The sequence below is a fragment of the Romboutsia timonensis genome, from assembly GCF_900106845.1.
GTDB classification, from domain to species: Bacteria; Bacillota; Clostridia; order Peptostreptococcales; family Peptostreptococcaceae; genus Romboutsia; species Romboutsia timonensis.
Map to the genome: position 1 here is coordinate 1 of NZ_LT629847.1, position 57671 is coordinate 57671.

Annotated in this window: 63 protein-coding genes (1 of these 63 running past the window's edge); 1 reads left to right on the forward strand and 62 read right to left on the reverse strand. The window is 28.5% G+C overall.

Annotated elements, in window-relative coordinates; translation table 11 throughout:
• The 62 genes from BN7997_RS00505 to purR all read right to left on the reverse strand — a co-directional run.
• The coding region (locus BN7997_RS00505) for a Lon-like protease helical domain-containing protein (protein WP_154665229.1) at positions 1-493 on the reverse strand (493 nt) is incomplete at its 3' end.
• 218 nt (positions 494-711) lie between these two features.
• Positions 712-1473, reverse strand: a complete 762-nt coding sequence (dapB, locus tag BN7997_RS00510; protein WP_071118931.1) for a 4-hydroxy-tetrahydrodipicolinate reductase — start codon at positions 1471-1473, stop codon at positions 712-714.
• 23 nt (positions 1474-1496) lie between these two features.
• Complete coding sequence (gene dapA / locus BN7997_RS00515; RefSeq protein WP_071118932.1) at positions 1497-2384, reverse strand: 4-hydroxy-tetrahydrodipicolinate synthase; 888 nt, start codon at positions 2382-2384, stop codon at positions 1497-1499.
• 12 nt (positions 2385-2396) lie between these two features.
• Positions 2397-3392 carry an aspartate-semialdehyde dehydrogenase gene (locus BN7997_RS00520; protein ID WP_071118933.1) on the reverse strand — a complete coding sequence of 332 codons (996 nt, stop codon included), beginning with the start codon at positions 3390-3392 and terminating at the stop codon, positions 2397-2399.
• 33 nt (positions 3393-3425) lie between these two features.
• Positions 3426-4625, reverse strand: coding sequence for an aspartate kinase (locus BN7997_RS00525; RefSeq protein ID WP_083334969.1), 1200 nt, complete (start codon positions 4623-4625; stop codon positions 3426-3428).
• A gap of 177 nt (positions 4626-4802) precedes the next feature.
• Positions 4803-5228 carry a hypothetical protein gene (locus tag BN7997_RS00530; protein WP_242873362.1) on the reverse strand — a complete coding sequence of 142 codons (426 nt, stop codon included), beginning with the start codon at positions 5226-5228 and terminating at the stop codon, positions 4803-4805.
• A 145-nt stretch (positions 5229-5373) separates the two neighbouring features.
• Positions 5374-6588, reverse strand: a complete 1215-nt coding sequence (locus BN7997_RS00535; protein ID WP_071118935.1) for a hypothetical protein — start codon at positions 6586-6588, stop codon at positions 5374-5376.
• Between the two features lie 11 nt (positions 6589-6599).
• Positions 6600-7427 (reverse strand): hypothetical protein, encoded by an 828-nt coding sequence (locus tag BN7997_RS00540; protein WP_071118936.1) that lies wholly within the window; start codon positions 7425-7427, stop codon positions 6600-6602.
• Positions 7420-8112, reverse strand: a complete 693-nt coding sequence (locus BN7997_RS00545; protein ID WP_071118937.1) for an ABC transporter ATP-binding protein — start codon at positions 8110-8112, stop codon at positions 7420-7422. The genes BN7997_RS00540 and BN7997_RS00545 overlap by 8 nt, the downstream gene beginning before the upstream one ends.
• 12 nt (positions 8113-8124) lie before the next feature.
• Positions 8125-8481 (reverse strand): GntR family transcriptional regulator, encoded by a 357-nt coding sequence (locus BN7997_RS00550; protein ID WP_071118938.1) that lies wholly within the window; start codon positions 8479-8481, stop codon positions 8125-8127.
• 435 nt (positions 8482-8916) lie between these two features.
• Positions 8917-9852 carry a transketolase family protein gene (locus tag BN7997_RS00555; protein WP_071118939.1) on the reverse strand — a complete coding sequence of 312 codons (936 nt, stop codon included), beginning with the start codon at positions 9850-9852 and terminating at the stop codon, positions 8917-8919.
• On the reverse strand, positions 9845-10672 hold the full coding sequence (locus BN7997_RS00560) for a transketolase (protein WP_071118940.1): 828 nt from the start codon (positions 10670-10672) through the stop codon (positions 9845-9847). Before BN7997_RS00560 ends, BN7997_RS00555 begins: the two co-directional genes overlap by 8 nt.
• A gap of 213 nt (positions 10673-10885) precedes the next feature.
• Positions 10886-11248: a type II toxin-antitoxin system PemK/MazF family toxin gene (locus tag BN7997_RS00565; RefSeq protein ID WP_143023139.1), complete on the reverse strand. Its 363-nt coding sequence runs from the start codon at positions 11246-11248 to the stop codon at positions 10886-10888.
• Positions 11238-11522, reverse strand: coding sequence for a ribbon-helix-helix domain-containing protein (locus tag BN7997_RS00570; RefSeq protein WP_074010940.1), 285 nt, complete (start codon positions 11520-11522; stop codon positions 11238-11240). The genes BN7997_RS00565 and BN7997_RS00570 overlap by 11 nt, the downstream gene beginning before the upstream one ends.
• A 21-nt stretch (positions 11523-11543) precedes the next feature.
• Entirely contained in the window at positions 11544-12713 is a 1170-nt protein-coding gene (gene alr, locus BN7997_RS00575) for an alanine racemase (protein WP_071118942.1), read from the reverse strand.
• 15 nt (positions 12714-12728) lie between these two features.
• On the reverse strand, positions 12729-13316 hold the full coding sequence (gene gerS / locus BN7997_RS00580; RefSeq protein WP_242873363.1) for a germination lipoprotein GerS: 588 nt from the start codon (positions 13314-13316) through the stop codon (positions 12729-12731).
• Positions 13317-13340: 24 nt separating this feature from the next.
• On the reverse strand, positions 13341-13799 hold the full coding sequence (locus tag BN7997_RS00585; RefSeq protein ID WP_071118943.1) for a CBS domain-containing protein: 459 nt from the start codon (positions 13797-13799) through the stop codon (positions 13341-13343).
• 1 nt (position 13800) lies between these two features.
• The gene (gene acpS / locus BN7997_RS00590; RefSeq protein WP_071118944.1) at positions 13801-14184 is read right to left on the reverse strand and encodes a holo-ACP synthase; all 384 of its coding nucleotides are present in this window, start codon (positions 14182-14184) and stop codon (positions 13801-13803) included.
• A 287-nt stretch (positions 14185-14471) separates the two neighbouring features.
• On the reverse strand, positions 14472-14732 hold the full coding sequence (gene atpC / locus BN7997_RS00595) for an ATP synthase F1 subunit epsilon (RefSeq protein WP_071118945.1): 261 nt from the start codon (positions 14730-14732) through the stop codon (positions 14472-14474).
• A 2-nt stretch (positions 14733-14734) separates the two neighbouring features.
• Positions 14735-16129 (reverse strand): F0F1 ATP synthase subunit beta, encoded by a 1395-nt coding sequence (gene atpD / locus BN7997_RS00600; RefSeq protein WP_071118946.1) that lies wholly within the window; start codon positions 16127-16129, stop codon positions 14735-14737.
• Positions 16130-16144: 15 nt separating this feature from the next.
• The gene (atpG, locus tag BN7997_RS00605) at positions 16145-17008 is read right to left on the reverse strand and encodes an ATP synthase F1 subunit gamma (protein ID WP_071118947.1); all 864 of its coding nucleotides are present in this window, start codon (positions 17006-17008) and stop codon (positions 16145-16147) included.
• A gap of 27 nt (positions 17009-17035) precedes the next feature.
• Positions 17036-18538, reverse strand: coding sequence for a F0F1 ATP synthase subunit alpha (atpA, locus tag BN7997_RS00610; RefSeq protein WP_071118948.1), 1503 nt, complete (start codon positions 18536-18538; stop codon positions 17036-17038).
• A gap of 15 nt (positions 18539-18553) precedes the next feature.
• Complete coding sequence (locus tag BN7997_RS00615) at positions 18554-19096, reverse strand: F0F1 ATP synthase subunit delta (protein ID WP_071118949.1); 543 nt, start codon at positions 19094-19096, stop codon at positions 18554-18556.
• Complete coding sequence (atpF, locus tag BN7997_RS00620) at positions 19093-19593, reverse strand: F0F1 ATP synthase subunit B (protein ID WP_071118950.1); 501 nt, start codon at positions 19591-19593, stop codon at positions 19093-19095. The genes BN7997_RS00615 and atpF overlap by 4 nt, the downstream gene beginning before the upstream one ends.
• A gap of 94 nt (positions 19594-19687) precedes the next feature.
• Positions 19688-19936 carry an ATP synthase F0 subunit C gene (gene atpE / locus BN7997_RS00625; protein WP_071119007.1) on the reverse strand — a complete coding sequence of 83 codons (249 nt, stop codon included), beginning with the start codon at positions 19934-19936 and terminating at the stop codon, positions 19688-19690.
• A 63-nt stretch (positions 19937-19999) separates the two neighbouring features.
• Positions 20000-20704, reverse strand: a complete 705-nt coding sequence (gene atpB / locus BN7997_RS00630; RefSeq protein ID WP_071118951.1) for a F0F1 ATP synthase subunit A — start codon at positions 20702-20704, stop codon at positions 20000-20002.
• A 2-nt stretch (positions 20705-20706) separates the two neighbouring features.
• Positions 20707-21123, reverse strand: a complete 417-nt coding sequence (locus tag BN7997_RS00635) for an ATP synthase subunit I (RefSeq protein ID WP_242873364.1) — start codon at positions 21121-21123, stop codon at positions 20707-20709.
• A complete protein-coding gene (locus BN7997_RS00640; protein WP_071118953.1) occupies positions 21101-21328 on the reverse strand; it encodes an AtpZ/AtpI family protein in 228 nt (75 codons plus the stop codon). The genes BN7997_RS00635 and BN7997_RS00640 overlap by 23 nt, the downstream gene beginning before the upstream one ends.
• Positions 21329-21807: 479 nt before the next feature.
• A complete protein-coding gene (upp, locus tag BN7997_RS00645) occupies positions 21808-22437 on the reverse strand; it encodes a uracil phosphoribosyltransferase (protein WP_071118954.1) in 630 nt (209 codons plus the stop codon).
• 12 nt (positions 22438-22449) lie between these two features.
• Entirely contained in the window at positions 22450-22902 is a 453-nt protein-coding gene (rpiB, locus tag BN7997_RS00650; protein ID WP_071118955.1) for a ribose 5-phosphate isomerase B, read from the reverse strand.
• A gap of 96 nt (positions 22903-22998) precedes the next feature.
• Positions 22999-24039 carry an L-threonylcarbamoyladenylate synthase gene (locus tag BN7997_RS00655; protein ID WP_071119008.1) on the reverse strand — a complete coding sequence of 347 codons (1041 nt, stop codon included), beginning with the start codon at positions 24037-24039 and terminating at the stop codon, positions 22999-23001.
• 28 nt (positions 24040-24067) lie between these two features.
• Entirely contained in the window at positions 24068-24748 is a 681-nt protein-coding gene (locus BN7997_RS00660; RefSeq protein ID WP_071118956.1) for a ZIP family metal transporter, read from the reverse strand.
• Between the two features lie 191 nt (positions 24749-24939).
• Positions 24940-26004, reverse strand: coding sequence for a peptide chain release factor 1 (gene prfA / locus BN7997_RS00665; protein ID WP_071118957.1), 1065 nt, complete (start codon positions 26002-26004; stop codon positions 24940-24942).
• A 42-nt stretch (positions 26005-26046) separates the two neighbouring features.
• Entirely contained in the window at positions 26047-26922 is an 876-nt protein-coding gene (prmC, locus tag BN7997_RS00670) for a peptide chain release factor N(5)-glutamine methyltransferase (protein WP_242873365.1), read from the reverse strand.
• Positions 26912-27811 carry a DUF1385 domain-containing protein gene (locus BN7997_RS00675; protein WP_071118958.1) on the reverse strand — a complete coding sequence of 300 codons (900 nt, stop codon included), beginning with the start codon at positions 27809-27811 and terminating at the stop codon, positions 26912-26914. The genes prmC and BN7997_RS00675 overlap by 11 nt, the downstream gene beginning before the upstream one ends.
• A gap of 102 nt (positions 27812-27913) precedes the next feature.
• A complete protein-coding gene (locus BN7997_RS00680; RefSeq protein ID WP_071118959.1) occupies positions 27914-28498 on the reverse strand; it encodes a thymidine kinase in 585 nt (194 codons plus the stop codon).
• Between the two features lie 112 nt (positions 28499-28610).
• On the reverse strand, positions 28611-28811 hold the full coding sequence (gene rpmE / locus BN7997_RS00685) for a 50S ribosomal protein L31 (RefSeq protein ID WP_071118960.1): 201 nt from the start codon (positions 28809-28811) through the stop codon (positions 28611-28613).
• A gap of 115 nt (positions 28812-28926) precedes the next feature.
• Entirely contained in the window at positions 28927-30426 is a 1500-nt protein-coding gene (gene rho / locus BN7997_RS00690) for a transcription termination factor Rho (protein WP_071118961.1), read from the reverse strand.
• Positions 30427-30749: 323 nt separating this feature from the next.
• Positions 30750-31751: a class II fructose-bisphosphatase gene (glpX, locus tag BN7997_RS00695; RefSeq protein WP_071118962.1), complete on the reverse strand. Its 1002-nt coding sequence runs from the start codon at positions 31749-31751 to the stop codon at positions 30750-30752.
• Between the two features lie 642 nt (positions 31752-32393).
• On the reverse strand, positions 32394-33296 hold the full coding sequence (gene galU, locus BN7997_RS00700) for a UTP--glucose-1-phosphate uridylyltransferase GalU (RefSeq protein ID WP_071118963.1): 903 nt from the start codon (positions 33294-33296) through the stop codon (positions 32394-32396).
• A 137-nt stretch (positions 33297-33433) separates the two neighbouring features.
• Positions 33434-35227 carry an oligoendopeptidase F gene (gene pepF / locus BN7997_RS00705; RefSeq protein WP_408638322.1) on the reverse strand — a complete coding sequence of 598 codons (1794 nt, stop codon included), beginning with the start codon at positions 35225-35227 and terminating at the stop codon, positions 33434-33436.
• A 551-nt stretch (positions 35228-35778) separates the two neighbouring features.
• A complete protein-coding gene (gene spoIIE / locus BN7997_RS00710; protein WP_071118965.1) occupies positions 35779-38157 on the reverse strand; it encodes a stage II sporulation protein E in 2379 nt (792 codons plus the stop codon).
• A gap of 94 nt (positions 38158-38251) precedes the next feature.
• Positions 38252-39172, reverse strand: coding sequence for a Ppx/GppA phosphatase family protein (locus BN7997_RS00715; protein ID WP_071118966.1), 921 nt, complete (start codon positions 39170-39172; stop codon positions 38252-38254).
• Between the two features lie 207 nt (positions 39173-39379).
• Positions 39380-39676, reverse strand: coding sequence for an FtsB family cell division protein (locus tag BN7997_RS00720; protein WP_071118967.1), 297 nt, complete (start codon positions 39674-39676; stop codon positions 39380-39382).
• A 16-nt stretch (positions 39677-39692) separates the two neighbouring features.
• On the reverse strand, positions 39693-40187 hold the full coding sequence (gene yabQ / locus BN7997_RS00725; RefSeq protein ID WP_071118968.1) for a spore cortex biosynthesis protein YabQ: 495 nt from the start codon (positions 40185-40187) through the stop codon (positions 39693-39695).
• Positions 40188-40442: a sporulation protein YabP gene (yabP, locus tag BN7997_RS00730; RefSeq protein ID WP_071118969.1), complete on the reverse strand. Its 255-nt coding sequence runs from the start codon at positions 40440-40442 to the stop codon at positions 40188-40190.
• Between the two features lie 64 nt (positions 40443-40506).
• Positions 40507-40749 (reverse strand): RNA-binding S4 domain-containing protein, encoded by a 243-nt coding sequence (locus BN7997_RS00735; protein WP_071118970.1) that lies wholly within the window; start codon positions 40747-40749, stop codon positions 40507-40509.
• Positions 40750-40811: 62 nt separating this feature from the next.
• The gene (locus BN7997_RS00740) at positions 40812-41090 is read right to left on the reverse strand and encodes an HU family DNA-binding protein (RefSeq protein WP_071118971.1); all 279 of its coding nucleotides are present in this window, start codon (positions 41088-41090) and stop codon (positions 40812-40814) included.
• Between the two features lie 89 nt (positions 41091-41179).
• The gene (gene yabN / locus BN7997_RS00745; RefSeq protein ID WP_071118972.1) at positions 41180-42634 is read right to left on the reverse strand and encodes a bifunctional methyltransferase/pyrophosphohydrolase YabN; all 1455 of its coding nucleotides are present in this window, start codon (positions 42632-42634) and stop codon (positions 41180-41182) included.
• 109 nt (positions 42635-42743) lie between these two features.
• A complete protein-coding gene (locus tag BN7997_RS00750; RefSeq protein WP_071118973.1) occupies positions 42744-44357 on the reverse strand; it encodes a putative polysaccharide biosynthesis protein in 1614 nt (537 codons plus the stop codon).
• A 237-nt stretch (positions 44358-44594) separates the two neighbouring features.
• On the reverse strand, positions 44595-45134 hold the full coding sequence (locus tag BN7997_RS00755) for a stage V sporulation T C-terminal domain-containing protein (protein ID WP_071118974.1): 540 nt from the start codon (positions 45132-45134) through the stop codon (positions 44595-44597).
• Positions 45135-45234: 100 nt separating this feature from the next.
• Positions 45235-46266: a peptidylprolyl isomerase gene (locus BN7997_RS00760; RefSeq protein WP_074010941.1), complete on the reverse strand. Its 1032-nt coding sequence runs from the start codon at positions 46264-46266 to the stop codon at positions 45235-45237.
• Entirely contained in the window at positions 46262-49654 is a 3393-nt protein-coding gene (gene mfd / locus BN7997_RS00765; protein WP_071118976.1) for a transcription-repair coupling factor, read from the reverse strand. The genes BN7997_RS00760 and mfd overlap by 5 nt, the downstream gene beginning before the upstream one ends.
• A gap of 17 nt (positions 49655-49671) precedes the next feature.
• Positions 49672-50232: an aminoacyl-tRNA hydrolase gene (gene pth, locus BN7997_RS00770; RefSeq protein ID WP_071118977.1), complete on the reverse strand. Its 561-nt coding sequence runs from the start codon at positions 50230-50232 to the stop codon at positions 49672-49674.
• Between the two features lie 11 nt (positions 50233-50243).
• Positions 50244-50861 carry a prepilin peptidase gene (locus BN7997_RS00775; RefSeq protein WP_071118978.1) on the reverse strand — a complete coding sequence of 206 codons (618 nt, stop codon included), beginning with the start codon at positions 50859-50861 and terminating at the stop codon, positions 50244-50246.
• A 184-nt stretch (positions 50862-51045) separates the two neighbouring features.
• Positions 51046-51201 carry a hypothetical protein gene (locus BN7997_RS15510; RefSeq protein ID WP_154665230.1) on the reverse strand — a complete coding sequence of 52 codons (156 nt, stop codon included), beginning with the start codon at positions 51199-51201 and terminating at the stop codon, positions 51046-51048.
• Between the two features lie 107 nt (positions 51202-51308).
• A complete protein-coding gene (locus BN7997_RS00780) occupies positions 51309-52085 on the reverse strand; it encodes a prepilin peptidase (RefSeq protein ID WP_071118979.1) in 777 nt (258 codons plus the stop codon).
• Positions 52086-52087: 2 nt separating this feature from the next.
• Positions 52088-53149: a type IV pilus twitching motility protein PilT gene (locus tag BN7997_RS00785; protein WP_071118980.1), complete on the reverse strand. Its 1062-nt coding sequence runs from the start codon at positions 53147-53149 to the stop codon at positions 52088-52090.
• A 253-nt stretch (positions 53150-53402) separates the two neighbouring features.
• Positions 53403-54353 (reverse strand): ribose-phosphate diphosphokinase, encoded by a 951-nt coding sequence (locus BN7997_RS00790; protein ID WP_071118981.1) that lies wholly within the window; start codon positions 54351-54353, stop codon positions 53403-53405.
• A gap of 80 nt (positions 54354-54433) precedes the next feature.
• Positions 54434-55810, reverse strand: a complete 1377-nt coding sequence (gene glmU, locus BN7997_RS00795; RefSeq protein WP_071118982.1) for a bifunctional UDP-N-acetylglucosamine diphosphorylase/glucosamine-1-phosphate N-acetyltransferase GlmU — start codon at positions 55808-55810, stop codon at positions 54434-54436.
• A 286-nt stretch (positions 55811-56096) separates the two neighbouring features.
• A complete protein-coding gene (gene spoVG, locus BN7997_RS00800) occupies positions 56097-56375 on the reverse strand; it encodes a septation regulator SpoVG (RefSeq protein ID WP_071118983.1) in 279 nt (92 codons plus the stop codon).
• Between the two features lie 144 nt (positions 56376-56519).
• The gene (gene purR, locus BN7997_RS00805) at positions 56520-57401 is read right to left on the reverse strand and encodes a pur operon repressor (RefSeq protein WP_071118984.1); all 882 of its coding nucleotides are present in this window, start codon (positions 57399-57401) and stop codon (positions 56520-56522) included.
• 199 nt (positions 57402-57600) lie between these two features.
• Between purR and murC the strand changes: the two genes are divergently transcribed.
• Positions 57601-57671, forward strand: partial view of a UDP-N-acetylmuramate--L-alanine ligase gene (gene murC / locus BN7997_RS00810; RefSeq protein WP_071118985.1) — the start only. Its footprint extends 1285 nt past the window's final position; the window shows 71 of its 1356 coding nt (coding positions 1-71); its start codon is at positions 57601-57603; its stop codon lies off the right edge, out of view.

Here is a 57671-nt window from a genome sequence, read left to right on the forward strand (position 1 = left end):
ATTCATTTAGTTCCTTTATTATATTTTCAATATTGCTTTCTAATTCACTCATTAGTATCCTACTATGATATTCATACTCCTTTGAATTGAATATCTTCGGAACTTCATTTTTTAATTTATCTACGATATCTTCTATATCCTTTTTAAATGCCTTACCTCCTCCTGGTTTAAAAGATAATGCTATTGGTTCATTTGTATTTTTAAAGTTATTTACATATACCCAATCTTTCAAATTGTCATTAGACTTAAAGTTCTTTTCAATTAAATTATAGGTATAGCTTGTTCTCCCTATTCCACTAGCTCCTGCTACATATATGTTATATCCTTTTTGTTTCATTTTTAGTCCAAATTCTATAGCTTGAACAGCTCTATTCTGACCTATTATTTCTCTTATAGGTGTTATTTCCTCTGTTGTCTTGAAATCTATATTGTCTAATGCATTTTTACACTTTAAATCTTCTATACTAACTTTATATTTATCTAAATCTAACATTTATTCACCTCTAGATATTATTTTAATTTATATTTTTCCCTACTTTTTATAAATAATTATTAAATATAAATAATTTATTTAAATTTATATAGTTAAGTTAATTAGCTTTATTTTATGCATTCTAGATTAATTAAATCTCTAAATATAAAATATTTAAAATCAAAAAAATGAGTGCCTCCCAATGATTTTGATCATTAGGTAGCACCCAACTTAATTTACTAATTATTATTTATTAAGTTGTTCATATCATATAATCCATTTTCTTTATTTAAAATATATTGTGCTGCTTTTATAGAGCCTTGGGCAAAAACTTTTTTAGATAAAGCTGTGTGTTTTATCTCTACAATCTCATCTAGTCCTGCAAATATTACTGTATGCTCTCCTGGTATTGTTCCTCCACGAATTGCATGTATTCCTATTTCTTTTTCTTTTCTCTTTGCGTCATTTCCACTTCTTCCATAATTAAATTCCATTGAATCATCTAACTCTTTATTTATAGCATTAGCTATCATTTTTGCAGTTCCACTTGGTGCATCAACTTTTTTATTATGATGTTTTTCTATTATTTCTATATCAGTTATATTACCCAATGTATTAGTTGCTTGTTTTGATAAATTTATTAATACATTTACGCCTACTGACATATTTGAAGACTTAAATATTCTTGTGAATTTAGATGCTTCTTTTATTTTATTTTCTTCTTCTTCACTAAATCCAGTAGTTGCTATCACAAGCGCAATATTATTATTCACTGAATATTCAAGTAATCCATTTAAATTAGATGGCTTTGAAAAATCTATTATAACATCACATTCTTCTTTTACTGATAATGGTGATTCATATACTGGATAGGCATTTTTATATGAATTTATATTTTTATCTATTCCAGCAACTATTGTCATATCTTCCATTTCCTCTATAGCCTTAGTTAAAACTCTGCCCATTGCTCCATTACATCCACTAACAACTACATTTATCATCTTATCACCTCTGTTATTTTGAATTAATCTACTTTAATTCCATACTTTATCATATTATTGCGTAATATTTCCAAATTTTGTTCACTTATATTTGTTAATGGAAGTCTAAGTTCTCCTGCCTCCATTCCCATCAAGTTCATAGCTGCCTTAACTGGTATTGGATTAACTTCTATAAACAACGAGCTTACTAATTCGTTTACACCTAATTGTAATTTTCTCGATTCTACAACATCCCCTGTTAAATATTTTTCTACTATATCATGAGTTTCTTTAGGTAATACATTAGCTAAAACAGATATAACACCACTTCCACCAAGAGATAATATAGGAACTATTTGATCATCATTTCCACTATATATCGTAAAGTCTTCTCCACATAATCTAGCTATTTCAGCAACTTGGCTTATATCTCCACTCGCTTCTTTTATTGCCACTATATTTTCAATCTTAGAAAGCTTTTCTACTGTGCTTGGTTTTATATTAACTCCTGTTCTTCCAGGTACATTATAAAGTATTATTGGTAAATCTACACTATTAGCTATAGTAGTATAATGTTTTATCAATCCATCTTGAGTTGATTTATTATAGTATGGTGTTACTATTAATAAGCCATCTACTCCTACTTCTTGACAATATTTACTTAATTCTATTGAATATGCCGTATTATTACTTCCACTACCTGCTATAACAGGTATTCTTTTATTAACTTTATCTACTACAAATTTTATAGTTGTTTTTCTTTCTTCATCAGTCATAGTTGCAGATTCTCCAGTTGTACCACATACTATTATCGAGTCTGTTTTATTTGCTATATGCCACTCTATTAATTCTCCCAATTTTTCATAGTTTACTTTTCCATCTTTAAAAGGTGTAACAAGTGCCACTCCAGACCCTTCAAATAATTTCTTCATAATGAAATCCCCCTATTTTAATTTTTTTATTAATAATTCAGCTATTTGAACTGTATTTGTTGCAGCACCTTTTCTTATGTTATCCGCTACAACCCACATGTTTATTCCATTTTCAACACTATAATCTCTTCTTATTCTTCCAACATAAACTTCATCTTTTCCTTCTACATCTATAGGCATAGGATAAACATTATTTTTAACATCATCAACTATATTAACCCCTTCAGTTTTTTGAAGTAATTTATATATTTGATCCATTTCAAAAGGATTTTCAAATTCTAAGTTAATAGATACACAATGTCCATATTTAACTGGAACCCTAACAGTTGTAGCTGTTACTCTTATACTATCATCATTTAATATTTTCTTAGTTTCATTAATCATTTTCATTTCTTCTTTTGTATAACCGTTATCTAAAAATTCATCTATATGAGGAAGGCAATTGTATGCTATTTGATGTGGATATTTCTTATTTTCTCCACCATTAATTCCATTTTCTAAATCTTTTATACCACCTACTCCAGAACCTGATACTGCTTGGTAAGTAGAATAAACTATTCTTTTTATTTTTAAAGCTTCATGAAGCTTTGTTAATGGAACTACAGATTGAATTGTTGAACAGTTTGGATTTGCTATTATACCATTATTCCAATCTACATCTTTAGGATTAACTTCTGGAACCACCAATGGCACATCATTTTCCATTCTCCAAGCACTACTATTATCAACTACTATAACTCCATGGTCTCTCGCTATAGGAGCAAACTTCTTGCTTACATCTCCTCCTGCTGAGAATAAAGCTATATCTATATCTCTATCGAATGATTCTTCTGTTAATGCTTCTACCTTATATTCTTTGCCTCTAAAAACTAGCTCTGTTCCTGCAGATTTTTCAGATGAAAATAAATATAAGTTTTCTATTGGAAAATCTCTTTCTTCTAGAACCTTTAAAAATGTTCTACCAACCATGCCTGTTGCTCCTACTATAGCTACATTTACCTTATTCATTTTAATAACCCCCAGTATTTATATTTTCAAATGCTATAAGTCAAACTCAACGCCTAATAATTCTATAAATCTTTGTCTATATTTATTGTCCACTATAAAAGACATGCTTAATTCAGATGTGAACACTTGCTTAAAATCAATATTATTCTCTTTGAATATATTAAATATTTTATTTATAACATCGTAATTAATATTTTTACATACAACTGATATAGTGCTTATATCTGATTTTTGATAAACTTCTACATGATTTAATTTTATTTTTATTTTCTTCATAGCTTCATCTATAGAACCCAAATCACCCTTATTTAAAACAAAAAAAAGATTTATATGTCCTTCATCTGAAGCTACTTGATTTATCATCTTAATTTCTAAATTTTCTTTAGATAATATTTCAAATATTAAAGACATATCATTAGATTTTGATAAAATATTTTTTACATTTAATATAGAAGTATTCTCATCTATAGCTACTCCTGTTATATCTTTGCAATTAAGATTATCATTAGTCTCAGTTATATAAGTTCCTTTCGTATCATTAACACTTGAAGTTACATATATTGGTACACTTTTTCTATAACCTATCTCAACTGAAGTAGATTCCATTACACTGGCACCTAGCCTTGACATTTCTATCATTTCTTTATATCCTATATAATCTATTTTCTTTGCATTAGGATATAAATTAGGGTCAATAGGATATATCCCTTCTACATCAGTGTATATAGTACAATTACATCCAAGCGCTGCAGCTAATGCAACTGCAGTAGTGTCTGAGCCTCCTCTTCCTAATGTTGTTATATCTCCATCTTCATTTATCCCTTGGAAACCTGCTACAATAACTATTTTTCCTTGTTCTAAATGTTCCTTTATCTTATCTGTATTAATACTCTCTATTTCACTTTTTGAATGTATACCTTTTGTTTTTATGCCAACTTGGTATCCAGTAAAAGATATTGCATCATATCCTAAAGACTGAATTGCAATAGCTAATAAAGATATTGATATTTGCTCTCCTGTTGATAAAAGTACATCAAATTCTCTTTTGTCAGGATTTAGATCTATTTTTTTAGCTAAATCAACAAGCTTATTTGTTGTTTTTCCCATTGCAGAAACTACAACTACTACATCATTTCCTTTTTCTTTTTCTAATATTACTTTTTTGGCAACGGATTTTATTTTTTCAATACTCCCCATTGATGTCCCACCATATTTCTGAACTATAGTACTCAAAATAACACCCCTTTTTTTCATGATAATATATGCTATGTTAAAACCCTTATATTGGTTATTGTTTTTTCTGCATTTACCATTGAAAAAATGCTTTTTGTTATAAAATTTATCTACAAAAAATAATCGAGTTGATTTTTTATTATAAAATCAACTCGATTATTTTTTATTCTACTAATTTTACTCTACTGATGTGTTCAATTCTATCGAATCTGGTAACTCATTTAAATTAGTTTCAACTACTATGTATGGATATGATTTTTCCTTATCTTTATATACTACTTTTACTCTCATTATATTCTTATCATCTTGTTTTACAACATCTATTTTATCCATTTCTATACCGTGATTCTTATCATTACCTCTAGTTACAACTACATAAATCTTATTATTTAACTTAACGGCTAATGCTCTTTCTTCATTTACATATTTATCCATCATATCTAGTATCTTTTCTGGTATAGCTTCTCTTTGTAAAATAGTATAGTCTACTGGCTTTGACTGTTCCATAAACATATTAGGTATAACTATAAAGCCACCAATTATTAATACCATAACTATAACTCCATATATTACACCTTTAATATTAAAATTTACTTTCTTCACTTATATCACCCCCCTATTTTAAATATATGAAGCATGTATAAGCATTAGAAGAATATTTAATATATAAGTTACTATAAGTTTTTAATTATTAAGTATTATAGAAATTAATAAAAGTACTATGAAAAATCATAGTACTTTTATTAATTTATAATTCATTGTTTTTAAGTATATAACTCTCAGATCTATAAGCTTCCCCTTGCATATATTCGCCTATATATAGAGTACTTTTACTATTTTTATCTAATACAATTACATTATCAGTATATTCTCCATCAAGTCTTGAGTTCATATTATCTGCATTAGAGGTCTTTGATAATATGTATATCTTATTATCTATAATTCTAAATGTATTTAGACACATATTTTTATTTAACTTTTTAATACTATATTGCTCATTGTTAATTACTATTTTTCCAGTTGTTAAATCTATAGTGTATAAACTTAAATCTACTTTACTTTTATTCTCTGTATCAGATAATAAATTTAATTTTTCACCTTCCACGTTTTGTTGGTATGATTCTAAAGGAAGCTCTAAATTAATTTTATTATCTATGTAATCAAATTTATTATTCTCCATGTCATAATAAGCTAAATAATAATTATTTTCTAATGTATCTTGGTTTTCTAAATAAAAATATACTCTATTATCAATTACAAATGGGTTATTATAAACTAATCTATATTTAGATTTATCATCTACCTTTAAATTAATCTTATTTACGGATTTAGCTTCTTTATTGTTAAAATCAACCTTAGATATTTCCACAAAGTCTTCTAATTCATCTTTTCTTGTCTTTTTTCTATCTGGATTACTTTCTTGTTCCTCAAGTAGAACAATATAAACTTCATCTTTATACTTAGTTACTAATTCTTTGTGATTATTATTATTTTCAGATTTTAAACTATTTGGAATTTCTATTTTAAACTGTGTAATTTCCCCTGTATCTAAATTTTTATCTTTTATAGATGTTGATAGCGTAATATCAGTTTCTCCATATTGCTCATCAATATACTCTATATATCCCATACTATTTTTATCCGAATATATGAAATCTGTATCATATACATAACCTTGAAATAAATCTCTATTTTTATTAAATTCCTTTGAATATTTATATAAATCAGGATTTTGCTTTACATTTCTATTAAATTTATACTCATCCTTAGACAATATCAAATTATTAGTAGAGTAAATACCCCTCTTCTCTTGGCTATATACAACTACATCACCTAAACTTGATTGCTTTCCAACTATATTTTTCAATGTGTATTTGGGTTGTGAAATTACCATAGCTCCAGTTAAAATCACTATAGAAGATAAAGATAATCCTAAAGTTACTAACGATATTTTTTTATTCATAATTTTACCTCCTATAAACCAATCCTTTTATTTAATAATTTTTTTGAAACTAAAATTGATATTAAAAATATTACTATATAATATGCTATCTGTACTTTAAGTAATATATCTACATATTGTGCATATTGTGCAGTTAACGATATATATAAAATGATAGAAGCAAATATATATCCTCCGCCTAAAACAATACCTATTTTATTATAACTTCTCTCAATTAAAACACCAGTAAATAGCACAACAACTGCAAGAACTACTCCAAAAACATCTATCATTAAGAAATCTATAGGTTGAATAAATATCAAATTAGAAAATCTATTCTGATTTGCTAGTATAGTTTCAAATACATTTGTAAAACCGTCTACATTAACATTCAATATAGCTTTTATAATAACTAAATCTATAAACCAAAATAAAAATTGTACTGATATAACACCAAATATCATACTCGTTACTGTTATAAGTTTTGCTATGTATATATTAAATCTCTTTTGCGGTAACATAAGTAAAGTTGCTATGGTCTTACTTTTAGAAAAGTAATCTCTATACCATATAACAAGACTATATAATAAACACAATAAAACAGAAAATGCCACAGCCATTTTAGTAATAGAAGTTAAATCTCCTATTAAGTATTCATATATATATCTAATACCTTCTTCACTCTTTAATACATTCACAGTAATAGGATTTCCTTCCATATCAGAAGTTCTTGATGGTACAGAATATATACTAAATAAAGTTGCTCCAATATTTGAAGCTAATAATATTCCTATCAGCGTAAAATATATTTTATATATTCTTTTAAACTCCATATCATATAAAGTTAATATATTATTCACCTTTATATACCTCCCTCATTTTATCTACTATAGACATTCCATCCCTTGTACGAAGCTCTTCAGCATTAAATATACAAGAAACTTTCCCCTCATCTATTAAAATTACATCATCTGCTATCATTTCTATTTCGCTTATTTCATGTGTTGTTAATATTATACTTTGTTCTTCATTTATGTATTTTGTCATTACCCCTAAAAATTCTTCTCTTTTGAAAATGTCAATTCCTGAAAAAGGCTCATCAAGTAATGTATATTTTGCATTTTGAGCAAAACCTAATATTATCTTTACTCTTGCTATATTACCTTTTGATAGTTTAGATATTTTTCTATCATCTGTTAAATTGAATAATGCTAACATTTCATAAGCTTTTTCATCATCCCAATTCTTATAAAACTGTTTCATAAATTCAAAACTTTCTTTTATTGTATATTGAGCAAAGTGATTATCTATATCTGGTACAAAAGAAATCTTATCGTAAATCTTATAAGTTATCTTTTCATTATCTATTAATATCTCTCCCCTATCTGGTCTAATAAGACCTGCAATAGATTTTAAAATTGTTGATTTCCCAACTCCATTTATCCCTAATATACAAGTTATTTTACCTTCTTCTATGTTAAAAGATATATCATCTAAAGCCTTGACTTTTCTGTATTTTTTACTAACATTTCTTACCTCGATCACTTTTATCCCCCCTTAGTACTTATCTTTTATAATCTCTATAAGTTCTTCCTTTTTGACATTTATAGCCTTCATATTTTCTATAAAAACTTCCATAGATTCGTTTATAAGGTCATGTCTTATTTGACTTATTATATTTTCATCAGTAGTTATGCTACTTTGGTAACTTTTTATTGTATTTATAATTCCCATCTCTTCCATCTCCTTATATGATTTTTGAACTGTATTTGGATTTACCTTTAAGATTTGTGCCATTTCTCTTCTTGAAGGTATTGTATCACCTGGATTTAATTCTCCTCTTACTACTTGTTGCTTTATGTATCTTATAATTTGTAGATAGACAGGTTCTCTATCATTTGGCATAAAGTTCATTTAATCACCTCCATATTACCGTACTAGTTCAGTAGTGCAGCTATAACTGTATTATATTAGTAATACACTATAAATGCAACCACTTTTTGAAATTATAAATTCTATATTATAATTTATAAAATGTAATATCATTGTATTTTCAATATATTAAAATGTTTTTAGTTCTTATAAATATCTATAAATTAAAAATCTACTTCACTTATATCGCTAACATCTATTCGACCAGCTCTCATCTATTTAATCAAACCTTTATCAGTGGGAATTATAATTTATCTATGAAATAGATAAGTTATAATACTTTAATATATAAAAAGGTAGTATATTTCCTATTATTAATAGATAATATACTACCTTTTTTAAGAATAACTTATTAAATTTACTAATTTTATAAATTCACTGTATAATAATACTAAAATTTTAATTTATAATACTTAATTATTTTTTAGCTATAGCTTCTTTAACAGAGTTAACTATATCTTCTGCAGTTAATCCATATTTCTTTAATAATTCAGCAGGTGTTCCAGATTCTCCGAACGTATCTTTAACTCCTACTTTCTTAACAACAACAGGACACTCTTCACTTACTACTTCACTTACTGCAGAACCTAATCCACCTATTATACTATGTTCTTCAGCAGTTACTATTGCACCTGTTTCTTTAGCTGCATTTATTATTAATTCTCTATCTATAGGCTTTATAGTAGACATATTTATAACTCTAGCATTTATACCTTCTGATTTTAATGCTTCATGAGCTAATATAGCTTCATTAACCATTATTCCACAAGCTATTATAGATACATCATTTCCTTGTCTAACTACGTTACCTTTACCTATTTGGAATTTATAATTTTCATCAAATATTGTAGGTACCGCACTTCTTCCTAAACGGACATACATAGGTCCATTGAATTTAGCCGCTTCTAATATCATTTGTTCAGCTTCAACTCCATCTGCTGGAACTAAAACTGTCATGTTTGGTATAGCTCTCATTATAGCCATATCTTCAATACTTTCATGAGATGCTCCATCTTCACCAACTGTAAGACCTGCATGAGTTGCACATATCTTTACATTTAATTTTGGATATGCTACAGAGTTTCTTATTACTTCAAAAGCTCTACCTGTAGCAAACATTGCAAAACTACTTGCAAATGGTATCTTACCAGCTGTTGCAAATCCACAAGCTGCACCAATTAAGTTTTGCTCTGCTATACCCATATTGAAAAATCTATTTGGAAATGCCTTACAAAAATCATTTGTTTTTGTAGACTTTGATAAGTCTGCATCTAATACTACTACATTATCATTAATTTGTCCTAGCTTAACTAAAGCTTTTCCATATGCGTCTCTAGTTGCCATCTTAGTCATTATCTACACCCCCTAAATCTAATAAAGCTCTTTCTAAATCGCTATCACTTGGAGCTGCTCCATGCCATCCTGCTTGATTTTCCATAAATGAAACGCCCTTACCTTTTATAGTCTTAGCAATTATCATTGTTGGTTTTCCTACAGTTTCTTTAGCCATATCTAAAGCCGCAAATATTTGATCAAAATCATGACCATCTATTTCTATTACATTCCATCCAAAAGCTTTAAACTTATCTACTATAGGGCCTATGTTCATAACATCTTCTGTTTTTCCATCTATTTGAAGTCCGTTGTAGTCTAAAAATGCAACCATGTTATCTAATTTATAGTGTGCAGCACTCATAGCAGCTTCCCAAACTATACCTTCTTGAACCTCTCCATCTCCAAGTAAAGTGTATACTCTCCATGGTGCATTATCTAGTTTAGATGCCATAGCCATACCACAAGCAACTGAAAAACCTTGTCCTAAAGATCCTGTTGACATTTCAACTCCTGGAGTTCCTTTCATATCAGGATGTCCTTGTAGCATTCTATTTATCTTTCTTAACCCCTTTAATTCTTCTCTATCAAAATATCCTTTATGTGCTAAAGTAGCATATAATACTGGAGCTGCATGTCCCTTTGATAATACAAATCTGTCCCTATCTTCCATCTTACAGTTATTAGGATCTATGTTCATCTCATCAAAATAAAGAGCTGTTAATATTTCAACTGCTGATAATGACCCTCCTGGATGTCCTGATTTAGACATATGTATCATAGAGACTATATCTTTTCTGATATTACGTGCGATATCTTTTAATCCTTTATGATCTCTCATGTAATTACCTCCCTGTACTCTTAAAGTTAAGTTGTCCATATGTATTACTTTTAGTTCAATCTTACTTTATTATATCACTTTTAACCTATTTTTTACTCTATTTTTTCAAAAGAATGCATATATATTTATAATTTTCACATTATGGTTAGCGTATACTATTATATTTTACAATTTTCAAAAAAAAATATTGATATTACTTAATACCAATATTTTTTACAGAGTAAATAGTCCTAAACTTATTTGAAGACTATTATCAACTTTTAGCATCATATTTTTATCTAGACAACCAATTTTTTCTCTTAAACGTTTTTTATCTATTGTACGTATCTGCTCTAAGAGAATAACAGAGTCTTTATTAAGTCCATACTCATGCGCACTTATTTCTATATGCGTAGGTAGCTTAGCTTTATTAATTTGAGATGTTATAGCGGCTACTATTACAGTTGGACTGTATTTGTTACCTATATCATTTTGTATTATAAGAACTGGTCTAACTCCTCCTTGTTCTGATCCTACAACTGGGCTTAAGTCAGCATAATATAAGTATCCTCGCTTTATATCCAAATTAGTATTCACCTTGGGCAATCTTCTCTTCCATGTTATCTTTTGAAGATACCTCATTTGTCATACCCAGCTCAGCTAATGATAGATTAATTTGACCCATCTCTTTATAGCCCTTAATCATACACTCTTTAAGGTCTATCTTCTTCTTTTGAGTTATATAGAACTGAAAAGCTGCTTTAGCAAAATCTGCTCTGTTACTGTTCTCCATCTGAACTATATGATCTACTTCAGACATAAGAGAATCAGGTAAAGTAAAGGTTATTTTTTCCTTTCTTTTATTGTGCACAACATCGCCTCCCGGGATATACTATCTTTTTAATTTTACCAAATAACTATCAGCTTGTAAAATTACATTTCTTTCCTTATAGATACGGTCAACTCTTCTAGACACCATGCATACTATTTCATAGTTTATTGTTCCTAAATCCTTAGCTATATTGTCTGCATTTATATTACTTTCCCCAAATATTATAACCTCATCTCCAATTTTTATATCTATATCTTTATCAATTCTTACCATGCATTGATCCATACAAATTCTTCCTACGACATCAAATATTTCATTATTTATAGATACTTTAGGGTTATTTTGCATTCTAGTAAATCCATCTGCATACCCGATAGGTATAGTAATTATTCTTTCAAGTTTGCTAGTTTTATACTTTAATCCATAACTTATTCCTGTATCTTCTTTAAGCTCTTTAATATGGGCTACTTTTGTTTTTAATGTCATGGCAGGCTTTAATTGAAGTTTATCTTTTATAACTTCATCAGATGGATAATATCCATATAAAACAATACCACATCTTACCATATTGAAATTTAAATCTGGTAAATCAATTGTTGCAGCACTATTTGATACATGTTTTATAGGTATATTTATACCTCTTTTTTCTATACTATCAACCATAAATTTAAATCTATCTGCCTGTTTGTAGGTAAAATCTTTGTCTATTTCATCAGATTTAGCAAAGTGAGTATATATACCTTCTATATATAGATTATTTAAATTAGATATATTAACTATTTGATCTATAGATTCTTCACTTGCTTCAAAACCTATTCTACTCATTCCTGTATCAATTTTTATGTGTATATTAGCAGTTATACCTGTTTTTTCAGATATATCATTAAGTTTTTTAGCCATTTCTAAAGAATAAATAGTTAATGTTATATTATTTTCAAGAGCATATTCTAAAGATTCTTCTGGAACAAATCCTAAGCACAATATAGGCATCTTTATATTATTTTCTCTAAGCTCTATAGCTTCTTCAAGTCTTGCGACTGCAAAGTAATCTACATTCTTATTTTCTAAAAATTTAGCAATTTCTACTGAGCCATGTCCATATGCATTAGCCTTCAACACTGTACAAATTTTAGTATCTTCTTTTAATAACTTTCTTATATTATTTAAATTAAAATTTATGTTATCTAGATTTATCTCCGCCCATGTAGGAGCTGTTACTCGATTTTTCATTATCTTTTGTCCCCCTTACTTTTTACACTCAAACTCCTTGTATTTGACTGTAAAACTTGGTTTTCCTTCGTCATTTAATATTTCCATTTTTTCTGGATTTTTAGTGTCTTTATTTACATATAATATTTGTTTATTGAAGTATTTATTATTTCCTGGTATAGTAGTTTCTAATATCAAACTATTATTGGATAACTTTATGTTAACCTCTTCATTTTGAAGATAATTTTTTATAAAATCACCTATAAAAACATATTGTCTATTATCTTCCATATTCGGCAATTCTATTTTATCTTTTATATCTGGGTTACTTATTATTACCTTATCACCTTTATACTCCATTGTTTTTCCTTTTAAATTCTTCGGCTCTACTACTTCTAATTTATAATAATCCGGTTTAACGTAACTATGAATAAATACATAATTATGAGAACTTTTATTTCCTGAGGCTTCTATTTCAGCAATACACTTGTATGATGACATAGTAACTATCTTCTTCTGAAACTCTTTATATACTTCTTCTTTTGTGGACTCTCTTCTTTGACAACCTATAAAAATTGCAAATATAGTAATAAATATTACTGATATTATAGCCCACCTTTTCACAAAAAACCTCCTAAGTTATCATTTCTAATTATACATAGCCTTTATTATGTCATATCTACATATTATACCTTTTAAGAAGTTATTTTCGTCTACTACAGGTACTCTATTTATAGATTTGTTTATCATAACATTAGCTACATAATCAAATGTGTCATTTTCATTTACTGTTATTATATCTTTAGACATTAAATCTTCAACCTTATATGCTGCTATTGCTCTCATCTCATCTTCAAACTTCTTCATATCATCTAAAAATATTATCCCTTGTATAAAATTTAACATCCTTGGAGAATCCACATGGGATTCTTTTTTCATTATGTCTGTTTCAGAGATTATACCTACTACCTTATTTTCTTCATCTACTACTGGCAGCCCTCCTATTTTCTCCTTTATAAGTAGATTTGCCACGTTAGCAATAATATCATTCTTATTTGCCACAATTACATCTGTAGTCATTATATCTTTAGCTCTTTTATCATTCATATTATCCCTCCTTAGTTATAGCTATAGAGTTAGCTACTGCATAGTCCTTACAATGAGATATAGATACTTTTATTTCTGAAACATTATAATCTATGCAAATCTGTTTGAAATTATTATAAGTTTTCACTATTGGCTTTCCTAATTCATCTCTTAGCACTTCTATATCTCTTAAATTAAACTTTCGTATTCCTGTTCCTATAGACTTACTTATAGCTTCTTTCGCTGCAAAGTTTCCTGCTATAGTTTCAGCCTTAAAACTCTTACTTTCAAAGTACTCTATTTCTTTAGATGTGAACATTTTTTCTAAAAATCTAGGATTTTTATCTAGTAATTCTTTTATCCTATATATTTCTATTATATCAACTCCAATATCTAATATATTCATTAATTCCTCCATATAATACTTATATATTTATTCTATTCCTATTATTTAATTATATTCAATTGATAAATTTTATATTGTATGCTTGCCTTAAGTATATATTTTTACTTTAATCATGTATTTCATATAATAGAGTATTTATTTTATTTCCATTATATAAACTATATATGTATAATTTTATTATATTAATTCTATATCAAAATTCAAAGTACCACCATTTATTAAATTCATACTCAATGTGGACTATATAAAAAAGGACTAGATAAAATCTAGCCCTTTTTTATATAATTTTATATCCACTCTGCAGATTCTGTAACTATTACAGTTTTTTCTTTATCAACATTCATGAAGCCTCCAGATACTTTTGCATCTTTAAATTTTCCATCTAATTTAATACGTAAAGTACCTGTCGCAAGTCCTGCTACTAAAGGTCTATGATTTTTTAATATACCTCTATCTCCTTCAGTAGTTCTAACTACAATCATCTCTGCATTTCCATTATAGAAGGTTTTATCAGGAGTGACAATTTCAAGTGCAAATACATTTGCCATTATTATCTACTCTCCTTTGCTCTAGCAACTACAGTGTCTATGTTTCCTGCATTTATAAATGCTGACTCTGGTAAATTATCATGCTTTCCTTCTAATATTTCTTTGAAACTTCTTATAGTTTCTTTTAGTGGTACATATGTACCAGGTATACCTGTAAATACTTCAGCAACATGGAATGGTTGTCCTAGGAATCTTTGTATTCTTCTAGCACGAGCAACTGTTAATTTATCTTCATCAGATAATTCATCCATACCAAGTATAGCTATTATATCTTGAAGTTCGTTGTATCTTTGTAATATAGATTGAACCCCTCTAGCTACTTCATAGTGTTCTTTACCAACTATTTGAGGATCTAGAACTCTTGAACTAGATTCTAATGGATCAACCGCTGGGAATATCCCTAGAGATGCTATTTGTCTAGATAAAACTGTCTTAGCATCTAAGTGGTTGAATGTTGTAGCTGGTGCCGGGTCAGTTAAGTCATCGGCAGGAACGTATACAGCTTGAACAGATGTTATAGATCCATTTTTTGTAGATGTTATTCTTTCTTGTAGTCTACCCATTTCTGTAGCTAGTGTTGGTTGGTATCCAACTGCTGATGGTGTACGTCCAAGAAGTGCTGAAACCTCAGATCCAGCTTGAGTAAATCTGAATATGTTATCAACGAATAATAATACGTCTTGGTTCTCTTCATCTCTGAAATGTTCTGCCATTGTAAGTCCTGTTAACGCAACTCTCATTCTTGCTCCAGGTGGCTCATTCATTTGTCCGAATACTAGAGCAGTCTTTTTGATAACTCCAGAATCAGTCATTTCTTCATAAAGGTCATTACCTTCTCTTGTTCTTTCTCCAACTCCAGCGAATACTGATAATCCACCATGTTGAGAAGCTATGTTTGTTATAAGTTCTTGTATAAGAACTGTTTTACCAACTCCAGCTCCTCCGAATAACCCTATCTTACCACCTTTTAAGTATGGTGCTAATAAGTCAACTACCTTTATACCTGTTTCTAGTATTTCGGCAGTAGGTTGTAATTCTTCAAATTCTGGTGCTGGTCTATGTATAGGCATTTGTGGTGCATCAGTTGGTGCTGGTTTACCATCAACTGGCTGACCTAATACATTAAATATTCTTCCTAATGTTGCATCTCCAACGGGAACAGTTATTGGAGCCCCCGTATCAACAACTTCCATTCCTCTTACAAGTCCATCAGTTGAACTCATTGATATACATCTAACAGTGTCGCCACCAACGTGTTGTGCAACCTCTGCTACTATCTCTTTATCTCCTTGCTTTATCACTAATGCATTTAATAGATTAGGTAAGCTTTTTTCACTATCAAACTTAACGTCTAATACTGGTCCTATAACCTGAACTATTTTACCTATGTTTGCCATGTCCTAACCTCCTTATTATTTAGCCGCTGCCGCTCCTCCAACTATCTCAGATATTTCTTGAGTAACTGCCGCTTGTCTCGCTCTATTATATACTAATTCTAGTTTTGATATCATTTCGTTAGCATTGTCTGTAGCTGATTCCATAGCAGTTCTTCTTGCAGCTTGCTCTGATGCAAAAGATTCTGCTATTGCTCCATATACACTTCCTGATACATACTTAGGTAATACATACCCAAGTACTGCATCAGCAGAAGGTAAATATTGAACTGCAGCTTTGCCTTTTTTAACTTCTTTTTCAGTATTTGTATTATCTATTGTAACTGGTAATAATTTTACTATCTTAGGCTCTTGTGATAAGGCAGATATAAACTCTGTATAAACAAGATTAACCTCATCAACCTCTCCATTTTTATAAGCTTCCATAGCTGTTTGAGCTACTCTGTTTGCATCTTCATAAGCACATTTTTCTACAGATTCTATATAATCTATAACTTCGTAGCCTCTTTTACTTAAAGACTCCTTAGCTTTTTTTCCTACAGTTATAACTTTTCCTGTACCTAATTTGTTATGAGCAATCACCGCTTTTAAAATGTTAGAGTTGTAACCTCCAGCTAATCCTCTATCACCAGCTATTACTATATAACATACGTTATTAACTTTTCTTTCTTTTAGAAATACATTTCTACTATTACTCGTATTTTTAGCTATATCTTGAACTGTGTTGTATAAAGTATTAAAGTATGGTCTTGCACTTTCAGCCCTTTCTTTAGCTTTTCTAAATTTAGATGACGATACAAGTTCCATAGCCTTAGTTATTTGTTTAGTACTCTCAACACTTTTAATACGAGTTTTGATTTCCTTCATTCCAGCTCCTGCCACTGTGTTTACCTCCTTTTTTTAAAAGGATTACGCTTCTATAACAAACTTTTTCTTAAATTCTTTTATAGCGTTAGTTAATTCTTGAGTGAAATCTCCATTTTCAAGAATTTTCTTTCCTATTTCTGGATAATTTATATTTATAAATTGGAATAATTCAGTTTCAAATCTTGCTATATTATTAACTGGTATATCAGATAATAAATCGTTTGTAACTGCATGTATTATCATAACTTGATTTTCAACTTTTAGTGGTTGATGTTCACCTTGCTTTAATACCTCAACTATTCTTTCCCCTTGTGCAAGTCTCTTCTTAGTATCTTCATCTAAGTCAGATCCAAATTGAGAGAATGCAGCAAGTTCTTTATATTGAGAGTAAAGAAGCTTTAATGGTCCTGCAACTTTTTTCATTGATTTTATTTGAGCAGAACCTCCAACCCTTGATACTGATATACCAGGGTCAACTGCTGGTCTTATACCTGCATAGAATAATTCAGGTGTTAAGTATATCTGTCCATCAGTTATAGATATAACGTTAGTTGGTATGTACGCAGAAACGTCCCCAGCTTGAGTTTCTATTATAGGTAGTGCAGTTATAGAACCACCACCTAATTCGTCTGATAACTTAGCAGCTCTTTCTAGTAATCTTGAGTGTAAGTAGAATACATCACCAGGGTAAGCTTCACGTCCTGGTGGTCTCTTAAGTAATAATGACATCTCTCTATATGCAACTGCATGCTTAGTTAAGTCATCATATACTATTAATACATGTTTTCCTTCAAACATGAATTCTTCACCCATTGCAACTCCAGCATATGGTGCTATGAATTGAAGTGGTGCAGATTCTGAAGCACTAGCAGATACTACTATTGTGTAGTCCATAGCTCCACCTTTTTCTAAAGTGTTTACTAATTGAGCTACTGTAGAACGCTTTTGTCCTATTGCAACATATATACATATAACATCTTTACCTTTTTGGTTAAGTATTGTATCTATACATATAGATGTTTTACCAGTTTGTCTATCCCCTATTACAAGCTCTCTTTGACCTTTACCTATTGGTATCATGGCATCTATAGCTTTTATTCCTGTTTCTAGTGGTTGATGAACAGATTTTCTAGCCATTATTCCTGTTGCTTCAGATTCAACTGGTCTTGTTTTATTTGTGTTTATAGGTCCTTTTCCATCTATTGGCTGACCTAATGCATTTACAACTCTTCCTATTAATGCATCTCCAACTGGAACAGAAACTACGTTTCCAGTTCTCTTAACTACATCCCCTTCTTTTATACCTCGGTCATCACCAAGCATAACTGCCCCAACCATATCTTCTTCAAGGTTAAGAGCCATTCCATAAACTTCTCCTGGGAATTCTAAAAGTTCTCCTGCCATAGCATTTTCTAATCCGTAAACACTTGCTATACCATCTCCAACTTTTAAAACACTTCCTGTATCTGTTAATTCAACTTTATTTTCATAATTTTTTATTTGTTCTTTTATTATTGAACTTATTTCTTCTGGTCTTAAATTCATGGGTTCACCGCCATTCTAAGATATTACTTGAGATAATTGGTTTTTCATTTTAGATAAACGAGTTCTAACAGTTCCATCTATCTCTTCATTTCCAAGTTTAACTAAAACTCCTCCTAATATAGTTTCATCAACTATATTATTTAAAGTAACGTTTTTATTATATTTTATAGAAAGATTCTTTTCTAAATCTTTGATTTCTTTTTCACTTAACTTAACCGCAGTTATTGCAGTTCCTTCTAATATATTATTCTTATCATTTAATAAGCTTTTATATGATTCTTTCATGTTCTCTATAGCTGATATTCTATCTTTATCTATAACTAATTTTAAGAAATTATTCATACTATTACTTAATTGATTTTTGAATATATTTTGCATTACATTTTTCTTATCTTCTCTACCAATTAAAGGTGATTTTAAGAAATTGTATAAATCTTTATTTTCATTAAATATGTCTACTAATTCACTTAATTCTTGATATAGTTCACTAGTAGTTTGAGTTTCCTCTCCAACTTCAAATAAAGCCTGTGCATATCTATCTGCTATTACATTTATCATTTAGATTCGCCCACCTCTTTTATAAAGTTATCTATTAACTCTTTATGTTTCTTAGAATCTATATCTTTTTCAATAACTTTAGATGCAGCTAAAATTGCTATATTAGAGATTTCATTCTTTATCTCATTCATAACTTTTTGTCTTTCTTGTTCTACATCTTTACTAGCTTTTTCTTTTAATTGGCTTGCTTCTTGCTTAGCAGCAGCTATTATTTCAGTTTCTTTTTGCTCTGCTCTTAAAGTTGCTTGCTTAATTATTTCTTGGCCTTGCTCTTTTGCTGAGTTTAATTTTTCTTCATATTCTGATTTTAAAGATAAACCTTCTTTTTTAGCTCTTTCTCCTTGCGCTAAATTCTCTCTTATATCTTTTTCTCTAGCTTCTATTATCCCTAATACTGGTTTAAATAATAGCTTCTTTAAAAGGAAAAACACTAAGAAAGTATTTACAAGTTGAAATACAAATTCATATGTTATACCTATTAGCGGCTTAAATTCCATATGTATCCTCCTTTCCACTAATAACCATTTATAATTAGGAGATGGTCTTACCATCTCCTAATTGCGAAAAATTTTAAAATTCTTTTATAAAATTTTATTTTATCCATGGGTTAGCGAATAAAAGGATTATAGCTATAACTAGTCCATATATACCTGTTGATTCTGCTACTGCTGCTCCAAGTAACATTGTTTGAGTTATATCCCCTTTTGCTTCTGGTTGGTTACCAACTGCTTCTGCTGCTTTACCTGCTGCAAAACCTTGACCTATACCTGCTCCTATACCTGTTATAACTGCAAGACCTGCTCCTATAGCTGAACCTGCTGCTATTATTGCTGTATTCATATCCATTTTTCTTTTCCTCCTCGAATTTTTAAATTTTTATTTATTTTATTTTAGATTAATTACTTATTCTTCTGCTGCATTTCCAACAAACACCATTGTTAACATTATAAATATGAATGCTTGTAGTACTCCTGCAAATAAATCAAAGTATAAATGTAATGGCACTGGTATAACTAATTGACCTATTGGTATTGAAATACCTGGTATCAATGTTGATAACCATCCTAAAAATTGATATAGTAATGCCATTATAACCGCTCCACCTAATATATTCCCGAATGGACGGAAACTTAATGATATAGGCTTCGCTACCTCTCCTATTATGTTTAATGGTAATAAAAAAGGTATTGGTTCCAATAATCCCTTAAAATACTTAAGTCCATGGAACTTAACTCCAGCGTAGTAAATCATACAGAATGTTATCATTGCCCACGCTAATGTAGTATCTAAATCTGTAGTTGGAGATCTAAATCCTAATAATCCTATTAAGTTAGAACACGCAAAGAATAAAAACAAACTTCCTATGTATGGTACAATATTAGGCATTCTTTTTACTGTTTTCTCACCCATAGTATTCTTAACCATTTTATCAAGACCACCTATTGCAAACTCTAAGAATATTTGAACTTTACTTGTGGGTACCTTTTTCAGATTTCTAGTTAGTAAAAATGATATTATAGCTAAAGCTGCAATTATTATCCAACTCACTACAACAGTTTCACTTAACTTGAAGTTTCCAAAAATCCAAACCCATTTTGCTTGACTCATTCTTATGCCTCCTTTCTTTTCACTTTTTCTATTAATAGTTTTTGTGTTAAAATAACAAATTTAGTAGATAGTAATCCTATCGCAGTTCCAACTATATTCAAATGAGGCGCTTTAGCAGATACAAATAAAACCACTGCCATTATTGCCATTCTAATCAAATATTGACTAGATGAATATATTTGGGCTTTTGTAGATGGCATAGATACTGTTTTATTTATTGTTATCGCTAACAATTTAAGGTTGAGTATCGCTATTAGTGTTCCAAACACCAAACCTAATACCATCTGTTTGTTAAGGTTAAAAGTTATCGCTAGTGCTAATAATATTAACAAATCATACACTATAATTCCCTTTGTTAATTTTTTAATTTCTTCTTGTAGCTTATTGTCCATAACTTCACTTCCTTTTTGTGTATGCAATTAAAGTCTTATATACTCCCATAAATGCTCCCCCCACACCTAATAACATAAATATTAATGTTAATATTGGAGATGTATTTAATTTAGAATCTAAGAACCTTCCTATAAATGTGCATCCTAATATGCATATTAATACCATAAGCCCAAGTTGAGTTATTAGTGAAAGCATATTAGCAATTTCCATATATGTTTTTTTCTTGTTCATTGACTAATATATCCTCTCTAAAAGAGTATAATTTTATATAACAAAAACCAATTTTATCAAAATTTATATTTAAAATTGAAACTTTGTTTTACTTTATCTTAATTCTATCATATTTTTTCATATTTTGGAACGAATTTCTATTTTCAGGATTCAATTTGAAATTTAATGAAATATTTTTATATAAACCCTATACTTTTTTTATTATAGTAATTCGTATTATTTTATTATTTTAATTAAGTAAAATATAATTATTTAATTGAATATTTATAATATTTCAACTATATCTTAATTATTTTTTTGATTACATTTTTAATTTATATTTTTATATTTATTTTTTATAACCTCTTTTTCAACTTAACATTATATATAATACACTTAACTTAAATTATTAATTCATTAAATAAAATAATTACATAAAAAAAGAATCTATATAATTATAGATTCTTTTTTTATCACTAAATTCCTTTTTTCTCTAAAAATTATTTTGTTCCGTATAGTCTATCTCCTGCATCTCCTAATCCAGGTACTATATATCCATGATCATTTAACTTTTCATCTATAGCAGCTACATATATATCTACATCTGGATGATATTTTTGAACCTCTGCTATACCTTCTGGAGCTGCAACTAAATTAACTAATTTTATAGAGTTTGCTCCTCTTGATTTTAATACATCTATTGCTGCAACTGCTGAACCACCTGTAGCAAGCATTGGATCAACTATTATCATTTCTCTTTCTTCAATATCTTGAGGAAGTTTGCAGTAATATTCTACTGGCTTTAATGTTTCTGGATCTCTATATAATCCAACATGTCCAACCTTAGCAGCTGGAGTTAAACTTACTAATCCATCTACCATTCCTAAACCAGCTCTTAATATAGGTACTATCCCTAACTTTTTACCTGATATAACTTTAGATTTTGTTTTTGTTACTGGTGTTTCTATTTCTATTTCTTCTAATTGTACATTTCTAGTTATTTCATATCCCATTAACATACTTATTTCTGTTAAAAGTTCTCTGAAATCTTTTGACCCTGTGTTTTTATCTCTCATTAATGTTAATTTATGTTGTATTAATGGATGATCTGTTACTATTACTTTACTCATTACTTATGCCTCCTACTTATTGTATCTTTCTTCTATTTCTTTTATCATATTAACTCTTTTCGAGTGTCTATCACCCTCAAATTCTGTATTTATCCATGCATCTACAATCTCTAAAGCTAATCCTCTTCCTAATACTCTTTCTCCTAAAGATAGCATATTAGCATCATTATGAGCTTTAGACATTTTTGCAGAAAATACATCCGATACAACAGCACATCTTATACCTGGAACTTTATTAGCAGCTAATGATATTCCTATTCCTGTTCCACAGCATACTATTCCATAATCTACTGCCTTAGATATAACAGCATTTGCAACTTTTTCCCCAAATATAGGATAATCAACTGACTCTAGAGAATTATCTGGTCCAAAGTCTATACATTCGATTCCTTTTTCTTTCAGATGTTTTATTATTTCTGATTTTAAGTTATATCCTCCATGGTCACTAGCTAACCCTATTTTCATATGTACAATACCTCCAACTATATTTATATAATCTATGTTATAGAATATATCTTGTAATATTATACATTATTTGTTCATGTTTTTATAGATATATTTCTAGGCTTTTATAGTTTTATATCCTGCTGATTTTAAAAGTCTATTCATTATAGCTTGCCCCACTCCATCTGTTGGAAATTCTTCTGAATATACTATATCTATATTCATTTTATCCATTTGTCTTAATGCATCAAATAAATTACTTCCAACTTCTTCTAAAGTATTACCTAAAGATAAAACTTCACCTTTGTAATTATCTTTATTCTTTTCTAAACACATTACTCCAGTTTTTAAGCCACTCTCTTCGTTTTCTTCTACAAGAGAATTTATTCTTTCTATAATATCGTGTTCACTCCCTGATACAATATATACATCTGCATCTGGAGAATAATGTGTATATTTCATTCCTGGTGCCTTGGCCTTATCATTGTCCTCTTTTCTAGCTAAAGAAGGGTCTATTAAAACCTCACCTATTACTTTTTCCAAATCCTCTTTAGTTATACTTCCTGGTCTTAGTATCATAGGAGTGTCTGTTGTTACATCTAACACTGTTGACTCTAAACCAAAGTTGCTATCTCCACCTAAAACTATTCCACTAACTCTTCCATTCATTTCTTCATAAACATGATCTGCTTTAGTAGGAGAAGGTCTTCCCGAAATATTTGCAGATGGCGCAGCTATAGGAACGCCTGCTTGTTTTATTATTTCTCTAGCAATTGAATGAGACGGCATTCTTATAGCTACTGTTTCTAATCCACCACTTGTTTTATATGGAACTATATCCTTCTTATTTAATATGATAGTTATAGGACCTGGCCAAAAATGTTCCATTATAGTTTCAGCCTTCTCATTTATATCCTTCGCTAGATTATATACTTCTTCTTTATTATATATATGTACTATAAGTGGATTATCGCTAGGTCTTCCCTTAGCTTCGTATATTTTTTTTACAGCATTTTCATCTAAGGCATTTGCTCCCAATCCATATACAGTTTCTGTAGGAAATATTACAGTTTTTCCTTCTTTTATTAATTCTGCTTGTTTTTTTATCTCATTTTTATCTATATTTTTTATATCTATTTTACTTATGATAGTATTCATCTTTAGTATACCTGCTTTCATCTCATTTTTAGATGTAATATACAATTATTGTTCCAATTAAAAAACCTATTATACAATATAAGCTTCTTGACTTTGGGAATATCTCTTCTAACACGACATACATCATTGTACCAGCTGCTAATGCAAGAAATACCCCTATCAATGAATGAAATACTCCTCCAAAATAAGCACCTATGAAACTTCCTATTCCCATTGGTATTCCTGCTATTATTGTAAATAAAATAACTTTAGATATTTTCATTCTACTTCCAACTAAACTTAATGCCATTGCTAACCCTTCTGGAACATTATGTATACCTATTACTATTGCAAGTGTCATACCTAATGTTTCAGTAGACATAAAAGATGAGCCTATAGCCAACCCTTCTGGTAAATTATGTAACAATATGCTTATAAATATAAGATATCCCGCTTTCATTTCTTTAGACATATCTAATTTTGTTTTTAAAAACATAGTTAATAATACGCCCACAAATGTAAATATTACAGTAGGTAAAACACCGATTTCATTCATAGATTCTTTCATCAAGTCAAATACAACTACAGCTAGCATTATTCCCCCAGATAGACCCATAAAAAAGTCTAAATATCGGTCAACATTTCTTTTGAATAAAGCAGATATAATTCCACCAAGACCTGTACCAATAACACCAGCAAGTAATCCTATTATTGTTATTCTAAGTATCATATTCTCCCTCCTTGTATTGTATATAACATTATATACTTCACATGGAGATAACATTACCAAAGTTATTATATAAATTTTAATCTATTCATACTATATTTATCCAATATTTTAAAGCCTTAGTACTAATTAAAGTTTTAAAAAGCATCAAAATAATTTAAGTTGCTCAAAAAAATCCCTAGATTAATAGGGATTTATATTGATGCCATCTTTTCAGTTTGGTCTACAGTTATTAGAGCATCTATCATTTCATCGATATCTCCATCTAAGAATGAGTCTAACTTATATAATGTTAGGTTTATTCTGTGATCACTTACTCTTCCTTGAGGGAAGTTATAAGTTCTTATTCTTTCAGATCTATCTCCTGTACCAACCTGACTCTTTCTTTCTGCTGCTATATCTTTATTTTGCTCAGCTATAGCTTTATCATTTAATCTAGCTACTAATATTTTTAGAGCTTGTTCTTTATTCTTTAACTGAGATTTACCATCTTGACAAGAAACTACTTCTCCTGTTGGTATATGTGTTATTCTTACCGCAGAGTCAGTAGTGTTAACACTTTGTCCACCGTTTCCTGAAGAACGGAATACGTCTATTCTTAAGTCATTTGGGTTTATATTTACTTCTACAGTTTCAACTTCTGGTAAAACAGCAACTGTAGCCGTTGATGTATGGATTCTTCCTCCTGATTCAGTAGAAGGTATTCTTTGAACTCTGTGAACTCCTGATTCATACTTAAGTCTAGAATATGCACCTTTACCTTTTATTAAGAATGATACTTCTTTATATCCACCGACACCCGTATCACTTGCACTTAATAATTCCATTTTCCATCTTCTTCTCTCTGCATATCTAGAATACATTCTAAATAAATCACCTGCAAATAGAGCTGCTTCATCTCCACCTGCTCCACCTCTTATCTCAACGATAACGTTCTTATCATCGTTAGGGTCCTTAGGTAATAATAATATCTTAAGTTCTGATTCTAATGGCTCAACCATATCTTCCATTTCTGATAATTCCATTTTAGCTAATTCTCTTAACTCTTCATCTGATTCCTCTTGTAATATTTCCTTTGAATCAGCTATGCTTTGTAACACATTTGTATACTCTCTGTACTTCATTACTATTGGTTCTAAATCAGCATGTTCTTTCATGTATTTTTGCCAAGTCTTTTGATCATTTATTATTTCTGGATCACTTATTTTTTCTGTTAACTCTTTATATTTATCTTCTAGTACTTCTAACTTCTTTAGCATATTTTCACCTCTTTATTTGTCAATATCAATTCTTTGATTATATCATAGTTTAAAACCTATAACAACTCTATCAATGCCTTGTATATCCTTCTTTTTATATATTTTAGTATATCCATAAGACTTCATAATTTCTGATACATCTTCAGCTTGATCATGTCCAACCTCATATGCCAATATACCACCTTGCTTTAAGTAGTCTATTGATTCTTTAGTTATTTGTCTATAAAAATCAAGTCCATCTTCTCCACCTTCAAGAGCATTATACGGCTCATAATCCTTCACTTGTGTATGAAGAGTTTCTATATCCTTCTTAGGTATGTATGGTGGATTAGATACTATTACATCAAATTGCTTTTCCGTATCTTTTATAGCACTAAACACATCTGATTTAACAAATTCAATTTTATTATCTACTTCATTATTTATAGCATTTACTTTGCCTACTTCTAGTGGTATATCTGATATATCAAAAGACATCACTTTTGAGTTTTCTATATATTTAGCTAAACTTACAGTAATAGCCCCAGATCCAGTTCCAATATCAAGTATATTAATTTCTTCACTTTTATTTTTGCAAAGTTCTATTATTTCCTCAACTAATGTTTCAGTATCTGGTCTAGGAATTAAGACACCTTCTTTGACAAAAAAGTCTAGTCCCATAAATTCTCTATTACCTACTATATATGCAACTGGCCTTCCATTAATTCTATCATTTATATATTCTATAAATTCATCATATTGTTCTGTTGTAAGCTCTTTATTTAAGTTTAAATGTATGTAAATTCTATCAACTCCACCAAGAGCTTTTTGTAAAAATAATTCTACATCCAGTCTTGGAGTATCACTTATTTTTTCTAGCTCTTGAGAGTATTTAATGATTATATCTCTTATTGTCATATTGTCTCCTTTATTTTTCATTTATTACAGCTTTTAAAGCAGTCAATGCAACCTCTAGTTGTTCATCATCTGGCTCTTTTGTTGTAAATTTTTGTAACATCATACCTGGGTATGCGACAATTTTAGTAAATTTATTATTATATTTCCCAAGAAATTTTATTATTTCATAAGATATACCTGCAACTATTGGAATAAATAGTATCCTCATGACAACCCTAACTAATGGATTAGGCCACCCAAAGAAAGAAAATAATATTATTGATGTAAACATAACTATAAATAAAAAATTCGTTCCACATCTAGGATGAAGTGTTGTAAATTTTTTAGCATTTTCTACTGTTAATTCTAATCCACTTTCATAACAGTGTATTGATTTATGTTCAGCTCCATGGTATTGGAAAACTCTTTTAATATCACTATTTTGGGATATTATAACTATGTATGCAAATAATATACTTATTCTAATTATTCCCTCTATTAGATTAAGTATTAACTTATTATCAATTATTTTTGAAAATATACCCCCAACCGTTGTTGGTATAAGTATAAAAATACCTACTGAAAATAATAAAGATAGTACTAAAGATATACCTATTATTGCATCATTAGCTTTATCCTTAAATATCTTTTTTATAAATCTGTCAAAAGCATCTTCTTCTCCATCTTCAATAAAAAATTCAGATGAAAAATTCAAACTTTTTATTCCTTCTATCATTGTTTCTAATAATATAAATGACCCTCTTAAAAAAGGTATTTTATTTATATTTGTTTCATTTATCCAACTTTTAATATTATTCTTTTTTAACACTATTTTTCCATTGCTTTTTCTTACGGCAATAGCTCTTTTGTCTTTAGATTGCATCATTACGCCTTCTATAACCGCTTGGCCTCCCACAGATATATTGCTCATTTACCCACCTCTTTAAATCAAAATTTAATTTATATATCTATACTTTATTATAATACAAAAAATCCTTTTAAAGTGAAACTTTAAAAGGATATATTAATAAACTTATTTATCTTCACGATATACTACATGACACTTTCTGCATCTAGCTTCGTAACTTTCTACTGCTCCTACCTGTATTATAGGATCATTGTATCTCGCAGGTTTCCCATTTATTAACCTTTGAGATCTTGTAGCAGGTTGTCCACAAACCGAGCATATAGCCTGTATCTTATCAACAAATTCAGATACTGCTAAAAGTCTTGGTGTAGGTCCAAATGCTTCACCTTTAAAATCCATATCAAGTCCAGCTGCAATAACTCTTATTCCCTGATCTGCTAAATCTATAGCTACATCAACTATGTTATCATCAAAAAATTGAACTTCATCAATACCCACTACTTGAGTTTTTTCATCTATATGATCATATATTTGATTAGAATCACTTATAGGTATAGCTTTTATACTATCTCCACTATGAGAAACAACATCTTCCTTACTATATCTATCATCTATTTGAGGTTTAAATACAACTATATTTTGTTTTGCTATTTTAGCTCTTTTCAATCTTCTTATAAGTTCTTCACTCTTACCACTGTACATAGGACCTATTACAGTTTCTATATATCCGTGATTTACTGGTCTATACATGCCTAGTACCCCCTATGAATTGATTGTCATATATTTGTGATGTATTACTACATATAAATTCAGTAATTAAACAAAAGAAGAGTTGGTTTCCCAACTCCTCTTTTTAAGAAGACTAGTCCATTTTGAATCTCTTCTTGAACTTGTCTATTCTTCCACCAGCTTCTATATTCTTTTGCTTTCCAGTATAGAAAGGATGGCATTCAGAACATATTTCAACTTTTATTTCGTCCTTAACAGAACCAGCTTTGAATGTGTTTCCACAAGCACAACGTACTTCTATAGCTTCGTATTTTGGTTGTATATCTTTTTGCATTCTATTCACCTCTTTCGTTATTCTATAAATTAAATATATTAATTTTTCGTTTTGCAATATCAACTACACCATTATAGCATAAGTTTTTTATCCATTCAAGGAGTTTTTCTATTACTTAAAGACCTTTTATTGATTTTATAAATTCATCATTATTTTTAGTTCTCTTAAGTAACTCAATAACTTTATCAGTAACTTCTAAAACTGAATTATTACTCATTTCTCTTCTTAACTTCCAAAGAGCAGTTTTTTCTTCTTCAGTAAGTAATAAATCTTCTCTTCTCGTTCCTGATTTGTATATATCTACAGCAGGGAATATTCTCTTTTCAGCTAATTTTCTGTCTAGATTTAATTCCATATTACCAGTACCTTTGAATTCTTCGAATATTACATCATCCATTCTTGATCCTGTTTCTACTAATGCAGTTGCAAGTATTGTAAGAGACCCACCTTGTCTTATATTTCTTGCTGCACCAAAGAATTTCTTAGGTCCATGTAAAGCTCCTGGGTCTAAACCTCCAGATAAAGTTCTACCTGTTGGAGATATTGTAAGGTTATAAGCTCTTGCAAGCCTTGTAATACTATCTAAAAGTATTACAACATCTTTTCCATGCTCAACTAATCTTTGAGCTCTATTTAAAACCATTTCAGCAACCTTAACATGGTGACTTGATACTTGGTCAAAAGTAGAGTATATAACATCCCCATTTATAGATTCTCTCATGTCAGTAACCTCTTCAGGTCTTTCATCAATAAGAAGAACTATTAATTCAACATTTGGATGATTCTTGGCAATACTATTTGCCACATTTTTTAGTAAGCTTGTCTTACCTGCTTTAGGAGGTGCAACTATCAATCCTCTTTGTCCCTTACCTATAGGGGATATTAAGTCTATAAGTCTTGTAGCTATATCACTTTGACTTCTTTCTAAAGTTAATCTTTCTTCTGGATATATTGGAGTTAATAATTCGAATGCTTTTCTTTGTATTGCAGTTTCTGGATTCTCATCATTTATTTTTTGAACATATAAAAGAGCTCTAAACTTCTCCCCTGTTTTAGGATGTCTAGTTATCCCCTTTACTTTATCCCCAGTCTTCATATTAAATCTTCTTATTTGAGATGGCGATACATATACATCCCCTTCTGTTGATAAATAATTCGATCCTCTTAAAAATCCAAATCCATCTGGTAATATTTCTAAAACACCCATTACTTCATCATCTTTTGACGTATTGAATTCATCTACTATTTTAGATTCTTCAACAACCTTAGGTGTATAGTATCCTTTATTATTTCTTGTATTTACATACTCTGTATTCGATGATTTATTTTCATTTCTTTGATATCTATTATCCGTATTTCTCTTTTCGTAAGGCTTTACATAGCTTTTATTTTCCACGTTCTCATCTTTCTTATTTTCTTGTGCTATATTTGTTTTTACCTCTACAGGCTCTTGCTTTTTTATATTTTCATTTATAAGTTCAATTAATTCATTTTTTTTATATTTACTTACAGATTTTATACCTATTTCTTTTGCTATATCTCTAAGTTGAGTTAATGTTTTACTACCTAATTCATTTGATGTTACTTGATCTAAATTCAAAAAAATCCTCCTCATCTATCATATAAATATGTATCTTTATCTCTTTGGGAAATCAAAGGTGTGAAAAAGAAAAGTTTAATCAATAATTAATTTTAATAATATCACCATTAATATGTATGGTCAATAAATAAACTAAATATATAACCTAATTATCTATTATATATTTTATACTATTTAAAAAAATTTAAACTATCGTATAAAAATTTTAAAAATATTTGAAAAGTGTATGAACTTTTTTCTCTACAATATTTTTTATATTAATCTCATAAATAAATTTATGCTTTTTATAATTAATATAGGAGCTAGATCCTAATCAGAAATAGCTCCTTATTTTAGTTCTATTCTATATTATATTTTTTCATTAAATCAACTAATATCTCATTTTTATCTAAACTATGAATAGCATCAACAAATCTTATAGTTCCTGTCTTCGCTCTCATTACTACTGATTGAGTTTTAGCTCTATTACTTCCAATATGTTTTACTCCACTTAATAAATCTCCCTCTGTTATACCAGTTGCAGCAAAGAATAAATTATCTCCCTTAGCTAAATCATCAATAGTTAATACTTTTTCTAATTCTTCATCTGTAAACCCTAATTCATAACATCTATTTACTTCTTGTTCACTTAATGGATATATTTGGGCCTGCATATCCCCACCCATACATTTTATAGCAGCTGCCGTTATTACACCTTCTGGTCCTCCACCGATACCCATCATCATGTCTATTCCTGTATCATCAAAGCAAGTTGCTATTGCAGTTGCTACATCTCCATCTCCAAACATTTGGATTCTTGTACCTAATTTTCTAGCTGCTTCAACTATATAATTATGTCTTTCTCTATCTTGAACAGCTATTGTCATTTGCGTCGTCTTTTTTCCTAATGCTTTAGATACAGATATTATATTTTCTTCAGCTGTTTTATTTAAGTCAATAGCACCTTTAGCTTTTGGTCCTACTACTATTTTTTTCATATATGTGTCTGGGGCATTTAATAAACTCCCCTTAGATCCTATTGCTATTACAGATATAACATTTGGAAGACCTTTCGCTATTAAAGTTGTCCCATCTAATGGATCAACAGCTATGTCAACCTCCATACTATCACTAGCGCTCTTCCCTACTTTTTCACCAATATATAACATTGGAGCTTCGTCAAGTTCTCCCTCTCCTATAACTACTTCTCCACTTATATTTACTGATTCAAAAGCTTTCCTCATTGCTTCTACTGCAGCTCCATCAGCTCCATTTTTATCACCTCTCCCCATAAATTTTGACGATACTAAAGCTGCGGCTTCAGTTACCCTAACAAGTTCTAGTGCTAAATTTCTATCCATAATATTCATCTCCTCCGTTAGTGTTATTAATGAAATTATATATTATATATGTTAATTAGTAAACATTTATATACTTTTTTGTTAATTAGTGTACTATATTTTGAGTTATCAGACATATTGTTTATAATTTAACCATAATACTGTAAAAAATTCATTTTAACCTAGCCTCTACTAAAATATAGTAATACTTTATCAAAATCAAATATGTTTTTTAATACCTGAATTGTCAATTTAAATCAGACAAATTACTTATGAATCACTAAGCAAATGTAAGTAAGCTTTCAAATCCAGTTGCTTCTTTTATAACCTCATTTGGTGTTTTATAGTCTAGTGATTTTCTAGTTTATGTTAATATGATTAAAAGACATTTTTGGTACTCCTTTTGTTGATTTTAGTAGGTTAACTAAGTATATCATAAGTGTCTTTTTTTGTTTATATATTTGTCTGATTTAATTATACAATTCAGGATATATAAAAAGACTATATCCATATGGATATAGTCCTGAATTTCTATAACATAGATGCTATGACACTTAATAAAGCTGTCATACTAGAAACTACTAAAGTTAATACTATAAATAGTGCTATTATTTTATTTCTTTTCTTCTGTTTTTGACTCTTACTACTCATATTATCACTCCATTATTGTTCATTTTCAGTTATTTTCTTATCAAATTTGTCACATACTTCTCTTAAATATTGTATAAAGTCATTTTGTAAATTTGGTCTTTTTAATGCAAAATCTACTGTAGCCTTTAAGAAACCAAGCTTATCTCCAACATCATATCTTACTCCATCAAAATCATAAGCATACATTGCTTCTTTTTTTGATAACATTCTTAATGCATCTGTAAGTTGAACCTCTCCATTTTTACCTAGAGGCAATGTTTCTAGTATATCAAATATTTCAGGAGTTATTATATATCTTCCTAAAATAGCTATATTTGATGGAGCCTTACCTGGCTCTGGCTTTTCAACTAAATCTTTTACTTTATATACTTTATCTTCTATATACTTTGCAGCTATTATACCATATTTATCTGTATCTTCATCATCAACTGTTTGAACACCTAATATTGTAGTTCTATATTCTTCATATACATTCATAAGCTGCTTTAAACAAGGAACTTCATTATCAACTATATCATCACCTAACATCACGGCAAATGGTTCATCTCCTATGAAATGTCTTGCACAGTATATAGCATCACCTAACCCTCTAGGTTCTTTTTGTCTTATATAATGTATATTTATCATGTTAGATATATTTTGAACAATTTCTAATAATTCTTTTTTACCTTTATTCTCTAATTCTAACTCTAATTCAACTGATTTATCAAAGTGATCTTCTATAGATTTTTTATTTCTTCCTGTTATTATAAGTATTTCTTCTATTCCTGAAGCAACAGCTTCTTCTATTATATATTGTAATGTTGGTTTATCAACTATTGGTAACATTTCCTTAGGTTGCGCCTTAGTTGCAGGTAAAAATCTAGTACCTAACCCTGCTGCAGGTATAACAGCTTTTCTTACTTTTTTTTGCATTGTTAACCTCCTCATAATTTTATTTATTTTTATTAAAATATTTTATATGTATATTCATTTTATTTCTCAATAAATAAAGCCCTAACGCTAGAACTTTATTTATATTTTAGCATTAAGACTTTATATTGTCATTTAAATTATTTTGAAACTAGTTTCTCTAATTCTTTAACTAAGGAATCAAATTTATTTATAGTATTCTCTATAGGCTTTGTACTTGTTAAATTAACACCCGCATCTTTTAGAACATTAATCGGATAATCAGACCCTCCTTTTTTAAGAAAGTTTATATAATTATCAGATCCATTTTTTAATATATCTTGAGCAAAACTTACTCCTGCACTACATCCTGTAGCATATTTATAAACATAAAAACTATTATAGAAATGTGGTATTCTTGACCAACCAACTTTAGCTAATTGATCTAATTCATAATCTTTACCATAATATTTTGTTAGTAATTGTCCCCATATATCATCTAAAACTAATGCATTTATACTCTTGTTATTCTCAACTAGTTCATGTATTGTCTTCTCAAATTCAGCATACATAGTTTGAATATATAAAGTATCTTTTATTAAGTCTAAATATTGAGTTATATAATATGCCTTTTGTTGATCATTTTCTGAATTTTTTATAAGCATTTCATATAATAATGCTTCATTAGTAGTTGATGCAACTTCATGAGTAAATATAGATGGATTTGAATTAAAATAACTTTGATTTTTAGAGCTCATATACTCATATACTGCATGTCCCAATTCATGAGCTAATGTTGATACTGATCCCAATGAATTATTATAATTAAGCAATACATAAGGATGGTTACCATATATAGATAAACAGTACGCTCCACTCACTTTATTATCATTAGCAAAAGCATCTATCCATTTTTCATTAAATGCTTTATAAATTACATCTCCATATTCTTTCCCTAAAGGAGATAGTGCTGAATATATTATTCCTTGAGCCTTATCATAAGTTAGATTATCATCAACTGCTTCTACCATTGGTGTAAACATATCATAATAATGTACCTTATCTAAATTTAATACCTTTTTTCTTAAACTTACATATTTATGAAGACTTTCCATGTTATCATTTACAGTTTCAATTAGTTTATTATATACTTTTTCATCTATGTCATCACCTTTTAAATACATGTCTAAAGATGATTTATATCCTCTTTCAGAAGAATAAAATACATTTTTTTTAACTTGACCTATAAGTAAACCCGATAGCGTGTTTATATTATCATTATACGCTATAAACTCATTTTGATATGCACTTTTTCTTTCATTTCTATCTGAACTTTCTAAAGCTGTTTTATACTCTGCAGAATTAAAATTTGTTTTTTTATCCATGTTTTTAAATAATTCATAAACTTGCCCAGGCAAAGACGATATAGATGAAGTATTAGCAAGTAAACGTTCTGACTTTTCATCTAAATAATAGTCTTTAGATCGTCTAATTTCTTTTAAGTACATGCCATATTTTTTATTTAATTTTTTATCTTCCATAAACTTATTATATTCTTTATCTGATAACTTAAGTATTTCTAATTCCAAATCTGAACATATATTAGAGTACTCTCTATTTACCCTATTTATATTTTCTTTCATATCAATATACTTATATGAATTTTTATTAGTATCTTGGTTTAACTTTACGTATCCATAAAGTTTATTTAATCTTATATCTAATTTCTCTTTTATGTCTAATGCAAAAGATAAATGTGTTTTGGATTTAGTTACTTTTCCCACATAGTTTTTTAACTCTTTAGTATCTGAAGTAAACTTCTTTAATTCATTATTCCATTCATCTTCACTTTTATATAAATTTTGAAGACTCCAGCTAGTTTTGCTATAGTCAATTTTAGATTTATTTTCAGCTTTATCATTTTCTTCATTATTTTTTTCTTCATCATTAACCATAGCTTCAACCACTGCTGTATCATTATATCTATCATTAGCTTTTTGTAATGATGTTGCTATAAATAAAATAAATATACACAATGATATAATGGATTTAACTAATTTTTTATTCATAAAAAGCCATCCTTTCAATAGAATATACTTATTTATTAGGATGGCTTTTTTAGGCAATAATATTCAATTTCTATCTTTGTAAAATTAATAATTATTATTAATTTATCCACATACTTATCAACATATTAACAGATGTGTTTTCTACAAAAATCTAGATTTTTCAATATATTTATTATAACAATTTTTATTATATATTTATTTTATTTATATATTATCAACAATAATTATAGACTTATCAACATATTTAATAGCTTTTTAATCATTTTTTATTGATAAGTCTATATTTATTTTAAAATTATATTTTTATATAAAAATTTTATACTTTGTGTATTTTTGTCAAACTTTGTAATTTCAATACTTACGCTTATTTTATATAAAAACCAAAAGTTATCCACATATTGTTAACAATTTATTCACATATTGTTGATAACATTAATTTAATTACTACATACTTTAGTAACTAGCACTGTCATATCATCTTCAACAACCCCATCTTGTATCTCAAGTGCCCTATCTAGTATTAGATTTGCTATCTCTTTAGGATTAGTCGTTTTAATTTTTTGTAAGAAGTATATAAGCCAGTTATCTCCTAAGTTATTATTTTTACCTGCATCAAGTATTCCATCTGATACCATTATTATATAGTCACCGTAATTAACTTTAGTTATCTTTCTATCTAGTTTTATATCTGAAAGTATTCCAACTGGAAGTGATGATGAAGATATTAAATCTATATCTTTATCATTTCTTTTTATATAAGTAGAACATGCTCCCATTTTTATAGTTTCCAAAGTTCCTTTTTTAAGATCTATTATTCCTAAATCTAAAGTTGAAAACATCTCTTCATCAGAAGACTTCAATAGCAACATATTATTTATAGTATTTATAACTATTTCATCGTCTATCTTTGCATCCATCATTTTTTCTAAAATATCTATAGTTATATAAGATTCTTCATAAGCTTTCTTACCTTTACCCATTCCATCACTTATAGCCACCATATACTTACCATCACTTATATCCATATATGTATAGTTATCACCACATAATATATGTCCATCTCTAGACATTCCTGCAACTTCTGTTATAGCTTTATATTTTTGGGCTTTAGTAAAGTTTATTTTACACTTTCCTCCTAGTGAATGACATCCAATCTTTTGTGCAGTAATATTTTCTTCTACTATATCTGAAAGTACTTTAGTTAATTTATTTTCACACATACATCCATCACTACATATGTTTTTATCTATAGTTATTTCAAAATCATCTAAACCTTTACTCATGTAACTAACTCTATTAACTGGTATTCCATATCTTTGTAACTGATCATAAATATTTTTTTCTTTTTCTAAATCTAAAACAATATTACCTTCTAAATCTTTTGATAGTGATTCTATTGATTTTGATATGCTTTTTATTTGATTAGCTATCAATTTTCTACTTTCTGAAAATCTTAAGCTCCAATTATAATCTACTAAAAATAATTTATAATAATAATTTGCTATCTTTACAATCTCTTCAGGTTTTAAGCATTCCTTTCTAAAATCCTCACTAATACTTTCAATAGTAACCTGTCCGTTATCTTCAAGTTCTTCTAAAACTTGGCTCATTAACATATATGTATGAGAAAAATTTAAATCCCAACATCGTCTTCTCATACTACAGTTTCTACATTCATCATTATGTATCATGTCAACAATATTTGCTATATCCCTCGTATCTATAACCTTATCTTTTTCTCTAATTTTATCAAATGTATCTGCTAACTCATCATAAGCTTTATACATATTAATCAATTTACTATTAGTCATATCTTTACTTCTTCTTATATAATCATAAACTACGTCATTTGATTCTATATTTAATTTTAATAATTTTTCTATTTTATTAAATATTTTATTAGGTAATATAACTACTATCAAACTAGCTATTAACATGTCTCTAATTTGATGTATATTAGACTCAATTCCTGATGTATAAGCATATACCATTGCCCAACTTAGTACATATCCTAATATAGAAAAATATTTACCTAGTTTATTTAATGTTCCACCAACCAATCCTGCAACAGAATATATTCCCATATAAATTGCTGAAGATATATTGTTAACTAAAAAGGCTATACCTACAACAACCCCAGAGCTAGCACCCATAGTTGCACCACCTATTATACATGTAATTAATATTAATACTGTCGCTAAAACTGTTTGTATAGATACACCTAATATTTCTATATTACCAATACCTATTATGCTAAATATAGCTATAAAGCTTAAAGCTATAGATTCTTCAACTCTTACAGATATTCTATTATTTATATTTGTTATGAGGTTTATTCCAAATGAAAATATATAAATAGAAATAAATGTAATAATTGCTTCCATTGAGCATAATAATATATCATATAAATATTTATTAGATAATATAACTTGTCCTAATGATATAGGGAAAATTATAAACGCTCCAATAAATGATAACTTCAAGTAAGAATTAATATTCTTTATTTTGTTACTTATAATCATAAATATAAATAAACAAATAATATACTTTAATATATATGGAATAGAATTGCCAGATGATATTACTCCAATTATTGTAGATATGAATATCGGTATTCTATACCTTTCTACCTTACTTATACCTAAAAAAAATGCTATACCTAAAGGTGCTATAGAGCCTATTAAAATTGTTCTACTTAATAAAAAACCTATCAAACTGAATATTATTACATTAGAATCAATATAATTTAACAAATGTATATTTATTTTTTCTGAATTAATATTATTCCTTGATATACTCATTGAACTCTTGTCCATAAAAAAATCCTCCCTCTTTTGCTTTTTATAAGGAGATTGTAGCAAAGAAAGTAGGATTTATTTTGTCATAATCAGTTCTAATAATTTTAAAATATTAAGACATATTTTTTATATTTTGACACATTAAGCCTTCCAAATTATCATATTCACTTACTGTTATTTCTTTTATTTCTAGATTTTTCATTATTGTATGTAGTATTTCTACACCAGCAGTGATAATATCAGCCCTTTTAGGCTGTAGCCCTTTTAAGGATTTTTTATCATTTAGTGTCATCCTTTTTAAATTTTGTAGAATTAGTTCTATTTCACTCAAATTAATCTTACTATTATGTATTTTTTCCATAGAATATACTTCTAGTTCTTGATTCATTGCTGAAAGTGAAGTTATTGTTCCTCCAATACCTACAAGCTTTTTCACTTTATTATTTTTTATATATTCTAATGTATTTTTTACCTCTTCGTATATAAAATTACTCATACTTTCAAATTCATTATCATTTATAGGATCTTGATGTAAAAATTTTTCAGTCATTCTAAGTGCCCCTACATTTTCACTTTTAGAAAATTTTATTCCCTCTTTATCTCCTATAATAAACTCAGTAGAACCTCCACCTATATCTATTACTAATATGTCTTCTGCATTTTCTATTCCTTCTAATACACCCATAAATCCTAGATTTGATTCTTTTTCACCACTTATTATATCTACATCTATACCTGCTTTATCTTTAGCTAATTTAACGAATACATCTTTATTTTTACTATCTCTAAGTGCTGAAGTACCCATGCAGTATACTTTTTCACAGCTTTCCTCTTTACATATATTAGAAAATTCCACTAAAGCTTTTATATTTCTTTCGATTGCATCATCTGTTATATATCCTTGTTTATCAACACCTTGTCCTATTCTAGTTGTGTTCACATACTTTTTTCTATTTACTAATTTTCCATCTCTATACTCCGCTATTAAAAGTCTCATTGAATTCGTTCCTATATCTATAGTACCAATCTTCATAAATTCATCTCCTTCTATCTATTTTTAGTTAAACTCTTAATCTATCTAAATTAATAAATTTTATAATTCTAAATTTATTATATCAGTTAAATACTATTTAATAATCAATATTACACATTTATCGCTAAGAAATTAACTTTACTAAAAGTACACTCTAAACTCTATCATACTTCTAACCTATTTATTTATAAACAAAAAGAAGGTAAATTATTTACCTTCTTTTCCTATATCAATATATACTATTTCATTAGGTTTAACCATATTAAGTCGATTTCTTGCTATGGTTTCTAAATCTTCACTTGTATTACCATTTTCTATTTTTTTTAACTCTTCAATTTGTTTTTTAGTACTACTTATCTGTTTATTTAATGATGATATTTCAGCTTTGTACTCATTTAATTTCTTTACTTGAAATACAAAGTTACTTATTAATGTATATACTATAAACAAAATAAAAACTGTTACTAACATAAATTGGGCCGAAAACTTTTTTCTTATGTTCATATCAATTACACCTTACCTATGCTTTTTTGTTTACCTTTAATTTAATTCTATGCTTTCTTTTTATAACCTTCTTAGTAGCTGAAAATAAATTTGGTATAAAAAATATAGTATCTAGTAAAAGGTGTATAGTATAAACAACCATATAATATAAACTTTCAGAGACTACAGATATGTAAATTATAGTTTTCTTTATTAAAAATACTATAAATCCAATTATTTTATTGAGCATTTTTAGAACAAATTTACTTATTGTATTGTAATATAATAAAAAACCTATTAATAAAGCCACAAAATGATAGTATCTTAAATCAAAAGATTCTATAGCGTTTACTGTTATAAATATAATTACAGTTGCCATTATCCAAAATACTATATTAAAAACTATGGAGAAATATTTTAATATTTTAAAATTAGATTTCAAACTTCTATTTATATCAAACAATAAACCTATAAGTAAGCCACCATATATAGTGGCATAAAATGAGCTTAAATCTTCTGTAAATGGAATCATTTACTTAAATAACCTCTTTATAAAACTTTCTTGTGGCTTTCTTTCCTTAGAATAAACTATAGAGTTTATAGTTCCTTCAACAGTTATAATACTCTCATCTAAGCTTAATTTTCCCATATCTAAGTTTTCGCCTTCTATTACCATTTCACCTGCAGATGTTCTAAGTTCTACTTTTTTATCATTAAAAGAATAAATATGTTCTATGCCTGATATATGCAAACTAGATCTATCTTTTAATGTTATACTATGTTCCATATTATCCCCCCAGCAAAAATATTTTATTTTATACTAATATAAATATACTGAGGGATTGTTAATTTTATTCTACTATCTCATACATTTCTTTTGCATCATTTTTTAATACATGTTCCCTTATCTCATTTATCTTAAACTTCATCTTCTTTTCCCCAAATTGAATTTCTAATAAATCTCCTATATTAACCTCTGATGAAGACTTTGCTACTTTTCCATTTATAGTAACTATCCCCTTATCACAAGCTTCTTTTGCAACTGTTCTTCTCTTTATTATTCTTGATACTTTTAAAAATTTATCTAATCTCATAAATACGCCTCCCTTATATACAGAAAAAGTGTGGTATATACTCCCACACTTTTTCATTTTAATTATCCGTTTATTATATCTTTTAATCCTTTTCCTGCTTTGAAAACTGGAGCTTTAGAAGCTGGTATTTCTATAACTTCTTCAGGATTTCTAGGATTTCTTCCTTGTCTAGCAGCTCTTTCTCTAGTTTCGAATGTTCCAAATCCAACTAATTGAACTTTATCTCCTGCTACTAATGCTTCTTCAACAGATTTCATGAATGCATTTAATGCAGCCTCTGCTTCCTTCTTAGTTAATTCACTTTTTTCTGCCATCTTTGATACTAATTCTGCTTTATTCACGACGGTTATACCTCCTAAAATATTTATAATATAGAACTATAATTTTATAACTATAAATTCTAGATTTTTGACAAATTTCCTTTTAATTTTTACAATTTGTTTTTCTTAGCACTTTGCCAAAGTTCTTCCATTTGATCAAGCGTCAAATCTTCTAACTTTTTATGTAGTTTAGACGCATTTTCTTCCATAAATTCAAATCTATTTATGAACTTTTGATTTGTAAGGTTTAATGCCTCTTCTGAATCTATATGTAAGAATCTAGCTAAATTTACTATTGAGAAAAGTAAATCTCCTAGTTCTTCCTTTATGTATTTTATATTTCCTTGTTTACATTCGTCAAGTAGTTCTTTGTATTCTTCCTCAATTTTTTCAAATACATCCTTTATATCGTCCCAATCAAAACCTATAAGTGCTGCTTTATGTTGAATTTTTTCAGCTTTTATAAGTGCAGGTAAATGATTTGGAATTCTTTTTAAACCAGAAGTTATACTAGTTTCACCCTTTTCATCTCTTTTTAATTCTTCCCAAGTTTTCTCAAATTGACTCATATCTAAATCGACATTATTGAAAACATGTGGGTGTCTATTAATAAGTTTTGTACAAATTCCATTTACTACTTCCTTTAAGTCAAAGTAACCTTCCTCTTTTCCTATTTGACAGTGGAATATAACCTGTAAAAGAATGTCTCCAAGTTCTTCTATCATTTCATCGATATCATCATTATCAATAGCCTGACAAAGCTCATATGCTTCTTCTATAACGTATTTCTTTAGAGATTCATGCGTCTGTTTTTTATCCCAATCGCATCCATTTTCGCCTCTTAAAGTATTCATTATAGCTTCTAAGTCATGTACTGTATTATACATCTTTTTAGAACTTTTTGGTATATATAAACTAGTTAAGTAATTAAATAAATTTTCACTTCTATCCAATTCATACAGAGGTACATATTTCTTACTTTCTAAATTCTTAACACCTGCGCCATTTACTATACATACTTCTTGATCATAATCATAATATTCCATAAGCTTTAACTTTATATTCGATGCTATAAAATGGTCATATATTTGAGTTATAATCATACTAGTATTTGTATCTATATATGAATTTTCTATTTCAAATGCATCTATTAATTTAAATCCATCCGCTGGGTCTACTGCTAAGTAGTTAAACATTGCATCCACAAAGCTCATAGAAGCTATTGTCTCAACTTCTATATTATTTTCTTTAGCCATAGATTCTATTATTCCTACTGTTTTTTCTGCTACCCTAGGATGACCTGGAACTGCATAAACTAAATCTCCTTCTTTAGCTAATTCTACAATATGTTTAGAAATTTTATAATAAACATCCTCAAAATTTTCTTCACTATCATAAAAATAATCTAGAGAAGTGTATTTTATAGTTTCTTTAAGCTTATTTACAATTGGGTGTTTTTCTGTTCTTAGATATATTCTACAACTTGAATGTAGAGCATCTAAAGCACCTTGGCTTATAAGAGAATATTCTCCTGGTCCAAGTCCTACAATACTTATTTTAGACATTTTGTCACTCCTCTTTTGTATTTCTTATTATAAATTTATTTTTATAAAATAAATAAAGGAAATTAACTATTTATAAGTATTTCCTTTATTTGTATATATATTCTATTTATTACTTCATAAGTTTCAGTTTTCTAAGTACTGTATATATCTTGTTTCCTTTAGGCATAGTAAGTATTTCTTCTTTCTTGATACCACCTATTCCTATTAAAACCAATCCATACACTACTCCACCTATAGCTATAGATATTAAAGTTGCTAGCTTTCCACCTATTAGACCTGCTATGAAAGCATAACTTAGTTTGACCGCTATAAACATAGTTATAACTGTTATTAATGGTCTTATAATAAATTCTTTAATTGGGAACTTTACTCCCATAGCTTTCTTTATACAAGCAAGCTCTATTAAAACCGCTATAAAATATGCAGATACTGTACCTATTGCAGAACCTAATACATTTATTGATGGTATTGCAGTTAATGTGTAACTTATAACTATTTTAGATATCATACCTACAACTAATGCAATAACTGGTATCATTGGTTTTCCCATACCTTGAAGTATACCATTCATAGATTGTATTAACCCTAAGAATACTACACATGGTGTAAGGAATAAAAGTATAGTTCCTACAGTTGTTGGTTCTTTTGGATATAGTAATTGCATTATAGGTGTTGCAAGTGAAGCTATACCAAATGCACATGGTAAAACTATAAGTAATGTTACTTTTATTGCACTCTTTGTATCTTTTCTAGCTTTAACTTTATTTCCTAAAGCAAAAGCTTCTGATATAGCTGGAACTAAGCTCATACTCATTGCAACTGTTATAACAGATGGTAAGTTTACTATAGACATTGCCATACCTGTTAATTGACCAAACATTTTTAAAGCTTGTGTATGTGTATATCCTGCAACCATAAGTCTATCTATAACTATTACGTTATCTATCATATTTACTAATGGCATTACAGATGCACCTATTGTTATAGGTATTGCCACAACTAAAAGCTTTTTAAGCACAGTCATTACACTTTCATCTCTAAAGTGTTTACTATTTTTTATATCTATTTTACGTTGTTTACTTCCCTTAATATATGCAAATATTAAATATAATATAGATGCTACAGCACCTATAGTAGCCCCCATGATAGCTCCTGCTGCACCTAATTCTGGTCCATAACCTTCCATTAAGAAATATGCTAATCCAATACCTAAAATAACTCTGAAGAATTGTTCTGCTATTTGAGATATAGCAATCTTATTCATATCTCTATTTCCTTGGAAGTATCCTCTATATGAAGACATAAGTGGAACAAATATAAGAGCTGGTGCTATTGCTAGCATTGCACTTTTTGCACCTGGGTTGTTCATTATATTATTTACTATGTAATCTGCCCCAAAGAAGAATACTAAAAATGCTAATATTCCAGTCATAAATAATACTGTATATGATACTTTGAATATTTTATGAGCACCTTTATGGTCACCTATTGCATTCTTTTCTGAAACTAACTTAGCAAGCGCAGTTGGAAATCCTGCTGTAGCTAAAGTTAAAAATAGGGTATAAACTGGATATGCTGCTTGATAATAAGCCATACCTTCTGCACCTATAAGGTTTCCTAGTGGTATTCTAAAGAATGCCCCCATTACTTTAACTAAAATACCTGCCATTCCAAGTATAAAGGCTCCTTTTAAAAATGAGTCTTTTGCTTTAACACTACTCATAACTTTCCCTCCAAATTATTTATATAACAAACTTTAATATATCATATATTCAATATGACATTCAACATATTACCAAAAATCCCAAAATAATATAGATGAATTTTACTTTTATAATATTTTTAAATTAAGCTTTTTAGTTTTCTAAATATATTATTGTGTATAAAAAATTATAACTAGGCTTAATCAATTTAATTTTTTATAAATAAAAAAGAACCCTATAAGGGTCTTTTTTATATTTTACTGAACTTGTTTTCCTAAAAAATTAGCCGCTATTTTAAGTATTTTTTCATCACCCTCAGATAGCATCTCTGATTCTTTTGAAATTAAAACTATAGATCCTATACAATCCCCTGATGAACTTACTATAGGCATAATTATTTGATGTGTATACTCCATAGCATCGTCCTTATGTAGCGGGACTAATTTACTATCTTTAAATGGTTTTGATTCTCTATTTTCTATTAGTTGTTCTAAATCATTGCTTATGCTCTTTTCTTTATACTCTTTTTTAGGAAGCTTAGAAACTGCTATTATTGAATCTAGGTCTGTAACTATTACTCCGCATCCTAATGTTTCACCTAAAGTTTCTGCATATTCTTGAGAAAATTCATTTAATTCACCTATAGGTGAATATTTCTTTAAGATTACCTCGCCATCTTTAGCTGTAAATATTTCTAAAGGGTCTCCTTCTCTTATACGTAAAGTTTTTCTTATTTCTTTAGGAATAACAACTCTTCCAAGGTCATCTATTCTTCTAACTATTCCAGTTGCTCTCATTCTAATTATCCCTCCAGTTAGTAACTTTAACCTTATTTTTACCAATGACAAGAAAAATATGCAAAAAAAGCTATGTATTACTATACATAGCTTTTAAAAATTAAAACTTAACTTTCTTTATTACAGATTCATTTTTTTCTACTTTAGCCTTTTTTGTTATTGCTTCAATACTTTCCATATATTTATCTTCTGTTAAAGTTTTCTTTATTTCATCTTTAACTTCATCAAATGTAAGTTGTTTATCTATTTTGTCATAAACTTTGATTATATGATATCCATATTCTGATTCTACTAATCCTGATATTTCACCTGATTTTAAGCTAAATGCCGCTTCTTCAAATGGTTGCACCATTTGTCCTTTAGTGAAGTATCCTAAATCTCCACCATTAGCTGCAGACCCTGGATCATCAGAGTATTCTTTTGCAAGTTCTGAGAATTCTTCTCCACTTTTAGCTTTTTTAAGTACTTCTTCTGCTTTCTTTTTAGCTTCTTTTTTCTTAGCTTCAGAAAGTTCCTTTCCATTATCATCTACAGTAGATATAAGTATATGAGATGCTTTTACTTCATCTTTATAATAATCTGCCTTATGCTCTTCATAATACTTTTTCATTTCTTCATCTGATATTTTTAAATTCTTATCAAAGTTATCTTTATACTTTTGTATTGTTAAATCTTGTTCTTGCTGAGATCTAAGATATGTATCATCTATACCTAAACCTTCTAATTTCTTTTTATACTCTTCATCTGCATCTATATTTTTCTTTAATTCTTCGAAAGCTTTATCTACTTCTTCCTCTGATGGAGCTAATTTATCTTTTCTAGCTTGTTCGCATACTGCTTCTATATCTATCATTTGATCAAGCATTATATCTTTAAATTTATCTTTATACTTTACTCCTGCTTCTACTTCAGTATCCCATATAGTACTTCCATACATTGATTCTAAAGATTCCTTGTATAAAGCTAATGTTGATTCAAATTGTTTTACTGTTATATTATTTTCATTTACCTTTGCTACAATATCACTATTATTTTTTTTACTACTACATCCTACTGCAGATATACACAGTAAAGATGATAAAGTTAATGCTATTATTTTCTTCACAATTAAACACCCTTCCTTGTCTTTAATTTGATTTTAAATTACACATATTTTCTAAAAGTTCTTCTAACTCGTTAACTATATTATAACCTATTTTTTCCTTTGTCTTATATCTAGTTAACGGATTTAATAATATTTCATCTTTTATTTGTCTTACTTTTTCTATTTTTAACTTCTTACATAGTGTTTTTATATATGCTATCTTTAATAAAGTCTCTACAGATTTAGGTATATCTGAGAATCTATCTTCTAATTCTTCTTGAACCTCATACATATCCTCTTTACTTTCTATAGATGCTATTTTTTTGTACATTTCTATCTTAATTAACTCATCAGTTATATAATTATCTGGTATATACGCATTTACACTTAAATCTATTTCTACATCTATATCTTCTGAAACAACTTCACCTTTAACTTTCTTTATTGCTTCATTTAACATTTTTACATATAAGTCATATCCAATTACAGCCATATGACCATGTTGTTGTGAGCCTAGTATATTTCCTGCTCCTCTTATTTCAAGGTCTCTCATTGCTATTTTGAAACCTGACCCAAACTCAGTAAACTCTCTTATAGCTTTTAATCTCTTTTCTGCTATTTCACTAAGTGACTTGTCTTTTTCATACATTAAGTATGCATAACCTTGTCTAGTACTTCTTCCAACCCTACCTCTTAATTGATAAAGTTGAGCTAGACCCATTTTATCTGCATCATATACTATCATAGTATTAGCATTTGATATATCCATACCTGTTTCTATAATCGTTGTACAAACTAAAACATTAAATTCTTTATTTAAGAATCCTAATATTATGTTTTCAAGGTCTTTTGAGGTCATTCTACCATGGGCAATAGCAACCTTAGCATCAGGTACTAATCTTTGAATCATACTTGCCATTTCTTCAATACGCTCAACCCTATTATATACAAAGAATACTTGGCCACCTCTACCTAATTCTCTTTCTATTTCATCTTGAATTATACTTTCTTTAGCTTCTGTAACATAAGTAATTACTGGATGTCTTTCTTGTGGTGGTTCTTCTATAACACTCATGTCTCTTATTCCACTAAGTGACATATGAAGTGTTCTTGGTATAGGAGTTGCAGATAGTGTAAGAACATCCACAGTAGATTTAATTTTCTTTAACGATTCTTTATGCTTTACTCCAAATCTTTGCTCTTCATCTATTACAACTAAACCTAAATTAGGCATATTTATATCCTTAGATATTATTCTGTGAGTTCCTATTAAAACATCAACTAAACCTTTTTTAGCATCTTCTATAATTTGTTTTTGTTGCTTTGGAGTTTTAAATCTACTTAATACCTCAACTCGTATTGGATAACCCTCAAATCTTTCTTTAAAAGTATTATAATGTTGTTGAGCTAATATAGTTGTTGGAACTAATACAGCTACTTGTTTTTGATCCATACAAGCTTTAAATACTGCTCTTATAGCTACTTCTGTTTTACCATATCCAACATCTCCACAGATAAGTCTATCCATTACTTTATCTGATTCCATGTCTTTTTTAGTTTCTTCTATAGCTCTTAATTGATCATCTGTTTCTTGATGCGGGAATAATGATTCAAATTCACCCTGCCAAGGAGTATCCTTAGAGAACTTATATCCTTTTACTTTTTCACGCTTAGCGTAAAGCTCTATAAGATCCTTAGTCATATCTTCTATTTCTTTTTTAACTTTAGCCTTAGCTCTTGTCCATTCATTAGTTCCTAGTTTATTTAACTTAACCTTGTCTTCTTCTACACCTATATATTTTTGTACTTTATCCATTTGGTCTATAGGTACATATAGATTATCTCCACCTTGATAAACTAACTTCATATAGTCTTTTTTTATGTTGTTTACAGTTATTTGTTCAATACCTGTATATCTACCAACCCCACTATTTTCATGAACTACATAATCACCTATATTTAAATCTAAGAATGACTCTATTTTCTTTCCTTTTTTCTGCTTCTTAGATTTAGATGTTGAAGTTCTCTTATGAACCCCTATCATCTCGTTATCTGTAATTACTACAAATTTTATAGACTTATACTCAAAACCACTAGTTATACGAGCAGGTATAATCACTATTTGAGAAGATTTTATCTCCATATCTCTATCTTTAGATATAGTTGATTCTAAATCTAAATCTAATAAGTCTGCATGTAATTTTTTTGCTCTGTCATATGTGTTAGTAGCAAGTACTATTTTGTATCCGTTATACTTCAATCTGTTTAATTCTTCTGCTAAAACATCTACCTTCGCATTGAAAGTTGGAACTTCTCTAGAATCAAAATTTATTATTGATTTTACATTAAAATCATTTATTGGTTTTGGTAAAAGTGTATTTAATACTAATTTTCTACCTTCTGATAAAAAATCTAAATCATTATATGTATATAATAATTTCCCTTGATTTTTTATAGCTAAACCTCTTTCAAGATTTAATTTATAATTTTCCTTAAATTCATTTAAATAGTTTTCGCATCTTTCTTTAGTCCTACTTATATCATTAAAGAATACTATAGCATTTTCTTGTAGGTAGGTAAAAATACTTTTATTTTCCTCAGGATATAAATAGTCAATATAGTTTTCTATACCTTGGAAATAAGTTTTACTATTTATATTATCTATATTTAAAAATACATCCTCATTAGTGTTCTTGTCTGTATCTTTTTTAATTTTATCTACAGCTTCTTCTACATTTTCAGGATATATAAATTCTCTTGATGGAGTTATAGAAAATTTATTTATTTTCTCTATAGATTTTTGTGAGAAAACATCAAAAGTTCGTATAGAATCTATTTCATCATCAAATAATTCCATACGAATAGGATTATTATATTCTAGAGAGAATATATCTACTATTCCACCTCTTATGCTAAATTGTCCAAATCCCTCTATTTTTGAAACTCTTTCATAACCTAAATTTACTAAGGTTTCACTTAATTTTTCTAGGTTTATTACATCACCTATTTTATATGTATAGATGTTTTCTAAAAGTATTTCTTTAGGTATGTATTTTCTCATAACAGCTTCAATAGATGTTACTAAAATTATATTTTCTCCCTTAGCTAACTTTAATAATACTTTTAACCTTTTAGCTTCTTCACTTCTATCCTTTGCATCCAAATGATAAAATAAAATATCTTGAAACCCAATATATTCTACCTTATCCTTCATATAAAAACTTAAATCATCATAAACCTTTTTAGCTTCTAAATCACTATTTGTTATAAAAATAGTTTGTCTATTTAAATCCCTATACATAGAGTAAGCTATATGTGGTTTTTGTACTGCTAAAAGGCCATTAATTAATAATGAGCCTTTATTATTATTTATACAATTTATTATATCTTTATATTCTTTTGAATTTTGCAAAGGGTATACAAATATGTCATTCATATTAAATTCCCCTCTCATTATCCATTGTATTTATTCATAGCGATGTCTACATTTTCCTTAATCATAGCTTCTACTGCTTTATAAGCTTTTTCAAGACCTATCTCCAAGTCAGCTTGTTCTTCTTTTCTAAATCTAGAAAGTACAAAATCAGCTAAATCTTGCCCTTTCATAGGTTTTGAAACTCCTACTCTTACTCTTGGGAAGTCTCCAGACCCTAAGCATTTTACTATAGATCTCATACCATTATGAGTTCCTGCACTTCCCTTTTTTCTTATTCTTAGCTTTCCAACATCTAAATCTATATCATCATATATTACTATTATATTGTCCAAATCAACCTTATAGTACTTATATATATCTATTAATGTTTCACCACTTAAATTCATATATGTTTGTGGCTTAACTAAAAGAACTTTCTCAGAACCTATTCTTCCTTCTCCTATTAATGCCTTATGTTTTATTTTCGTCACAGATATGTCATATTCCTTTGCTAAAATATCTATAACATTAAATCCTACGTTATGTCTTGTATTTTCATATTGCTTTCCAGGGTTTCCTAAACCTACTACTACGTACATAGTATTCCTCCTTAATTACTTATTATGTTAAACCAAAAATTGAGTATATCAAAATTGGTTAATATTATTAAAATTGTTGCTAGTGATATAAATGGTGCAAATGGTATTTTTCTTATTTTATCACTTTTTGTTAAAAGTATATACATACAATATATTGATGCTAATATAAAGGATAAGAATATTAGGTATATTGAATAATTTTTACCTAACACAAAACAACATAAGCCATAAAGACCTATGTCACCTTCACCTAATCCTTTAGTTACTTTAGCTAATATGTATGGTATTATAATTCCTACTAACAGTGATGTTATGTATGTTTTAGCGTCTGGTGATATTAAAAATATTCCACCTTGAATTATTATACCACTAAGTATCGTTATATCATATATGTATGTTGTATGATAGTCTATTATTGAAATTATGATTATAAATGGTATTAGTGATAAGTATTTTATTGATTGTTGTGTTATTCCATACTTTTGATAAGTTAGGACCATTGATAAAATCATTAGGATATAAATTATTATTGTATTAGATTTTGTTTTTGTCAGTTCATCACAGATTTTATAAATTTGATTGCTACAAATATATGACATTATTATTGCAATTAATATTATATATATCATAAGTTTAATAATAGTAGTAGGCTACTAATATTATTAACTTTATGTATTTTTTGTAATCATCTATAAATCCTATTTTTACAATTTCAAATATGTTTATTTTAATATATTTTATGATATAATATAAATATAAAAAGAAATCACAACCTATTTAGCGGTAGAGTGTGATTTTCATATAAATTATTTTCTAATTTTTATGTCCACCCTTCTTGGCTTTAGGGTGGTTTTTACTTTTACAAATAAATTCTCTTAACTTTATGTAAGAATCTATTATTATAGAAATACAATATGTAAATATAATACATATTATAGCTATTTCTTTAAGTATCTTAAGTTTATCCATATATTTCACCTCCTTCCATGAAAAATGGAATTAGGCTTTAATATGAAAACTCACACCCTATAGATTGTAATTTCTCGAATTTTAATTATACCATAAAAACTGGTATATTAGAATAATCCAATATACCAGTTTATTATATTTGTACCATATAAGATACTTATCAATGCCCCCACAGATATAAACGGTCCATAAGGTATCATTGAATTAAATTCTTTTTTCTTAATCTTACTATATATTATAGTAGCTACTCCATAAATAGCTCCAACATAAACACTTAAAAGTATTGTAAGTAAACCTAGTTTTATTCCTAAAAATAGTCCTACCATACCGAATAGCTTTATATCTCCACCACCCATTACTTCTTTCTTTATTATAAGCTCTATTAAATAGATTAAAACTAACATTCCTCCTCCACATATTAGACCTCCTAATAAGCTATCTTTTATGCTTATTCCTTGTCCTAATATATTGAAGATTACCGCTCCTAATGAGCCAAATATTATTAGTTCATCAGGTATTATGTAATGGTCTAAATCTATAAATGTTATTATTACTAATAAAGATACTAATAATGAGTAATATAAAGTTATTATATTTGGTCCATACACAATATACACTAATACAAACAATATTCCTGTTAATAACTCTACTAAAGCATATCTTGGACTTATCTTTTGTCCACAATATCTACACTTTCCTCTTAATAAAGTCCAACTTAATATTGGTACTAAATCTAATGGCTTTAATCTAGTATTACAGTTATAGCAGTGTGAAGGTGGATTAACTACTGATTTTTTATTTGGTATTCTGTAAATACATACATTGAAAAAACTACCTAATGATGCTCCAATTATGAATGATACTATCGCAAAATATATGTACATAATTAATATCTTTCTCCCACTAATCTACTTGTAAACTCATAGTCTGTACATCTACTTAATACACTATCTCTAGATATAAGACCTCTTCTATATAAGTTAACTAGCTCTTGGTCCATAGACTGCATTCCTTGTTTACTTCCTGTTTGTATTATGTTTTGTATTTGATAAGTCTTGTTTTCTCTTATAAGGTTTCTTATAGCTGGATTTGCTACCATTACCTCTAATGCTGCAACTCTTTTTCTTCCATCTATAGTTTTTATAAGCTGTTGAGATACAACTCCTTCACAAACAGTTGATAACTGAGTTCTAACTTGTTGTTGTTGCTCTGATGGGAACATATCAACTATTCTGTCTATAGTTTTCGCTGCTCCTACTGTATGTAAAGTCGAGAAAACTAAGTGACCTGTTTCTGCTGCAGTTAATGCTATTGATATAGTTTCAGGGTCACGCATCTCCCCTACAAGTATAACATCAGGGTCTTGACGAAGTATTGCTCTTAATGCAGAGTTAAAACTTTCTGTATCTTGTCCTATTTCTCTTTGGTTTACTAAACTTTGCTTGTGATCATGTACGTATTCTATTGGGTCTTCTAATGTTATTATATGTCTTTGTTGATTTTCATTTATTATGTTTATTAAACTTGCTAAAGTTGTACTTTTACCACTTCCTGTTGGACCTGTTACAAGTACTAAACCTTTGTGCTTTTCTGCAAAATTTTTTAAAACTTCTGGAAGTCCTAAAGTATCAAAGTCTGGTATATGTGATGTTATTGTTCTTATTGCTATTGCAAAGTTTCCTTTTTGTTTATAGGCATTTACTCTGAATCTTTCTCCAGATTCTATTGAAACTGAGAAGTCACATTCTCCATCTTCTTCTATTCTTTTAAAGTTCTTTTCTCCTGCTATTTCTCTTGTCATAGCTTGTGTGTGTTCTTTTGTTAATACTGTTTCTGATAAGTTTACGAAAGAACCTTTTACTCTTGCTATTGGTGTGCTGTTTATTGTTATATGTATATCTGATGCACCTAATTCTATTGATTTTTTTAATAAATCATGTATGTTCACATTAATTCCCCTTATCATATGGCTTATTTTATAATTTTATATTATCAAATATACTTTATTTTATAACCATATTTTTCATAAATATTCCTAGCATAAAAAAGCTATTATCATAAATTTAATTATATAACCTTTTATTCATAATATTTTTTATTATTCCTGCATCATAAATATAAGGTTTAATGAATATTTTAATTAATATAGAAATTTATAGCATAAAAATACACCCTATTATAAAATAAGGTGTATTCATTAATTAAAATAATTGACTTATAGATTCGTTAGCGAATATTTTCTTTATTGCATCTCCAAATAAATGTGCAACAGTTTTTATTTGTATCTTATCTATCTTCTTTTCTTCAGGAAGTTGTATAGTATCAAGAACTATTAACTCACTTATAGCAGAAGCTTCTATTCTTTCTATTGCTGGACCTGATAATACTGCATGTGTACAACAAGCGTAAACTTCTTTAGCACCAAATTCTTTAAGTGCATTAGCAGCATTACATATTGTTCCTGCTGTATCTATCATATCATCTAATAATATAACATTTTTATCTTTAACATCGCCTATTATGTTCATTATTTCACATACGTTAGCTTTTGGTCTTCTCTTGTCTATTATAGCTAGAGGGACATCTCCATCTAATCCATTAGCAAATTTTCTAGATCTTGTAACACTTCCTAAGTCAGGAGATACTACTACTAAATCTTCTATGTTTTTGCTGTTGAAGTAGTCTGCTAATATTGCACCACCTTGTAAATGATCTAGTGGTATATCAAAGTATCCTTGTATTTGTGCAGCATGTAAATCCATAGTTAAAACTCTATCTGCTCCTGCTGCTGTTATTAAGTTTGCAACTAATTTAGCTGTGATTGGATCTCTTGCCTTAGCTTTTCTATCTTGTCTTGCATATCCGTAGTAAGGAATAACTGCTGTTATTCTTCCTGCTGATGCTCTTTTTAATGCATCTATCATTATTAATAATTCCATTAAATTTTCATTTACTGGGCTATTAGTTGATTGAACTACGAAAACATCGCATCCTCTTACTGTTTCATTCATGTTTACGCTTATTTCGCCATCACTAAATGTACCTACTTCACAATCTGCTAAAGGTACACCTATGTAATCAGCTATTTTTTGAGCTAATTCTTTAGATGAATTACCTGCAAGTATTTTGATTTCACTTCCGCTAGTGTTCATTTGTATCCTCCCAAAACTTTAAAAACAATTTATTTATTAAAACTTAGGCGTTTTGCCTTAAATAATAAGCTATTTAGTTGCTATTTATTGTTATCTCTTTCTTCCTTTTTTGCTACCCAGCCTTCTTTTATCACTTGTCTTTCTCTGGCTACTGCTAATGCTCCTTGTGGAACATCATTAGTTATAGTTGATCCTGTAGCTACGTATCCCTTTTCTTCTACAGTAACTGGTGCAACTAAGTTAGAATTTGAGCCTATAAATGCTCCATCTTTAACTGTTGATTTAAATTTATTTTTGCCATCGTAGTTTACAAATACTACTCCGCATCCTATATTTACATCCTTACCAACGTGTGCATCTCCTATATATGATAAGTGTGATGCTTTAGAGTTATCTTCTATAGTAGCATTTTTAACTTCTACGAAGTCTCCTATTTTAACATTGTTTCCTATATTACTATTTGGTCTTAAGTATGCATATGGTCCTACTGTAGTATTTTCTCCAACAGTACTATCTACTATTGTTGAACTTTGTACTTCTGTATAATTTCCTATTTGAGAATTTGTTATACTACAATTCATTCCTATTACACAGTTTGTTCCTATTTTAGTATTTCCTCTAAGCATTGCTCCAGGATATACTATAGTATCATTTCCTATTTCTACATCTGCTTCTATATAAGTTGAGTTAACATCTATTATTGTTACTCCATTTAACATATGAGATTCATTTATTCTTCTTCTCATTATTTCTTCAGCTTTTGATAATTCAACTCTTGAATTAACTCCCATTAGTTCTTCTATTGTAGAACCATTGAAAGCCCCTACTTTTTGACCTTTATCTCTCATTATTTTGATTGTATCTGTTAGGTAGTATTCACCTTGAGCATTGTTGTTATCTAATAAATCAAGACTTTCTCTTAATGATTTCCCATTGAAGCAGTATATTCCTGAATTTATTTCTTTTGCTTTCTTTTCTTCTTCATTAGCATCTTTTTGCTCTACTATTTTAAGTAGATCTTTGTTTTCATCTCTTATTATTCTTCCATATCCAGTTGGATTATCTACTGTAGTTGTAAGAACTGTTGCATGATATCCGTGTTCTATATGGTAATCGAATAATCTTTTTAATGTTTCTTCTTTTACTAAAGGTGTATCTCCGCAAAGCACAACTATAGTATCATTATCATTTATATATTCTTTAGCCATCATTACTGCATGACCTGTTCCTAATTGATCTGTTTGCATTGCTATCATAGTGTCTTTAGGTAATTTTTCTTTTACTACATCAGATTCGTGACCTAAGATTGCAACTATATCATTAACCCCTGATTTTTTTGAAACGCTTATTACGTGGTTTACCATTTCTTTACCACATACTTTATGTACAACCTTTGGATATTTAGACTTCATTCTTGTTCCTTTACCAGCGGCAAGGATTATCGCTTTAAAATTCATGTCCCCACTCCATTCATTAATTATTTTCCTATATATGTATAATATGTAAAATTACATATTAGTATTCAATGTCATTCATTTCTACTAACTAATATATCACTTTTTTACAAAAAAGTATATATTTAAACAAAGTTTACTGACTTTAACAACAAAAAAGAGCCGAAAGTTCGACTCTTAACAATTTATATATATTCTTTCATAATTTAATTTTAACAAAAAATTAACTTGAATCATCTTACCAACGACATATCCTTAGTATTGCTATAGATATATCCGTTATTCAAAATTATTCAGCTGCAACTTCTAGTTGAGCTACTGTTTCATGGTAAGCTTTTAATACTGCATCTTCTACTACTTGTCTCATTTCAGCATTTATAGGATGAGCTATATCTCTGAAGTTTCCTTCTCCTACTTTTCTGCTTGGCATTGCTATGAATAATCCATTATGACCTTCTATAACCTTTATGTCATGTACTACAAATAGGTTATCAAAAGTTAATGAAACTATACATTTCATTTTACCTTCATCTGTTATTTTTCTTACTCTTACGTCAGTTATCTTCATCTCTAAATATCCCCCTTTAATTTTGACAAAATATAATCTTTAAATAATATATTTATTTTTCTATCTAGTCTCTTAATATAAGTAATTCTAGGTTATTTTAAAATATCCTTTTTATTTTTTAAAATTTTTTATATATTTTTTGTTTTATTCCTCATATGTATCATCTAATACATCTTCTAAATCATAATTTTCTTCATGATCTTCATTTTTATATTCATCTTTAAATGTTTTTAAGTTTGGTTGTACTGATATTTTATCACCTTGAACATCTAATTCTATTAATGATATGTAATTTTTAACCATTTTTTCTTCTGGCTGAGTTGTCGATATAAATACTCCCGTTCCAACAACTTCTGCTCCAAATTCAGTCATAAGATCTGTCATACCTTTTATAGTTCCCCCACCTCTCATAAAGTCATCAATTATTATAACTTTACTGTCTGGCTTTAGAGCTTTTCTTGGTAAACTCATACTTTCAACTTTTGATGTGTTTCCACTTACATATGTCATGCTAAGAGTCGGACCTTCTGATACTTTTATATCTTTTCTTATTATAACAAGTGGTAAATTCATAGCCTTTGCTGTCATAAGTGCCATTGGAATTCCCTTAGTTTCCATTGTAACAACATAATCTGCTTCTGCATAATCTATATTTGAGGCCATTATTTTTCCTATTTTTGATACTATTGTAGGATTATATATTAAATCGATTAGGTATAGAAATCCTCCAGATAGGATTCTTGACGGATCACTTATTTTTTGACATAAATCTAGTAAGAATTCCTCATTTTCAGCTTTAGATGTTTTTGGTATATATTTTACTCCACCTGCTGCTCCAGATATTGTTATAACTTTACCTAATTCTAGTTTTTCAAATACGTTTTTTACTACTAATAAGTCTTCACTTATTGTTGACTTTGCTGCATTAAATTGATTCGTAAAGTGGCTTAATGTAAATATTTTATTTGGATTATCGGATAGTATTTTAACTATAGCTCCTATTCTTTCCGTTCTTTTAAATTTCATTAGTTTTACCTCCTAAACTAAATAATGCACAACTATTTCTATTATGATATAATAGTAATTATGTTTATTTAGTTTTAAATATATATTATATATATAGTATATGTATATTTATTCTAAAATAATATTGAACATTCTAATATTATACCACAAATATAGTTCATATTGTAGAACTTAATTGATAAAGAAAGGTGGTTTTGTTATGAAGATACATTTTATAGGGATTGGCGGTATTAGCATGAGTGCTTTGGCGGAAATTTGTATTAACAAAGG

Bases quoted from the DNA above. Each gene is read 5' to 3' on its own strand.
- BN7997_RS00780 (WP_071118979.1), bottom strand. From the start codon at position 52,085: ATGTACATATATTTTGCGATAGTATCATTCATAATTGGAGCATCATTA.
- BN7997_RS00750 (WP_071118973.1), bottom strand. From the start codon at position 44,357: ATGAGTAGTGTTAAAGCAAAAGACTCATTTTTAAAAGGAGCCTTTATA.
- BN7997_RS00655 (WP_071119008.1), bottom strand. From the start codon at position 24,039: ATGAATACTATCATAAGTAAAATAGATATAAAAAATATAGATAAAAAT.
- spoVG (WP_071118983.1), bottom strand. From the start codon at position 56,375: ATGAAGATAACTGACGTAAGAGTAAGAAAAATAACAGATGAAGGTAAA.
- atpE (WP_071119007.1), bottom strand. From the start codon at position 19,936: ATGAATACAGCAATAATAGCAGCAGGTTCAGCTATAGGAGCAGGTCTT.
- galU (WP_071118963.1), bottom strand. From the start codon at position 33,296: ATGCAAAAAAAAGTAAGAAAAGCTGTTATACCTGCAGCAGGGTTAGGT.
- BN7997_RS00735 (WP_071118970.1), bottom strand. From the start codon at position 40,749: ATGAGATTAGATAAATTTTTAAAAGTATCAAGAATAATAAAGAGAAGA.
- glmU (WP_071118982.1), bottom strand. From the start codon at position 55,810: ATGAATTTTAAAGCGATAATCCTTGCCGCTGGTAAAGGAACAAGAATG.
- pth (WP_071118977.1), bottom strand. From the start codon at position 50,232: ATGTACGTAGTAGTAGGTTTAGGAAACCCTGGAAAGCAATATGAAAAT.
- atpA (WP_071118948.1), bottom strand. From the start codon at position 18,538: ATGAATTTAAGACCAGAAGAAATAAGTTCAATAATAAAAGAACAAATA.
- BN7997_RS00775 (WP_071118978.1), bottom strand. From the start codon at position 50,861: ATGATATATATAATATTAATTGCAATAATAATGTCATATATTTGTAGC.
- BN7997_RS00615 (WP_071118949.1), bottom strand. From the start codon at position 19,096: ATGATAAATGTAATAGCAGATAGATATGCACAGGCTTTATTTGAAGTT.
- dapB (WP_071118931.1), bottom strand. From the start codon at position 1,473: ATGATAAATGTAGTTGTTAGTGGATGTAATGGAGCAATGGGCAGAGTT.
- BN7997_RS15510 (WP_154665230.1), bottom strand. From the start codon at position 51,201: ATGGATAAACTTAAGATACTTAAAGAAATAGCTATAATATGTATTATA.
- upp (WP_071118954.1), bottom strand. From the start codon at position 22,437: ATGAGTAAAGTAATAGTAACAGATCATCCATTAATACAACATAAATTA.
- prfA (WP_071118957.1), bottom strand. From the start codon at position 26,004: ATGCTAAAGAAGTTAGAAGTACTAGAAGATAAATATAAAGAGTTAACA.
- mfd (WP_071118976.1), bottom strand. From the start codon at position 49,654: ATGAATGACATATTTGTATACCCTTTGCAAAATTCAAAAGAATATAAA.
- pepF (WP_408638322.1), bottom strand. From the start codon at position 35,227: ATGGTTAATGATGAAGAAAAAAATAATGAAGAAAATGATAAAGCTGAA.
- BN7997_RS00550 (WP_071118938.1), bottom strand. From the start codon at position 8,481: ATGAACTTTATGCCAAATGATAGAGAACCTGTCTATCTACAAATTATA.
- glpX (WP_071118962.1), bottom strand. From the start codon at position 31,751: ATGGATAGAAATTTAGCACTAGAACTTGTTAGGGTAACTGAAGCCGCA.
- BN7997_RS00555 (WP_071118939.1), bottom strand. From the start codon at position 9,852: ATGACTAAGATGGCAACTAGAGACGCATATGGAAAAGCTTTAGTTAAG.
- atpF (WP_071118950.1), bottom strand. From the start codon at position 19,593: ATGGAATTTAAGCCGCTAATAGGTATAACATATGAATTTGTATTTCAA.
- dapA (WP_071118932.1), bottom strand. From the start codon at position 2,384: ATGAAGAAATTATTTGAAGGGTCTGGAGTGGCACTTGTTACACCTTTT.
- alr (WP_071118942.1), bottom strand. From the start codon at position 12,713: ATGAAAAATCGAGTAACAGCTCCTACATGGGCGGAGATAAATCTAGAT.
- BN7997_RS00660 (WP_071118956.1), bottom strand. From the start codon at position 24,748: ATGATACTTAGAATAACAATAATAGGATTACTTGCTGGTGTTATTGGT.
- BN7997_RS00720 (WP_071118967.1), bottom strand. From the start codon at position 39,676: ATGAACATAAGAAAAAAGTTTTCGGCCCAATTTATGTTAGTAACAGTT.
- spoIIE (WP_071118965.1), bottom strand. From the start codon at position 38,157: ATGGACAAGAGTTCAATGAGTATATCAAGGAATAATATTAATTCAGAA.
- BN7997_RS00560 (WP_071118940.1), bottom strand. From the start codon at position 10,672: ATGAGAGATCATAAAGGATTAAAAGATATCGCACGTAATATCAGAAAA.
- BN7997_RS00790 (WP_071118981.1), bottom strand. From the start codon at position 54,353: ATGAACACTAGCGGAAGTGAAATCAAAATACTTGCAGGTAATTCATCT.
- rpiB (WP_071118955.1), bottom strand. From the start codon at position 22,902: ATGAAAATAGGGTTAGCTAGTGACCATGGAGGATATAACTTAAAATCA.
- BN7997_RS00675 (WP_071118958.1), bottom strand. From the start codon at position 27,811: ATGAGCAATATATCTGTGGGAGGCCAAGCGGTTATAGAAGGCGTAATG.
- atpC (WP_071118945.1), bottom strand. From the start codon at position 14,732: ATGGCAAATGTATTTGCACTTGAAATTGTCACTCCTGATAAAACCTTC.
- BN7997_RS00640 (WP_071118953.1), bottom strand. From the start codon at position 21,328: ATGAACAAGAAAAAAACATATATGGAAATTGCTAATATGCTTTCACTA.
- yabN (WP_071118972.1), bottom strand. From the start codon at position 42,634: ATGTCTAAAATAAGTATTGTAGGACTTGGACCAGGAGAATATTCTCTT.
- purR (WP_071118984.1), bottom strand. From the start codon at position 57,401: ATGAAATTTAAAAGAACGGAAAGAATAGGAGCTATAGTTAAAATACTA.
- atpB (WP_071118951.1), bottom strand. From the start codon at position 20,704: ATGAGTCAAGCAAAATGGGTTTGGATTTTTGGAAACTTCAAGTTAAGT.
- BN7997_RS00520 (WP_071118933.1), bottom strand. From the start codon at position 3,392: ATGAATAAGGTAAATGTAGCTATAGTAGGAGCAACAGGCATGGTTGGT.
- rpmE (WP_071118960.1), bottom strand. From the start codon at position 28,811: ATGCAAAAAGATATACAACCAAAATACGAAGCTATAGAAGTACGTTGT.
- acpS (WP_071118944.1), bottom strand. From the start codon at position 14,184: ATGAATATATTAGATATTGGAGTTGATATAATAGAAATATATAGGATA.
- BN7997_RS00585 (WP_071118943.1), bottom strand. From the start codon at position 13,799: ATGAATGATAAAAGAGCTAAAGATATAATGACTACAGATGTAATTGTG.
- prmC (WP_242873365.1), bottom strand. From the start codon at position 26,922: ATGAAAAATAAAGGAGACAATATGACAATAAGAGATATAATCATTAAA.
- yabP (WP_071118969.1), bottom strand. From the start codon at position 40,442: ATGGAACATAGTATAACATTAAAAGATAGATCTAGTTTGCATATATCA.
- BN7997_RS00680 (WP_071118959.1), bottom strand. From the start codon at position 28,498: ATGTATAGACCAGTAAATCACGGATATATAGAAACTGTAATAGGTCCT.
- atpD (WP_071118946.1), bottom strand. From the start codon at position 16,129: ATGGCAAACATAGGTAAAATAGTTCAGGTTATAGGACCAGTATTAGAC.
- BN7997_RS00715 (WP_071118966.1), bottom strand. From the start codon at position 39,172: ATGAAGATTGGTACTATAGATATAGGAACGAATTCAATGAGACTTTTA.
- yabQ (WP_071118968.1), bottom strand. From the start codon at position 40,187: ATGATTCCATTTACAGAAGATTTAAGCTCATTTTATGCCACTATATAT.
- BN7997_RS00755 (WP_071118974.1), bottom strand. From the start codon at position 45,134: ATGAGAGCAACTGGAATAGTTAGAAGAATAGATGACCTTGGAAGAGTT.
- BN7997_RS00535 (WP_071118935.1), bottom strand. From the start codon at position 6,588: ATGAATAAAAAAATATCGTTAGTAACTTTAGGATTATCTTTATCTTCT.
- rho (WP_071118961.1), bottom strand. From the start codon at position 30,426: ATGAGGAGGATTTTTTTGAATTTAGATCAAGTAACATCAAATGAATTA.